The organism is Micromonospora sp. NPDC005203 (assembly GCF_042872705.1).
Lineage (GTDB): Bacteria > Actinomycetota > Actinomycetes > Mycobacteriales > Micromonosporaceae > Micromonospora.
Genome location: NZ_JBIAKV010000001.1, coordinates 140,151 through 195,989 on the forward strand (window position 1 = coordinate 140,151; position 55,839 = coordinate 195,989).

The window sequence follows — 55,839 nt, forward strand, 5'->3', positions numbered from 1 at the left end:
GACTCCGGGCCGGGCATCCCAGACCTGGACCTGGCCCTGACCGACGGCTACACCACCGGCGGCGGCATGGGCCTCGGGCTCAGCGGGTCCCGTCGACTGGTCGACGAATTCGAGATCGAGACGTCTCCCGATTCGGGCACGCGGATCACGGTCACCAAGTGGTCCCGGTGAACGCCGATCCGGTCACCGACAGTGGCATCTGGTTCCGGGTGGAGGCCAGCAGCGCGGCGAGTGCCGTCCGGCGCGCTGCCGAACGCCTCGGTGCCCAGCTGGAGATGGGTGCGGCCCGCATCGCCGACCTGGCTATCGTCGCCGCCGAGCTGACGAGCAACCTGGTCAAGCACGCCGACGACGGCGTCCTGCTGCTCCGGCCGGTGCGTCGCGCCGGCGAGGCCGGCGTCGAGTTGATCGCCATCGACTCCGGGCCCGGCATGGCCGACCTGACCGTCTCGTCGCAGGACGGGCACTCCACCACCGGCACGCTCGGCATCGGTCTGGGTGCCATCGTCCGGCAGGCCAGCTGGTTCGACGGATACTCCCTGCCCGGCCGGGGCACCGTCCTCGCCGTGCAGGTCTGGCCGGCGGAGCCGGCGCTGCCGTCCTGGGCCGGTGCCCTCACCCGGCCGCTGACCGGCGAGACGGTCAGCGGCGACGGATACGCCGTCCGGATCGCCGACGGACGTCACCAGGTGCTGGTCAGCGACGGGTTGGGTCACGGCCCGCTGGCCGCCGCCGCCACCGACGCGGCGCTCGCCGCGTTCCGGAACGCCCCGGCCGGGCCACCGGCGGCGGTGGTGGGTCACCTGCACCGGAGCATGTCGCACACCCGGGGCGCCGCGCTCGCGGTCGCCGAGCTGGAGCCGGCGGCCGGCATACTGCGCTACGCGGGGCTGGGTAACATCTCCGGCGTGGTCGTCGAGGGTGACGGTCAGCGCCGTGGGCTGGTGTCACTGCCCGGCATCGCCGGCCACCAGCGGCCGACAATCCGGGAGTACGACTACCCGTTCGCTCCGGGCGCCCGGCTGGTGATGCACAGCGACGGAGTGGTCGACCGCTGGCGGTTGGGCGACTACCCGGGCCTGGCGGAGCGGTCCCCGCTGGTGATGGCCGCGACACTGCTGCGCGACGCCGGTGTACGACGCGATGATGCCTGCGTACTGGTCGCGAGGTCCTGGGCATGACCGGCGAGCCGGCGCTGCCCTTGCTGCAGATGGCGCTGCGGGTCGAGCAGGACATCTTCGTGGTCCGCCAACGGGGCCGTGAGGTGGCCGCGGTGGTCGGCCTCGAACGGCAGGACCAGGTGCGGATCGCCACCGCGCTCAGCGAGGTGGCCCGGGATCTGCTGCGCACGACCGGCGGCGCGGACGTCGCCTTCCACATCGACGCGGGCGCTGACGGCCGGTTCCACCTGCGCGCCGACCTGGCCCCGGTGACCGCGCTTCCCGACGGTGACTACCAGCCCCAGTCCGGCGCGGTGTCCCGCCTGGTCGACACACTGAGCGTGTCGACAGTCGAGGGGGTTACGGTCGTACGGATGTCCCGACGAGTTCCGGCCAGCGCGCCGACGCCGACCCCGGAGCGGCTCGCCGAGTTCCGCATGGAACTCGGTCGTACCGCGCCGGCCAGCGCGCTGGACGAGTTGACCGTGCAGAACGGGCAGCTCATCGCCGCGCTCGACGAGGTGCGCAGTCAGCGCGACGAGCTGGCCGTTCTGAACGAGGAGCTGGCCGAGACCAACCGGGGTGTGCTGGCGCTCTACAACCAGCTCACCGAGGAGTTGGAGGAGACCAACCGGGGCGTCGTCGCCCTCTACGCCGAGCTGGACGAGAAGTCGGCGCAACTACGCGCGGCGAGCGAGTCGAAGAGCCGGTTCCTGGCCAACGTCAGCCACGAGCTGCGCGCCCCGGTCACCGCGATCATCGGGTTGGGGCGGCTGCTCACCGACTCCGCCTCCGACCCGCTCACCGAGGAGCAGGGCCGCCAGGTCGATCTGATCCGCTCGTCGGCGGCGGACCTGCTCGATCTGGTGAACGAGTTGCTGGACCTCGCCAAGGCGGAGTCCGGCCGGATCGAGCCGGAGTGGGCGGACGTCGACCTGCGTCCGGTCTTCGGTCAACTGCGCGGCACACTGCGTGCGCTGGCCACCCGCCCGGGGGTGGAGCTGGTGGTGGAGGAGCCGGCCGCGCCGGCCACGCTGCGCACCGACGAGGTGCTGCTCGGCCAGGTGCTGCGCAACCTGCTGCACAACGGGTTGAAGTTCACCGAGCGTGGCGAGGTGCGCCTGGGGGCCCGCCGGCGCGGCGACCGGTGGGACTTCGAGGTCAGTGACACCGGCCCCGGCATCGCTGTCGAGCTGCACGACCGGATCTTCGAGGAGTTCTACCAGGTGCCGGGCGCCACCCGGGTCGGCGGCACCGGCCTCGGCCTGCCGTACGCCCGGCGGTTGGTGACACTGCTCGGCGGGACGCTGGAGCTGACCAGCGTGCCGGGCCGGGGCAGCACATTCACCGTCTCCCTGCCCATCGGCGGGGAGTGACAACATGGACGGCATGCCGGCAACCATTCTGGTCGTCGACGACAGTCGTACCAAGCGTTACCTGCTGGTCAGTTGGCTGACCCGGGCCGGGTTCACCGTGCTCGAGGCCGAGAACGGCGCGGAGGCGCTGGCGCGGGTCGAGGTGGACCGGATCGACCTGGTGGTCCTCGACGTCCGGCTGCCCGACCTGAGCGGGTACGAGGTCTGCGAGCAGATCAAGGTGCGGCACCCGGCGATGCCGGTGATCCACGTGTCGGCGCACGCCGTCGACGTGGCCGACCGCGCCCAGGGGCTGACCCGGGGCGCGGACGCGTACCTGACCGAGCCGATCGAGCCGGAAGAGCTGATCGCCACCACCAAAGCGGTGCTGCGGTACTACCAGGCCCGGCAGCGCGCCGAACTGCTCGCCGAGCGACTGCTCGGGCTGGCCGACACGACGGTGGCGGTGCACGCCGCACCGAACTTCGCACGCCTCCTGGAGGCCGCCGCGGAAGGGGCCGCCCAGATCTTCAAGAGCCCGTCGGCGGTGATCGCCGAGACGTTCGACGGTGACTGTCTCGCCGGGATCTGCGCCGGCCCCGGCGTGGCGGCGGAGGTGGTGCCGTGGGTCGTCGACGACACCGGAGTGCCGACCGGTGCCACCGTACGGGTGGAGACCCCGGCGAACTGGGCTCTGGTCGACTGGCCGGCGGACGACACCGTGACCGTCGCCGCCGCCCGGCTGCGGGAGGACCGAGCCCCGCTGTACGTGGTGGTCCCGACCGTCACCCAGACCGCTCGGACCCCGGTGCTCGTGCAGTTGGCCCAGGCGGTGGCGGCGGCCGTCGAGGGGCAGCGCTCCTTCGACGAGGAGCACCGGATCGCGGTCACTCTCCAACGCAGCCTGCTCCCGCGCGGGTTGCCCACGGTCGCCGGACTGGACTTCGCGGTGCGCTACGAGCCGGCCAGCGCGCAGACCGAGGTGGGCGGCGACTTCTATGAGTTGGTGATGCTCGACGGGCACCTGTTGCTGGCGATCGGCGACGTGGCCGGACACTCGCTGCACGCGGCGACAGTGATGGCCGAGCTGCGCCACGCGGTGCGGGCGTACGCCGTGGAGGGGCACCAGCCCGGCGAGATCCTGCACCGGGTCAACGAGCTGATGCGGACACTGTTGCCGGACGAACTGGCGACGCTCTGCGTACTGCTGCTGCACCCGCCGACCGGTCGGGTCCGGCTGGCCAGCGCCGGGCACCTCCCGCCGTTGCTCAACCTGGGCGGCACTGTCGAGTTCGTGCAGCACTCCGCGCCGCTGCTCGGCGTCCGCGCGCCTCGCCCGGCCGACCTGGAATTCGTGCTGCCGGCCGGTGCCACGCTGGTGTTCTACACCGACGGGTTGATCGAACGACGGGACGCCACGATCGACGAGGGGCTGGCCGCGCTGGCTGCGGTCGCCGCCACCGTCGACGACGACCTGGACCGGTTCTGCGCCCGGCTGCTTGTCGAGTTGGCCCCGTCGGAGATCCAGGACGACGTCGCCGTGGTCGTCCTGCGCCGCCGCTGAGCCTGCGCGGGCCGGCTGCCTGCGGCGTCGGCTTTCCGGCGGTGCTGGCTTTCCGGCGGTGCTGGCTTTCCGGCGGTGCCGGCTTCAGTGCACCGAGCGGGCGTAGGCGGCGGGGGACACCCCGGCCACGGCGGTGAAGTCCCGGACCAGGTGAGCCTGATCGCTGTAGCCGAGGTCGGCGGCGAGATCCGCCCAGCTCAGCGGGCCGCCGGCGGCCTGTTCGACGGCCTCCTGGAGTCGGTAGCGGCGGATCACCCACTTCGGCCCGACCCCTACGTACTCCATGAAGAGTCGCTGCAACCGGCGTACCGGAAGGTCGTGCCGCGCGGCGAAGTCGCCGACCCGCAGCACGGTCCGGTCGGCGCGGATCGCCTCGGCCAGCCGGACGGCCTCCTCGGCCATCGGGTCCGGCTCCGGGTCCCAGGCGCTGAGCAGGGCGTCCAACGCGCGGCAGCGCTCGTCGTCGGTGGCGGCGCACACCCCGTCGTGGGGTACCGCCAGCCGGCCAGCGGGCAGCGGCACCCGGCGGCCGGTCAGTTCGCTGACCGGCCGACGCCAGAACGGGCGGAACCCACCCGGGCGGAACTGCACCCCGCACACCCGGCCGGTGCCGGTGAGCGTGATCCGGAACAGGTCGCGGCCCACCCCGGCCACCTCGCCGCACTCGGGCATCTCACCGTCTTGCCGGAACACCACGTTCACCGCCGGATGTGGCACGACACGCTGCTCGAACGGAGCGCTCAACGCCCAGTCGATCAGCCAGTAGTGCTCCACCCAGGGGCGGAGCGACTCCACCGGCAGGCGTCGACGGAACCGGACCTCGCGCAGCATGCGCCCGGGGTCGAGGATCCCCCGGCTGTCGCCACGCGGTCGGTGTCGCATTTATTCAAGACCACCCTCATACGCTGGCCCTATGACCACTCAGACTAGCGACCTGCTGGCGGCTGCCGCGCCGCGAACCGTCGCGGTGGTGCGCGGCATCGCCGACGACCAGTTCGATCTGCCCACCCCGTGCCGCGACTACCTGGTCCGCGATCTCCTCAACCACCTGTTCGAGGTGGTGGTCAACTTTCAGGACCTGGCCAACAAGCGGCAGGTGGAGTGGGCCGACAAGCCCGACCACCTGACCGACGGCTGGCAGGATCGGTTCAAGACGGAGACCGACAAGTTGATCGGAGCCTGGTCGGACCCGTCGACCCTGGAGGGTGTGTCGCCGGGCATGGGCCTGCCGCAGACCGTCATCGGCGGTATGGCCCTGCTGGACCTGACCGTGCACGGTTGGGACCTCGCCGTCGCCACCGGTCAGGCGTACCAGCCGGCCCCGGAGGCGGTGGCCGAGCTGCACGGACTGGTCGAGCAGTTGGGCCCGACGGCCCGCAAGATGGGCGTCTTCGCCGACCCACCGCCCACCCCGGCCGCGACCCCAGCCGCCGCCCAGACCCCGCCCCCCGACCTGGCCCGCCTCCTGACCCAAACCGGCCGCACCCCCACCTGGCCCCCCACCCCGTAACCCCACCCGCCCGCCCACCCCCACGCACCCCCGCGCACCCCGACTCGGGTCGATCATGAGGTTATTGCGCGTCCGCGCTGCGTGTCGTGGCGATAACTCCACGAGCAAACGGCGGAAGGCGAAGGGGGCCTGAGCGGCCGTGCCTTCGGGCGGGTCAGGCGGTGAGTAGCCCGGAGGAGAGCGCGATCAGCGCGCCGACCACAGCCGAGCAGCAGCAGACCAGGAGGCCGGCGACCACCGCGAGGATCAACCAGACCCGGCGATCCCGCGCCATCGCCGCGAAGCTCGGCCGGCGGACGTTCTCGGCAGGCCCGCCGTCACCATCCGTGGTCCCGGTCACCCCGGAAGTCTAGGCCGCGACATCCGCCGCGAGCGGAAAGGCCAGGTCGCGCGGTGTTCGCAGACACGCGATCCATTCATGATCGCGCTCGATCGTGGAAGTCAACGCCGTTGCGTGAGGCGGAATGACTGTTCGTCAACCGATCCTGCATCGCGATCTTGCACTTTCTGCCCCGACATTAGGGTGCATTACCGCCTAAACCGGCGACAGAAAGTGCAAGATCGGCGCGATTCTCCTGCTCGACGTGGCTTGATCTACAAGGCACGACAGTCAGCAGCGGGTTGACCCGTTGGCCGCCGCCCTAACGCAACGGCGTTGTCACGGAAGCGGGCCGCCGAGGGGGCTACTTCCACGATCGAGCGCTCATCGGGCCGCGCCGGCGTGATCGACTGGTCAGGCGCGGCCGATGCGGTCCAGGATCCAGGCGTTGATGAACGCCTCCTCGCGCCAGGAGTCGTAGCGACCGCTCGGACCGCCGTGCCCGGCGCCCATCTCGGTCTTGAGCAGGTAGTCGCCGTCCGGGGCGACCGCCCGCAGCCGGGCGATCCACTTCGCCGGTTCCGAGTAGAGCACGCGGGTGTCGTTGAGGCTGGTCACCGCGAGGATCGCCGGGTAGTCCACCGCGGCGACGTTCTCGTACGGCGTGTAGGACTTCATGTACGCGTACACCTCGGGGTCCTCAAGCGGGTTGCCCCACTCCTCCCATTCGGTGACGGTCAACGGCAGCGACGGGTCGAGGATCGACGTGAGCGCGTCCACGAACGGCACCTGCGCGACGATGCCGGTGAACGCGTCAGGTGCCAGGTTGGCCACCGCGCCCATCAGCAGGCCGCCGGCCGAGGCTCCGCGGGCGACCAGCCGGTCGCTGGCCGTCCAGCCGGCCTTGACCAGGTGCCGGGCGCAGGCGACGAAGTCGGTGAAGGTGTTCTTCTTGGCCAGCAGCTTGCCCTGGTCGTACCAGCGTCGGCCCATCTCGCCGCCGCCCCGGGTGTGCGCCACCGCGAAGACCACGCCCCGGTCCAACAGTGACAGCCGGGCCACCGAGAACCACGGGTCCATGCTGGCCTCGTACGAGCCGTAGCCGTACAACTCGCAGGGTGCCGAGCCGTCCCGGGGGGTGCCGACCCGGCAGACCAGCGAGATCGGCACTCGGGTGCCGTCGTCGGCGAGTGCCCAGTCCCGGTGCTGCTCGTACTCGGCCGGGTCGTACGGCCGTCCGTCCGGGCCGGGCAGCACCGGCTTCTGCTTGCGCAGCACCATCTGCCTGGTGACCAGGTCGTAGTCGTACACGGAGTCGGGCGTGACAAGCGAGGAGTAGCGCAGGCGGACCTGTCCGGTGCGGTACTCCGGGTTGGCGTCGAGGCCGACGCTGTACAGCGGCTCGGGGAAGTCGATGTCGTACGAGTCGTCGCTGCCCACCGGCAGCACCCGCAGGCCGGTGAGCCCGTCGGTGCGCAGTGACACGACCAGGTGGTTGGCGAAGGCGTCCACGGCCTCCAGCCGGGTGCCGGGGGTGTGTTCGATCACCGGCACCCAGTCGCCCGGCGCGTCCGCCGAGGTGAACGCCAGCGCGAAGTCCTCCGCGCCGTCGTTGTGCAGGATCAGGAAACGGTGGCCGTGGTGCTCCACCGCGTACTCGACGCCCTGCCGGCGGGGGGCGATGACGGTCGGCGCGCCGGTCGGGTTGCCGGCGGGGATCACCAGGACTTCGCTCGTCACCTTGCTGTGGATGTCGATCAGGATGAACTTCTCCGACCGGGTCAGCTCCACACCCACCCAGAACCGCTCGTCGTCCTCCTGGTGGACCACCACGTCGTCCCCGGCGGCGGACCCGACGGTGTGCCGCCAGACCCGGTTGGGCCGCCAGGCGTCGTCCACCGTCACGTAGAACAGCACCGACGCGTCGGCCGACCAGGCGGTGCCGTAGAACGTGTCCGGTACCTCGTCGGGCAGCACCTCGCCGCTGGACAGGTCCTTCACGCGCAGCGTGAACCGCTCGTCGCCAGAGAAGTCGGTGGAGTAGGCCAACCAGCGACCGTCCGGACTGACGTCGAACGCGCCCAACGAGAAGAAGTCGTGCCCCTCGGCGAGCAGGTTGCCGTCGAGCAGCACCTCCTCGCCGTCGAGCGGGGCACCGTCGGTGCTGACCGGCGGTTCGATCTCGCCGTCGCGGACCGCGCGCCGGCACTGCACCCCGTACTGCTGTCCCTCGACCGTCCGGGTGTAGTACCAGTGCCCGCCCTTGCGGGTCGGCACGGACAGGTCGGTTTCCCTGGTGCGTCGGCGGGTCTCCTCGAACAGTGCCTCGCGGAGCGCGGCCAGGTGCGCCGTGCGCGCGTCGGTGTACTCGTTCTCGGCGGTCAGGTAGGCGATCGTCTCCGGGTCGTCCTTGGCGGCGAGCCAGGCGTACTCGTCGACGACGGTGTCGCCGTGGTGCCTGCGCTCGCTGGGCACCCGCTTCGCCGCGGGCGGGGCAGTCTCGGTGGTCACGGCGGCCACGTTACCGGTCGGCGCCCGCGGTGAGCCGAACCAGCGGCATCCCGATCAGCATCACCTCGGCTTTCGAACACATGTACGATAGCCGGCATGGCGGCAGCAGCGAGTTCCCTCGGCCGGTCCGGCGCTCTCGAGATCACTCGGCGACTGGCGGCGATCTGTGGTCCGCCGTTCTCCCGGCTCGGGGGTGCGGCCGACGAGGTGGCGGGGCGGCGGGCACGCTGGGTGGCGGTGCCGGGCGGCCCGCACGCCGCCGCCGAGGTGCTGCGGTTGGCTGCCGCGCACGACCTGGCGGTGGTGCCCCGGGGAGCCGGCACCAAGATTGACTGGGGTGCCACACCCGTGCAGGTCGACATCATGCTCGACACCGGCCGGCTGGCCGGCATCGGTCACGAGCCGGTTGGCGCGCCGGCGGCCGAGGTGGGTGCCGGCACCCCGCTGCGAGCGGTGCAGTCCACGCTGGAGCGCACCGGGCAGCGGCTGGCGATGGACGCCCCGTCACCGGGCGCGACCCTCGGCGGGGTGCTCGCCGCCGGTGAGGCCGGTCCGCTGCGCCACCGTCACGGCAGCCCCTGCGACCAACTGCTCGGTCTCCGTTACCTCTCCGCCGACGGCGAGTTGGTCAGCGCCGGTGGCGGCGCGCCGGGCCTCGACCTGGCCCGGCTGCTCTGCGGCTCGCAGGGCGCGCTCGGTGTGCTGGTCTCGGCGAGTCTGCGGGTGCAGCCGATGCCGGCGAGCCGGCTCTGGGTGTCGCGGCCGGTGTGGACGCCGCTGGAGGTGCACGAGCTGATCCGGACGATCCTCGCCGCCCGACTGGAGCCGGCGGCCGTCGAGTTGGACCTGCCGGGAGCCACTCCCCGACCACGTACGCCGTACCCGCCCGGCCACCCGTCCGCGGCGGCTCGGGAGCGTCATCCGTCGATGTCCGGGCGGTCCGATGTCCCGTCCCGGGCGGGCAGCCTGGTGGTGCTGCTGGAGGGTGGGCCGGCCGACGTCACCGAGCGCGCCGAGCGACTGGTCGGCCTGCTGCACGGGGAGGCGACGATCGCCCACTCCGCGCCGACGTGGTGGCGTCGCTACCCGTTCGCGCCCGGCGACACGGCGCTGCGCCTGGAGGTGCCGATCGGCGACCTGCACGCCGCCGTCTACGCGCTCCGCGACGCGGCCGGCGCGCCGGTGCCGGTGCGCGGGTCGGCCGGGCTGGGTGTGGTGCACGCGGCACTGCCCGGAGCGTTGGCCCCCGACCGGGTGGCGTCCATCCTGGCTGCCGTCCGGGGGGTGCTGCTGGCCCGGCACGGCCGCTGTGTGGTGGTCTCCGCTCCGGCGGCGGTCCGCGAGGCCGTCGACCTCTGGGGCGAGTTGGCCGGCCTGGCCCAACTGCGGGCCGCCAAGGAGCACCTCGATCCGGACCACCGGCTCGCCCCCGGGCGCCTGCCCGGCGGTCTGTGAGCCCCGCCCGGGTCGGTCAGTCCATCCACCACCTGTGCATGTCCAGCAGCGGCGGGGTAAGCCGGACCACCAGCACCAGCAGGGTGCCCGCCGCGCCGGCCAGCAGCAGCGTTCGGGTTACCCGGGGGAGACTCTCGTGCTCTCGGACTGCCCTGATCAACGCGACGAACGCCAGCGGCGGCCCGAGCACCGCCCCCGCCAGGTACAGCATCGCCAGCAGGCCGTGCAGCCAGTAGGACAGCATGTCCTTCGGGTCGTACGCGCCGGTCAGCATCTCGGCCGGGCCGACGCCGGCGGCCGCCATCCGACCCAGGTAGAGCGCCAGCACGGCGAGGAACGCGCCGATGGTCGCGAACTGCGCGCCGATCAAGACGCGGACCCTCGGCCGGGAGTACGACATGTCCCGCGCAACACTCGACATGAGCGTCAATCTACCGAGCTAACCCGGAAACCGTGGGCCACGCGTACCGGTCAGGTCGCGTCGTTGCGGAGCACCAGGATGGCGATGTCGTCCCGAGGCGGCTCCACCGAGAAGTTGATCGCGGCGGAGCGCAGCCGGGCGGCCACCACGTCGGCCGAGTATCCAGCCAGGGGCGCGGCCGCGTCCCGCAGTCGGTCGGTGCCGAACAGTTCCCGGCCGCGCCGTCGTTCGGTGACGCCATCGGTGTAGAAGATCAGCGAGTCGCCCGGCCCGAGCGTGATCTTCGCCGTCGGCGAGGTGATCGTGTCGAGCAGGCCGAGCGCGGTCCCGCTGGTGCCGACGAACCCCGCACCACCCGTGGCGGCCAGCAGCACCGGCTGGTCGTGCCCGGCCAGATGCAGCGACACGTCCAACTGGCCGCCCTGGCCCGGCCCCACCGCCGCCAGCGCCAAGGTGCAGTATCGTCCGCCACCCCGCTCGACGAGCGTCTCGTTGAGCCGCGCCAATGCCTCCGGTAACGGTTTGCCGTCGCCGACCAACACCCGGATCACGTCCCGGACCAGCCCGGTCACCGCGGCCGCCTGGACGCCCTTGCCCGAGACGTCACCGATCACCACCAGCCACCGTCCGTCGGGCAGCGGCACCACGTCGTAGAAGTCGCCTCCCACCTCGGCGTCGTCGCCGGTGGGCACGTACTCGGCGGCGAAGCCGATCCCGTCCACGAGCGGCAGCACCGGCGGCAGCAGCGACTGCTGGAGCGTCTGCGCCACCCGGCGACGTTCGGCGTGGATCCGGGCGTTCTCGATGGCCAGGGCGGCCCGCCGGGCCACGTCCTCCAACACGGCCACCTCGTCCGGGTCATGCCGGTGCCGCTGGTGCCGCCCCACCGCCAGGGTGCCGAGCCGCTGCCCCCGCGCGATCAGCGGGACCGCGAAACCCTCCATGGGCCCGCCCAGGGGGATCTGTGCCGCGCTGCGGGACGCCTCGCGCAGGCGAGCCTGGATCGAGTCCGGACCGGTCTCGGCCAGCACCTTGTGCAGTTGCGGCAGCATCGACTCGTCGGCGTGGCTGGCCGCCGCGAGCCGGAGCCGGCCCCACTCGTCGGCGGTGTGCACCGCGCACCACTGGCCGAGCCGGGGCACCACCAGTTGCGGCACCAGGGCCATGGTCAGGTCGACGTCCAACGACTGGGCGAGCAACTCGCTCGCCTCGGCCAGGAACGTCAACCACACCTGCCGGCGGACGTCGGCCCGGCGCAGCCGGTCGTTCTCCAGGTGCAGCGACAGCCGCTCGGCGGTGAGCACCGCCAACGGCCGGGCGTACGCCGACGGCGCGGCGTCCAACTCCAGCTCCCCGGCGTACGGGCGCTGCACCGTCAGCGGCACCCGGAGCAGCTCACTGTCGGGGCGGGGTGGCCGACCGAAGCGGGCCAACACCTGGCGTCCCTGTCCGTCGCCCCGGTCCAGGCGGATCGTGCCGCCGGCCGCTCCCACCATCTCGGCGACCCGGCTGAGCAGGTTGGTGGCGAAGTCGGGCAGCGGATCGTCGGCGTACAGGTCGGGGGCGGTTTGCATGAGTTCGCTCATCGCGCTGGCGCTCGGCGCGGATCTGTCGGTGCTCACCCAGGGGTCGCCACCGGTGCTGCCCTCGGTCTGCGGGTCGGCACCGGGGCGGTCCAGCCGGAACCAGACACCCTTGCCGGTGGGCAGGTACGTGGTGCCCCAGCGGCTGGCGAAGTGGTCGACCAGGAGCAGACCCCGGCCCCGTTCGGAGACCTCGTCGATCTCGGTGAAGTCGTTGCGGGCGCCGACGGTCAGCTCGTCGCCGGAGCCGGGGGCGAAGTCGGAGACGGTGACGGTCAACCCGATCTGGTCGGCGACGACCTCGATGTCCAACTCGGTGCGGGCGTGCTCGACGGCGTTCGTGGTCAGCTCGGTGGTGAGCAGCAGCGCCTCGTTGACCAGTTCGTCCAGGTGTGACTCGGTCAACACGGAGCGGACCACGGCGCGGGCGGCGGCTGGAGTACGGCGGTCGGCGGGCAGGCGCACGCGCCGGGTCGCCCCGCCCCGGGCCCCGGCCGTCGCGGGCCCCGCCTCGGCTGACACCCTCGTATCCTCCACCGTTCCCCCGTCGGGTGCCAAGCCGATCATCAGTCGCGCGTCGTCCTTCCCACCATCGGAGGGGAGAGCTGATTGCCCATGCCGCGCCCCGGTGCGGCTTGTTGAGCCGCTCTGCGAGGTCTGCGAAGCCCCGGGCCAGTCTCGTCCCGATCGGGCGGATCGGGCGGCGGTCGGGGCCACCTGGCGGGTCGCGCACCCTGGCACCACGGCGCGCGCGGGCACAATATGGGGTGCCGGTGTGTCGTACGGACCGGCAGCCCCCGAGTGGAGCGAGGAATGATGACCACGGCGAAGCAGTCGGTGGCGGATCCGTCCGCGCCCGACCACGAGGCGCTCCTCGGTGAGTTGACCGAGGCACTGCGACGGATCGGTCGGGGCGACCTGAAGGTCCGGCTCCCCCGCCGCGCGGGCGCGGCCGGTGAGGTTGCGGACGCCTTCAACGAGGTGGTCTCGCTCCAGGAGCGGCAGTACCTGGACCTGCGGCGGATCAGCCGGATCGTCGGTCGCGACGGCCGGCTCACCGAGCGGCTCGACGACGAGGGGCTGGACGGCTCCTGGGCGGAGGGGCAGCGGGCCATCAACTCGCTGATCGACGACCTGGGCCGACCGACCACCGAGATCGCCCGGGTCATCGTGGCGGTCGCGGACGGCGACCTTTCCCAGCACATGGCGTTGGAGATCGACGGCCGGCCGTTGCGCGGTGAGTACCTGCGCATCGGGCGCACCGTGAACACGATGGTCGACCAGTTGTCCTCGTTCTCGAACGAGGTGACCCGGGTGGCCCGTGAGGTGGGCACCGAGGGCAAGCTGGGTGGCCAGGCCGACGTTCGGGGCGTCGCCGGCACCTGGAAGGACCTCACCGACTCGGTGAACACCATGGCGTCGAACCTGACCGGCCAGGTGCGGTCGATCTCGCAGGTGGCGACGGCGGTGGCCAAGGGCGACCTGTCGCAGAAGATCACGGTCGGCGCGCGCGGTGAGGTCGCCGAGTTGGCCGCCACGATGAACTACCTCACCGACACGCTGCGGCTCTTCGCCGAGCAGGTGACCCGGGTGGCCCGCGAGGTGGGCACCGAGGGCAAGTTGGGCGGCCAGGCCGAGGTGCCGAACGTGGCCGGCACCTGGAAGGACCTGACCGACAGCGTCAACTCGATGGCGTCGAACCTGACCGCCCAGGTCCGTAACATCGCGCAGGTCTCCACGGCGGTGGCGCGCGGTGACCTGTCGCAGAAGATCACGGTCGCGGCGCAGGGCGAGATCCTGGAGCTGAAGGACACCGTCAACACGATGGTGGACCAGTTGTCGTCGTTCGCCGACGAGGTGACCCGGGTGGCCCGTGAGGTGGGTATCGAGGGCAAACTCGGCGGCCAGGCGCAGGTGCGCGGGGTCTCCGGCACCTGGCGCGACCTCACCGAGAACGTCAACCAGTTGGCCGGCAACCTGACCAGCCAGGTGCGGAACATCTCCCAGGTCTCCACGGCGGTGGCGAAGGGCGACCTGTCGCAGAAGATCACCGTTGACGCCCAGGGCGAGATCCTGGAGCTGAAGAACACCGTCAACACGATGGTGGACCAGTTGTCGTCGTTCGCCGACGAGGTGACGCGGGTGGCCCGCGAGGTGGGCACCGAGGGCAACCTGGGTGGTCAGGCCCAGGTCAAGGGCGTCAGCGGTACGTGGCGCGACCTGACCGACAACGTGAACTCGATGGCGTCGAACCTGACCAGCCAGGTCCGCAACATCGCCTCGGTGACCACGGCGGTGGCGAAGGGTGACCTGTCGCAGAAGATCACGGTGGACGCGCGGGGCGAGATCCTGGAGCTGAAGTCGACTGTCAACACGATGGTGGACCAGCTCTCGTCGTTCGCGGACGAGGTGACCCGGGTGGCCCGCGAGGTGGGCACCGAGGGCAAGCTCGGCGGTCAGGCCCAGGTGCGCGGGGTCGCCGGCACCTGGCGGGACCTGACCGACAACGTGAACTCGATGGCGTCGAACCTGACCGCCCAGGTCCGCAACATCGCCCAGGTCTCCACGGCGGTGGCGAAGGGTGACCTGTCGCAGAAGATCACGGTGGACGCGCGGGGCGAGATCCTGGAGCTGAAGTCGACTGTCAACACGATGGTGGACCAGCTCTCGTCGTTCGCCGACGAGGTGACCCGGGTGGCCCGCGAGGTGGGCACCGAGGGCAAGCTCGGCGGTCAGGCCCAGGTCAAGGGCGTCAGCGGTACGTGGCGCGACCTGACCGACAACGTGAACTCGATGGCGTCGAACCTGACCAGCCAGGTCCGCAACATCGCCTCGGTGACCACCGCGGTGGCGAAGGGTGACCTGAGCCAGAAGATCACGGTGGACGCCCAGGGCGAGATCCTGGAGCTGAAGTCGACTGTCAACACGATGGTCGATCAGCTCTCGTCGTTCGCCGACGAGGTGACCCGGGTGGCCCGCGAGGTCGGCATCGAGGGCAAGCTCGGTGGCCAGGCACAGGTGAAGGGCGTGTCCGGCACCTGGCGCGACCTGACCGAGAACGTCAACCAGCTCGCCTCGACGCTGACCACGCAGCTGCGGGCCATCGCCCAGGTGTCCACCTCGGTGACCCGGGGCGACCTGACCCAGCGGATCGCCGTCAAGGCGCAGGGCGAGGTCGCCGAGCTGAAGGACAACATCAACCAGATGATCGTCACCCTCCGGGAGACGACCAAGAAGAACGCCGAGCAGGGCTGGTTGGACTCCAACCTGGCGCGGATCGGCGGCCTGTTGCAGGGCCAGCGCGATCTCGGCGAGGTCTGCCGCATGATCATGATGGAGGTGACCCCGCTCGTCGACGCCCAGCTCGGTGCCTTCTTCCTGGCCGACGACACCGACGGCAGCATGCGGCTGCGGCTGACCTCGTCGTACGGGTACGTGGCCCGGGGCAACGACGTCACCTTCGGGCCGGGCGAAGGGCTGGTTGGGCAGACCGCGCTGTCCCGCCGCACGATCCGGGTCAGCGCCTCTCCGAACAGCCGGCTCACCCTGCGGTCCGGGCTGGCCGAGACACCTCCGTCCGACCTGGTGGTGCTCCCCGTGCTGTTCGAGGGTGAGCTGCTCGGCGTGATCGAGTTCGCGAGCGTGTCGGCCTTCTCCGGTCTGCACCTCGCGTTCCTGGAGCGGCTGGTGCTGACCATCGGCATCGCGGTCAACACCATTCAGGCCAACCGCCGTACGGAGGAGCTGCTGGCCCAGTCGCAGCGGCTGGCGCACGAGATGCAGGAGCAGTCGGCGGAGTTGCAGCGCACCAACGCCGAGTTGGAGGAGAAGGCGACTCTGCTCTCCGAGCAGAAGGGCAACATCGAGACGAAGAACCGGGAGATCGAGCTGGCGCGGCTGGGCCTGGAGGAGAAGGCGCAGCAGCTGACCCGGGCGTCGGCCTACAAGTCCGAGTTCCTGGCCAACATGAGCCACGAGCTGCGTACGCCGCTGAACTCGCTGCTGCTGCTGGCTCGCCTGCTGGCGGAGAACTCGGAGCAGAACCTCAGCCCGAAGCAGATCGAGTTCGCCCGGACCATCCACGGCTCCGGCTCGGATCTGCTGCGCCTGATCGACGACATCCTCGACCTGTCCAAGATCGAGGCGGGTCGGATGGACGTCGAGCCGACCGAGATCCGCTTCGCCGAGCTGCGCGGCTACGTCGAGCAGGCGTTCGCGCCGCAGGCCGAGGAGAAGAACCTGGACTTCCAGGTACGGGTGAGCAAGGATCTGCCGCCAGCGCTGGTGACCGATGCGCAGCGGTTGCAGCAGATCCTGCGCAACCTGCTCTCCAACGCGGTGAAGTTCACGGACAACGGCGCGGTGACGTTGCGGATCGCCCCGGCGGCGGAGAACGCGGTCTTCGACGTACCGGCGTTGACAAACGCCCAGCAGGTGATCGCGTTCACTGTGATCGACACCGGGATCGGCATCTCCGACGACAAGCTGTCGATCATCTTCGAGGCGTTCCAGCAGGCGGACGGCACGACCAGCCGCCGCTACGGCGGCACCGGCCTGGGCCTGTCGATCAGCCGCGATCTGGCTCGGCTGATCGGCGGCACGATCACCGTGTCGTCCGCTCCCGGTCAGGGCTCGACCTTCACCCTGTTCGTACCGCAGGTGTTGGCCCCGGACGCCGTGGTCGCGCCCCAGCTTCCGTCTCCGCAGCGCGCCGGCCTGCCGTCGTCGCTGCTGATGCCGCCGCTGGAGTTGTTGCCGGAGCGGCCGGAGGCACCTGTCACCCGTCAGCTCGATGGCGCCACGGTTTTGATCGTGGATGACGACGTCCGCAACGTCTTCGCCTTGACCAGCGCATTGGAGCTGCACGGGATGACCGTGCTGTACTCGGACAACGGGGCGGACGGTGTCCGCCTGTTGGCCGAGCATCCGGAGGTGGACATCGTGCTGATGGACGCCATGATGCCGGACCAGGACGGCTACGAGACCACCCGCCAGATTCGCCGCAACCATCGGTTCGCTGATCTGCCGGTGGTGTTCCTGACCGCGAAGGCCATGCCCGGTGACCGGGAGTCGGCGCTCGCGGCCGGCGGCAGCGACTACATCACCAAGCCGGTCGACCTGGATGACCTGATCGAGTTGATGTCGTCGTGGATCAACGGCAGTCGGACCGAGGAGACTTCGTGACCCAGATCGCCAAGGCGCTGCTCGTGGACGACCGGCGGCAGAATCTGACGGCCCTGGAGGCGATCCTCCAGGGGCTGCCGGTCCAGTCCGTGGCGGTGGAGAGCGGCGAGGCGGCGCTCAAGCAGCTCCTGGTGGACGACTTCGCGGTGATCCTGCTGGACGCGCAGATGCCGGACATGGACGGTTTCGAGACGGCGAGCCATATCAAGCGCCGGGAGCGGACCCGGCACGTGCCGATCATCTTTCTGACCGCTGCGGACCGGGACGCCCAACTTGCTCTCCGGGGCTACCAGGTGGGCGCGGTGGACTACCTGACCAAGCCGTTCGACCCGTGGGTGCTGCGGGCCAAGGTGTCGGTCTTCGTCGAGCTGTGGGTGAAGACCCGGCAGTTGGCCACCCAGTCGGACCTGGTCCGGGAGCGCGACACGCAGTGGCGGCGGCTCACCGACGCGGTCGACGAGGCGACCACGCTGCTCCGCTCCGACGACTCGGAGGCCCGCGACCGGGCGGTACGCATGCTTGAGCAGGCCCGCTGGGGCAATACCGCCTGACGCTCAGACCTCGCCGGGTCTGACGTGGCCGGTGGTGGCCCGCCGGGCCCGCCAGCGCTCGCCCAGCGAGTCGAGCTCCTCCTGCACGAAGATGAAGAAGTCGCGCATCTCGGCCACCCGCTCACCGGCCGGCGTCTCCGGGCCGCCGAGGGCGACCACCCCGCCGGCGGCTGTGTCGATGAACGTCTTGTAGAGCGCGGTCTTGGTGATGGTCGCCTCGTACCAGGGGTTGTCCGGCATCCGGTAACGATCCCGTCGGGACCGGGGGACCGGCTCGCGGATCAGCATGCCGAACTGGGTGAGGTAGCGGACCGCGCCGCTGACCGCTGCCGCGCTCACCCCGAGCCGATCGCCGATCTCGGCGGCGGTGACCGGGTCGTCCGCGCTCATCACGGTGAAGAGCACCCGGGCGGCCATTCGCGGGAAACCGACCTCGGCGAAGGTCAGGGCCATCCGCTCGACGAAGAGGTGCACCGAGTCGTGGCTGTCGCCGGTTGCCATGGTGGTCCCCTCCCGCGTGCTGGTGTGACCCTCGATGCTGCCCAGTTCCTACAGTCTTCACAACTTTGTGAAACGAGTGTAGCTTCCGATATATGGAAACTCCTATTGCGGTGTCCGGCCTGGTGAAGACCTTTGGCCGGACCCGGGCACTCGACGGTCTGGACCTGACCGTCCGCACCGGCGAGGTGCACGGCTTTCTCGGCCCGAACGGCGCCGGCAAGTCGACGACCATCCGGGCACTGCTCGGCCTGCTGCGGACGGACGCGGGGGCCGTCCGCCTGCTCGGCGGTGACCCGTGGCGCGACGCGGTGGCCCTGCACCGCCGGCTGGCGTACGTGCCGGGCGACGTGACGCTCTGGCCCAACCTCTCCGGCGGCGAGGTCATCGACCTGCTGGGCCGGATGCGCGGCGGGCTGGACCCGGCCCGCCGGGCCGAACTGCTGGACTCCTTCGAGCTGGACCCGCGCAAGAAGGGGCGGGCCTACTCCAAGGGCAACCGGCAGAAGGTCGGCCTGGTGGCAGCCCTCGCCTCGGACGCCGAACTGCTCATCCTGGACGAGCCGACCTCCGGGCTGGATCCACTGATGGAGGAGGTGTTCCAACACTGGGTCCGCCGGGCCAAGGCCGACGGTCGCACCGTGCTGCTCTCCAGCCACATCCTGGCCGAGGTGGAAGCGCTCTGCGACCGGGTGACGATCATCCGCGACGGCCGGGACGTGGAGACCGGCACCCTGACCGAGTTGCGCCACCTGCGCCGCACCTCGATCGACGCCGAGCTGACCGGCCCGGCGGACGCGCTGGGTCAACTCGACGGCGTCCACGACCTGCGGGTGGAAGGGCACCGGGTGCGCTTCGACGTGGAGAACGCCGCGCTGGACACCGCGCTGCGCCGGCTCACCGAGATCGGCGTACGGAGTCTGGTCAGCCAGCCGCCGACACTCGAGGAGCTGTTCCTGCGGCACTACCAGGCCGAGCAGGTGCGGTCATGACGGCTCTCACCGGGACCCGGCACCTCGTGCGCCTCATCCTGCGCCGGGACCGGGTGCTGCTGCCGGTCTGGATCCTGCCGCTGGCGCTGCTCCCGGCCAGCTACGCCAGCGCGTACGCCGAGCTGTACCCGACCGCGGCCGAGCGGGCCGGGTACCTCGCCGGAACGGCGAGCAATCCCTCGATCGTCGCCCTGCTCGGCCCGGTGTACGGCGACAGCGTCGGCGCGCTCACCGTCCAGCGCGCCGGTCTGCTGGCGTTGATCGCCGGGCTGGTCAGCGTGCTCACCGTCGTCCGGCACACCCGGACCGAGGAGGAGGCCGGTCGGCGGGAGTTGCTGGGCGCGACAGTGCTGGGTCGGTACGCCGGTCTGACCGCCGCGCTGCTGGTGACGTACGCCGCGAATGTGCTGCTCGGCCTGCTCGCTGCCGGCGGCCTGGTCGCGGCCGGCCTGCCCGGCGCGGGTTCGGTGCTCTTCGGCGCCGGCGTGGCGCTCACCGGTGTGGCCTTCGCCACGGTCGGCGGGCTGGCCGCGCAGCTCACCGAGGGTGCGGGTGGGGCGCGCGGGCTCGGCCTGGGTGCGCTCGGGCTGGCCTTCGTGCTGCGGCTGGCCGGCGACGCCGGGGGATCCGGCGGCACCGGTGGGGACAACGAGTGGCTGAGCTGGCTCTCGCCGCTGGGCTGGTCGGCACGCAGCCGCGCCTACGCCGATGAGCGCTGGTGGATGCTGCTGCTACCGGTGCTGTTCAGCGTGGTCGTCGCGCTCGTCGCGTACCCCGTCTCGGTCCGCCGTGACCTCGGCGCGGGAGTGTTTCCGTCCCGGCTCGGCCCGGCCACCGCCGGTGCCGGCCTGGCTGGCCCGTTCGGGTTGGCCTGGCGGCTGCACCGGACCCAGCTGCTCGGCTGGACCGTCGGCTTCGGGCTGCTCGGCCTGGTGCTCGGCGGGGCGGCGGATGCCGCCGGGGAGGCGCTGCGGGGCAACCAGCAGGTGGCCGAGATCCTGTCCCGGCTGGGTGGCACGTCGGCGCTCGCCGAGGCGTACCTCGGTGGGACGTTGAGCCTGACCGCGCTGGCCGCCGCCGGGTACGGCATCCAGGCCGCGCTGCGGGCCCGGGCGGAGGAGACCGCCGGACGGGCCGAACCGCTGCTCGCGACGGCGGTGAGCCGGAGCCGCTGGCTGGCGGCGCACCTGGTCTTCGCGCTGCTCGGCCCTGCGGTGGTGCTGGGCGTCGCCGGGCTGGCCACCGGGCTGGCCTACGGGCTCAGCACCTCCGACGTCGGCGGCGAGCTGCCGCGGTTGCTCGGTGCCGGGCTGGCCCAGGTGCCCGCGGCCTGGGTGCTGTCCGGGCTGGCGGCGCTGCTGGTCGGCTGGCTGCCCCGCCTGTCCGCGGGTGCCTGGGCGGTGCTCGCCGGCTGTCTGCTGCTCGGTCAGCTCGGTGCGGTGCTGGGGCTGGACCAGTGGGCGCTGGACATCTCCCCGTTCACCCACACCCCCCAGGTCCTCAGCGAGGACTGGCCGGCAACCCCGCTGGTCGTCCTGACGGCGGTAACGGCGGCCCTGCTGACGGCGGCGCTGCTGACCTTCCGCACAAGAGACCTCCCCACCCCCTGACCCCACCCCCCTGACCCCGCTCTGACCTCGTCGATCATGGGGTTATTGCCATCCGCCTCGGCGCAATAACTCCATGATCAGCGGGGGGCAAGGGTCAGCTGGGAGGCCGGGACCGGGGACCGGGGTTAGCCGGTGGGTTGGTCGTTGCGGATCATCAGGGCGCTGCGGAGGCCGGTGATGTCCAGGACGCGGATCAGGAAATCGCCCACGTGGGTCAGCATCAGCAGGCTCTGCGCGTGGCTGGCTTTGCGGCTGAGCACGACCAGGGTGCCCAGGCCCTGCGAGTCGCAGAAGGTGACACCACCCAGATCGAGCACGATCCGCGGGGGAGGGTCCGCCAGCACCTCGTTGACCACCGTGGAGAGCTGGGCGGCCGTGAGCATGTCGATCTCACCGGCCAGGCGCAGCACTGCTTCGTCGCCCGTCCGGTGTAGCGTGATGGACAGTTCGGCACGATCCACCGGGTCAGCCTAGCGCGATCCGGCCGGCCCGGCCTGTTGAGGCCGCAAGCCGCCGCCCACCGAGGTCACGAGCCGCCGCCTCGACCCCGTGTCGACCCCGTGTCGCCGCCGCTGCCCACCGCCGGCCAGGGTGAGCCCGGTAACCCCACCGCGGGGTGGCTGCTGGTTGACCGTGTGGCGCTGACACAATGGCCGCATCGTGAGCGACATCTTTCCCGCCGGATCCGGCCGCTACCCAGCCGTTGCGCCGGCCTCCGAGGCCCTGTTCGACCGCGCCCGCGCCATCGTGCCGGGCGGGGTGAACTCCCCTGTGCGCGCCTTCCAGGCGGTCGGCGGCACCCCGCGTTTCATGGTCCGTGGCGAGGGTCCGTGGCTGTACGACGCCGACGGCCGCCGCTACGTCGACCTGGTCTGCTCGTGGGGTCCACTGATCCTCGGGCACGCCCACCCCGAGGTGGTGGACGCCGTGCAGGCCGCCGCCGCCCGGGGCACCAGCTTCGGCACCCCCACCCCGGGTGAGGTGGAGTTGGCCACCGAGTTAGTCGACCGGACCCCGATGGAGCAGGTCCGCCTGGTCAACTCCGGCACCGAGGCGACCATGTCGGCGATCCGGCTGGCCCGCGGCTTCACCGGCCGCTCCAAGATCATCAAGTTCGCGGGCTGCTACCACGGACACGTGGACGCGTTGCTCGCCGCCGCCGGTTCCGGCGTGGCCACCCTGGGCCTGCCCGACTCGCCCGGCGTGACCGGCGCGGCGGCCAGCGAGACGATCGTCCTGCCGTACAACGACATCCGGGCCGTCGAGGAGGCCTTCGCCGCCGAGGGTCCGCACATCGCCGCCGTGATCACCGAGGCCGCCGCCGGCAACATGGGCGTGGTCGCTCCCCGCGACGGCTTCAACTCCCACCTCGCCCGGATCGCGCACGCGCACGGCGCCCTGCTGGTGGTCGACGAGGTGATGACCGGGTTCCGGGTCTCCCGCGCCGGGTGGCACGGCCTCGACGCCTCCGATGCCGACCTGTGGACGTACGGCAAGGTCATGGGTGGTGGCCTGCCCGCCGCGGCGTTCGGCGGGCGCGCGGACATCATGGCGCGACTCGCGCCGGCCGGCCCGGTCTACCAGGCCGGCACACTCTCCGGTAACCCGCTGGCCTGCGCCGCCGGCCTGGCCACGCTGCGACTCGCCGACGACGCGCTCTACCGTCGCCTCGACGACACGGCCGCCGTCGTGGGCAAGCTGGCGTCCGACGCGTTGGCCACCGCCGGGGTCCCGCACCGACTCTCGTACGCGGGCAACATGTTCTCGATCTTCTTCACCGACGCCGACGTGATCGACTACGACAGCGCCCGCACCCAGCAGGTGCCGGCGTTCAAGGCGTTCTTCCACGCGATGCTCGCCGCCGGCGTCTACCTGCCGCCGAGCGCGTTCGAGTCGTGGTTCGTGTCGGCGGCTATCGACGACGCCGCTCTGGAGCACATCGCCGCAGCGCTGCCCACGGCGGCGAACGCGGCGGCAGCGGCTGGTCACGGGGGTTAGCGTGAGCGCGAGGAGTGAGCCGGTCTTGCGAGCCCCGCAGTCGCGAACATTGGGGTGCGTGGTGAGCGCGAGGAGTGAGCCGGTCTTGCGAGCCCCGCAGTCGCGAACGAAGGGCGCAGTGGTGAGCGCGAGGAGTGAGCCGGGTTCGCGAGCCCCGCAGTCGCGAACAGAGGGGGCGCAGCGGTGAGCAAGACGGTGGTCCACGTGCTCCGGCACGGCGAGGTGCACAACCCCGACCAGATCCTCTACGGTCGGCTGCCCGGTTTCCGTCTCTCCGAGCTGGGTGTGCAGATGGCCAAGGCCGCCGCGCAGGGCCTGGCCGAGCGGGAGATCGTGCACGTGGTGGCCAGCCCGCTGGAACGCGCCCAGCAGACCGCCGAGCCGATCGCCGCCCAGTTCGGGCTGCCGGTCGGCGTGGACGAGCGGCTGATCGAGAGCGCCAACTGGTTCGAGGGCAAGAAGGTGTCCCCGGGTGACGGCTCGTTCCGCGACCCGCGCAACTGGTGGGTGCTGCGCGACCCGGTGACCCCGTCCTGGGGCGAGGCGTACCAGGTGATCGCCGAGCGGATGTTCGCCGCCGTGCAGGCCGCCCGGGTCGCCGCCGAGGGACGCGAGGCGGTGCTGGTGTCGCACCAGCTCCCGATCTGGACGCTGCGCCGCCACGTCGAGCGCAAGCGGCTCTGGCACGACCCGCGCAAGCGGCAGTGCGGCTTGGCGAGCCTCACCTCGTTCCACTTCGACGGCGCGAAGGTGGAGGGCATCGGCTACAGCGAGCCGGCCGCGCACCTGATCGCTCTCTCCGCGACAGCCAGGACGGCCAAGGGGGCCTGATGAATGCCCGGAGGTGGACCGCCGGTCTGCTCGCCGCCGTCGCCGCGGTGGCGCTGGTCGGCTGCACGTCGTCGAAGGGGCAGGAGAAGACCTGCACGACCACCACCGACGGGATCTTCGAGTGCGCACCGGACCAGCGCTCGGCACCCCCGAAGCTCGCGGGTGAGCTGCTGGACGGCGGCAGTTACGACGTCAGCCAGGCCCGCGGCCAGGTGGTGGTGCTCAACTTCTGGGGCTCCTGGTGCGCGCCGTGTCGTGCCGAGGCCGACGACCTGGAAGCGACCTACCAGGCCACCAAGGGCGCAGGGGTGAGCTTCCTCGGCATCAACGTGCAGGACGAGCGGGACAAGGCCAAGGCGTTCGAGGAGGGTCGGGTCACCTTTACGAGCCTCTTCGACCCGAGCAGCAAGCTGGCGCTCAACCTGGACATCCCGCCGAACACCGTTCCGGCGACAGTGGTGCTGGACCGGGAGGGTCGGATCGCGGTGGTGATCCGGGCCGCCGTCAAGCAGGAGGGCCTGCAACCGATCGTCGAGCGGATCGCGGCCGAGAAGCCGGCGTCGGGCTGATGGGCGAGACCTTCAAGGAGTTGGCCCTCAACGGGCCGCTGCTGCTGGCCATCGGCGCGGCGGCGCTCGCCGGCCTGGTCAGCTTCCTCTCCCCGTGTGTGCTCCCGCTCGTCCCCGGCTACCTGTCGTACGTCACCGGTCTGGCCGGCGCCGACCTGGAGGGTCGCCGACCGGCGGCCGATCCCGCGCCGGCCTCCGGCGGTGTCGCGGTCAAGGAGCGGGTCGCGCGGGTCGGCGCGGTCAAGGGCCGGGTGCTCGCGGGCACACTCCTCTTCATCGGCGGCTTCACAGTCGTCTTCGTGGCCACCGCGATCCTCTTCGCCAGCATCGGCCGGGTGTTCTTCGACTACAAGCGCGAGTTGCAGATCGGCGTGGGCGTGCTGGTCATCGTGGCGGGGTTGAGCTACCTCGGGATGATCCCGGCCCTGCAACGGGAGTTCCGGATCTCCCGGTTGCCGTCGGCCGGGCTGCTCGGCGCACCGGTCTTCGGGGCGGTCTTCGCGCTCAGTTGGGTGCCCTGCACCGGCCCCACGCTCGGCGCGGTGATGGGCATGGCCACCGCCAGCGGCCAGAGCGACCGCGCGGTGGTGCTCGCCGTGGCGTACTGCCTCGGGTTGGGGATACCGTTCGTCGTCTTCGGGCTGGGCTTCGAACGCCTGCTCGGGGTCTTCCGCGCCGTCCGGCGCAACAGCCGCTGGGTCACCCGGGTCGGCGGCGCCCTGCTCATCCTGATCGGCCTGGCGCTCGTCACCGGCGGATGGCAGAGCTTCGTGATCTGGTTGCAGACCACCGTCGGGGTGGGCGAGGTGAGCATCTGATGACTGTCGTCGACGACCGACCGGAGACCGTGGCCCCGGCGCCACGGCGTCGGCCCAACCGGCTGCTGGCCCTGCTGCGCAACTCGTGGCGGCAGCTCACCAGCATGCGTACGGCGCTGATCCTGCTCTTCCTGCTCGCCGTCGCCGCGATTCCCGGCTCGGTGCTGCCGCAGCGCGGGATCAGCCCGGAGAAGGTCAACCAGTACTTCGTCGACCACCCGGACTGGGCCCCTCGACTGGACCGGATCGGCGCGTTCGAGGTCTTCGGCTCGGTCTGGTTCTCCGCGATCTACCTGCTGCTGTTCACCTCCCTGATCGGGTGCATCGCGCCCCGGTTGCGCGACCATGTCCGGGCGTTGCGGGCCCGGCCGCCGGCCGCGCCGAAGCGGATGGCGCGGCTGCCGCAGCACACCGTGCTGCCCGCACCGGCCGGTGGCGCCACGGCGATCGCCGAGGTGCTGCGCAAGCGCCGCTGGCGGGTGCAGGTGCGCGGCGACGAGGTCTCCGCCGAGAAGGGCTACCTCAAGGAGACCGGCAACCTGCTGTTCCACCTGTCGCTGATCGCGGTGTTGATCGGCGTCGCGCTCGGCTCGTGGTACGGCTGGAGTGGCAACCGGCTGCTGGTGGCCGGCGCGGACAACACGTTCTGCAACACCCGCCAGCAGTTCGCCGAGGCCAAGCTCGGCCCCCGGGTGGACAGCGCGGACCTGCCCCGCTTCTGCCTGCGGCTGGACGACTTCCAGGCCCGGTTCCTGCCGTCCGGCCAGCCGGAGTTCTTCAACGCCACGGTCACCGTCGACGGCCCGGACGAGCCCACCCGCCGCGCGGACTTCTCGGTGAACGCGCCGCTGCGGTTGACGGACGCGAGCGTCTACCTGCTCGGCCACGGGTACGCCCCGGTGATCCGGTACACCGACCGGTTCGGCAACAGCCAGCTCAGCGACGACCCGTTCCTCACCACCGGTGACATGGGTCTGACCAGCGAGGGGCTGGCCGCCTTCCCGGACGCGAACGTCGACCCGGCCACCGGGCAGCGCGCACCGGATCAGCAGATGGCGTTCACCGGCATCTACCTGCCCACCGCACCCGAGCAGGGACCGTTTGTGCGCTCGCAGTATCCGGACGAGCGCAACCCGGTGCTGAACCTGGTCGCGTACCGGGGCAACCTCGGCCGGGACGCCGGCATCCCCGGCTCGATCTACCAACTCGACCAGCGGCAGGTGCGGTCCGGCAAGGTCAAGGAGGTCGGCACCAAACTGCTGCACAAGGGCGAGACCTGGACGCTCGACGACGGCTCCACCGTCGAGTTCCTGGACACCGAGCGGTACGTCACCCTCTCCATCCGGCACGATCCCGGCGCGACCCCGCTGTTGATCAGCTGCGGTGTTCTGCTTGTCGGGTTGATGGGCTCGCTGTTCGGGCGACGTCGCCGCGTCTTCTTCCGGGTGCTGCCGGCCGACCCCGGAGAAGGATCTCCGACGAGCGGTAGTAGCTTGATGGAGGTCGGTGGGTTGCCGCGTACCGACTACCCAGGGTTCGCCGACGAGTTCACCCAGCTCGTCGCCGCCGTCAGCGGTGCCGAACGGGCTGGTGCTGACGCTGACTCCACTGACCCGGCCGGCGTGCGAGAAGGAGCCGAGTGATGTCCGCACTCTCCGACAACCTGGTGACCTTCGCGATCCTCGCGTACCTGGTCGCGATGATCGGGCACGCCGTCGAGTACGCGCTGGGCAACGGGCGTACCCGAATCGCCGCGGCGGCGCCGGTCCGTGAGCTGGTGGCCCGTGAGCTGGTGGGTGCCGGTGGCGGCACCCTGCCCCCGCCGCCCGCGCCGGTCCCGCCGTCGGCCGCGGCCGACCGGTCGACGCGTCGTGCCCGCCTCGCGGGCCTGATCGGGGTGGGTGCCACCGCGGTAGCCGCCGTGCTGCACCTGGCGGCGCTGGTCACGCGCGGCCTCGCCGCGGACCGGATGCCGTGGGGCAACATGTACGAGTTCGTGCTCACGGTGACGTTCATTGGTGTCGCCGCCTGGCTGGTGGTGCTCTGGAAGCGGCCGTCGCTGCGCAAACTCGGGCTGTTCCTGACCCTGGTGATGGTGCTGCTGGTCGCCACCGCCGAGCTGGTGCTGTACGTGCCGATCGTGCCGCTGGTGCCGGCCCTGAACTCGTACTGGTTCGTCATCCACGTCTCGACAATCGTCTTCGCGTCCGGCATCTTCCTGCTCGGTGTGGTGCCGGCGGTCGGCTACCTGATGCGCAACGGGTACGAGCAGGGCAAGCGGAGCTTCCCGTACACCCTGGCCAAGCGCCTGCCCGGCGCGGTGGGCCTGGAGCGGCTGACCTTCGCGCTGCACGCCTTCGCGTTCCCGATCTTCACCTTCGCGGTGATCGCCGGCGCCATCTGGGCCGAGGCGGCGTGGGGTCGGCCGTGGGGCTGGGACCCGAAGGAGACCTGGGCCTTCATCTCCTGGGTCGTGTACGCCGGTTACCTGCACGCCCGCGCCACGCCCAGCGTCAAGCGCAACGTGGCCACCTGGCTGGCGGTGCTCGGCTTCCTCACCATGCTGATGAACCTGTTCGGCGTGAACATCTTCTTCACCGGCCTGCACTCGTACGGCGGGCTGGACTGAACCACAGGCGGTGCTTCTACGTCCGGTGGCGATCCGGCGGTCTACCGCTGCCGCGCAGGGTCTCGTCCACGCGTAGAGAGACCTGGTAGGACACCTCCGGCAGGTCGGCCAGCTCGATCCGTTCGCCGCGCAGCGCCAGTTGGGCGTGCAACTCCCGGGCGACGGCGTCGCGAATCGCGACCAGCAGGGGAGACAACCCGTCCGGGTCGCCGACGACGAAGGCGTCCGACATGTGTCCACCCTGCCCCGGCGTCCTGACGATCCGCCAGGATCGGTGACATGTGTCCGCCGGGCTTGACCCGGCCCTGGTCGGCACTGTCGCGGTGCCGCGCGCCCGGCCGGCCGTTGATCCACTCGGCTACCCAGGAAGTCGCGGTGACGCGCGCCCGGTCGGCCGTTGATCCACTCGGCTTCCGTGAAGTCGCGGTGTTCCGCGGGCCAGAGGCACCGACTTCAAGAAACCCGAGTGGATCTTGTCGTTCCGTGCTGTCGTTCCGTGCTGTCGTGTCGTGTCGTGTCGTGTCGTTTGGCGCGGCGGGGTCGCCGTGCCGTTGGTTCAGCCGCCGAACCAGCCGGGCACGTCGAGCCGGAACCAGTTGGCCGAGGCCACGGTGAGCAGGTCGTCCTCCATGGCGTCGACCCGGTCCGGGCCGAGGGTCTCGACCCACCGCTCGCGCAGACGATCAAAGATCTCGGCCGAGCGGCGTAACCCGTCGGCCCCGCGCGGTGTCACCCGGACCAGTCGGCGTCGGGCGTCGGTGGGGTCGTCGACCCGTTCCAGGTAGCCGACGGCGACCAGCCGGTCGACCGTCTTGCCGGCGGCCTGTTTGGAGATGCCCAGCCGTTGGCCCAGCTCGGTGGCGGTGGTGCCGTCCGCGCCGACGGCTTGGAGCACGAATCCGTGCAGCGGTCGCAGCTCCGGATGTCCTTCCCGGGCCAGCTCGGCGTGCAGGTCGTCGATGAGCGTCCGGAAGCCGGCCAGCAGCAACAGCGGCAGCGCGAAGCCGGGCCGCGCGAGATCAGCGGTTGCCATGTTCGTCAACCACGTTTACTATTTCGTCAACCACGTTGACTATCGTACCCGGTCCCCGATCCGGGCTACGGAAAGCAGGTAACCATGTCCGTCTTCACCGCCCACACCGCTGAGACCGCACCCGCCGCCGCCCGTCGGTCCATCGAGGGAGTACGCGGCCGGTTCGGCTGGCTGCCCACCCCGGTGGCGCTGATGGCCGACTCGCCGCAGTTGCTCACCGGCTTCCTCACCGCCAGCACGGGCTTCGAGCAGACCGACCTCGCCCCGCTGGACCGGGAGGTGGTCATCCTGGCGGTCTCCACCAGTCACGAATGCCATGTCTGCGTTGCCCTGCACACCGACAAGCTCACCCGACTCGGCGCGACCCCCGAGCTGATCACCGCGCTGCGTGCCGGCTCGGTGCTGCCCGACCCGCGCCTGGAGGCGTTGCGCCGCCTCACGCTGGCCGTGCTCGACCACCGGGGCGCCGTGCCGGATGACGAGCTGGACGACTTCCTGGCCGCCGGCTACCAGCCCCGGCACGCGCTGGACGTGGTGCTCGGCGTCGGGGCGTACACGATGTCGACATTCGCCAACCGGCTCACCCGCGCCCCGCTCGACCCGCCCCTGGCCGCCCACGCCTGGACGCCGGTGGCCTGACCGGTCAGGCCACCGGAAGGAAGTCGCGCAGCAGGGCGAGCATCTCGTCCGGGCGCTCCTCGTACAGCCAGTGGCCGCAGTCCTCGATCACCTCGCCGCGGACGGTGTCGGCGTACCGGCGAACCTGTTCGGCGACCTGTCCACCGAGGCTGGCCGCCGCGCCGACCGCCAGCACCGGCATCGTCAGCTTCGATGGTCGGTACGACGCGTTGTCGGCGATGTCCTGCTCGAACGCCCGGAAGTAGGCGAAGCTGGCCCGCAGATGCGCCGGGTCGCGCAGGTGACCGGCGAACTCCTCGATGTCCGGCGCGGCGATGCTGCCCTTGCGCACCATCAGCGCGTCGGTGAACCGGTCCACCCACAGCGACTCCCGCCCGCTGACCAGGTCCTCCGGAAGCCCGTTGCCGAGCGAGAAGAAGCCGAAGTTCCACACCCCGGGTCCGGCCTGGGTGAGCGCGGGAAAGGTGTAGATGCTCTCGTCGGGGATCGGCGCCTCGCTGAGCACCAGTCGACTCACCCGCTGCGGATGGGCGGCCGCGTACGCGTACGCCACCATCGTCCCCAGGTCGTGCCCGACCAGCCGGAGGTCACCGACCAGGCCGAGCTGGTCGAGCAGTCCGTGCAGGTCGGCGGCGACAGTCTTCTTGTCACAGCCGCCGGCCGGGGCGTCGCTGTCCCCGAAGCCGCGCAGGTCGGGTGCGACCACGTCGAAGGAGCGTCCCAGGTCGGGCAGCAGGTGCCGCCACATGTACCAGCACTGCGGGTACCCGTGCAGCAACACCAGTGGCGGGCCGCTGCCGCCCCGGACGTAGTTCATGGCGATCTGGCCGACCCGCGCCCGCTGCTCGGTGAACCCCGCCGGAACCCGCTCCGCGCCCATCGCCGCCTCCGTCCGCCGGCTGCCCGGCTACCCGCTGTGCCGCCCGCCATGCCTGCGGGAGCGGGACCCAGAGGACCACGCCCGTGCGGAGGCGCGGCTCGCTTGCACTGGCCCGGGTGCTGCTTTCCGGTTCATCGCGTGTGTCACAGCACCCGGCTTGGGCCGTGCGGCACCCGGTGCGGGAGACTGGGCGACATGGCGGCTCGTGGCTTCCCGTACACCGATCTCAAGGACTTCCTCGCGGCGCTGGAGCGCGCGGGGGAGCTGCGCCGGATCGACGTCCCCGTCGACCCGACACTGGAGATCAGCGAGGTGGTCACCCGCACGGTGCGGGCCGGCGGCCCGGCGCTGCTCTTCGAACGCCCGACCCGGGGCGAGATGCCGGTGGTGATCAACCTGTTCGGCACCGAGAAGCGGATGGCGATGGCGCTCGGCGTCGAGTCGCTCGACGAGATCGGCGCCCGGATCGGCGCGCTGGTCAAGCCGGAGCTGCCGGTCGGCTGGTCCGGCATCCGGGAGGGCCTCGGCAAGGTCATGCAGCTCAAGTCGGTGCCGCCGCGCAAGGTCAAGACCGCGCCCTGCCAGGAGGTCGTCTACCGGGGCGAGGACGTCGACCTGAACCGGCTGCCGGGGTTGCAGGTCTGGCCCGACGACGGCGGGATCTTCCACAACTACGGCCTGACCCACACCAAGCACCCGGAGACCGGCAAGCGCAACCTCGGCCTGTACCGACTCCAGCAGCACGGCCGCAACACCCTCGGCATGCACTGGCAGATCCACAAGGACTCCACCGCCCACCACGCGGTCGCCGAGCGACTCGGGCAGCGCCTGCCGGTCGCGATCGCGATCGGCTGCGACCCGGTCGTCTCGTACGCGGCCAGCGCTCCACTGCCCGGCGACATCGACGAATACCTGTTCGCCGGGTTCCTGCGCGGCGAACGGGTCGAGATGGTCGACTGCCTCACCGTGCCGTTGCAGGTGCCGGCGCACGCGCAGATCGTGCTGGAGGGCTACCTGGAGCCCGGTGAGCGGATGCCCGAGGGGCCGTTCGGCGACCACACCGGCTACTACACCCCGGTCGAGCCGTTCCCGGTGCTGCACATCGAGGCGATGACCATGCAGCGCAAGCCGGTCTACCACTCGATCGTCACCTCGAAGCCGCCGCAGGAGGACCACGGCCTCGGCAAGGCCACCGAGCGGATCTTCCAGCCGCTGCTCAAGCTGATGATCCCGGACATCGTCGATTACGACCTGCCGGCCGCCGGGGTGTTCCACAACTGCGCGATCGTGTCGATCCGCAAGCGCTACCCGAAGCACGCGCAGAAGGTCATGAACGCGATCTGGGGCGCGCACCTCATGTCGCTGACCAAGCTCATCGTGATCGTCGACGAGGACTGCGATGTGCACGACTACAACGAGGTCGCCTTCCGGGCCTTCGGCAACGTCGACTACGCACGTGACCTGCTGCTCACCGAGGGCCCGGTGGACCACCTCGACCACTCGTCGTACCAGCAGTTCTGGGGCGGCAAGGCCGGCGTCGACGCGACGCGCAAGCTGCCCACCGAGGGTTACACCCGCGGCTGGCCGGAGGAGATGAGCATGGCCCCCGAGGTCACGGCCCTGGTCGACAAGCGCTGGAAGGAGTACGGGATCTGATGGTCGCCGCCGACAACCCCCGCGATCTTGCACTTTCGGTCCCCGATTCGCCCCCTTCCGCCCCTTCTGCCCCGACAGAAAGTGCAAGATCGCGGGAGCGGGAGCGGGAGCGGGAGCGGGGGCGGGGGCGGGGGCGGGTTCGGGCTTTTCTGGAGCTTGTCAAGATCGAGCACTCGGTGTTCGCGTTGCCGTTCGCGTTCCTCTCCGCACTCGCCGCCATGCGGGTCTCCGGGGGGCACGTGCGGTGGGTTGACCTGCTGCTGATCACGGTGGCGATGGTTGGGGCGCGGACGTTCGCGATGGCCGCCAACCGGATCCTCGACCGGCGGATCGACGCGCGGAACCCGCGTACCGCCGGCCGGGAACTGGTGACCGGCGCGGTGAGCGTGCGGACGGCCTGGACCGGCGCGGCCGTCGCGTTGGTGATCTTCCTCGCCGCCGCCGCTCTGCTCAACCCGCTCTGCCTGGTGCTCGCGCCGCTCGCCGTGGTGCCGTTGGTCGTCTACCCCTACGCCAAGCGGTTCACCAACTGGCCGCACGCCATCCTCGGGATCGCCCAGGCGGTCGGCCCGGTCGGCGCGTGGCTGGCGGTCACCGGCTCCCTGGACGGCTCCGGACCGGCCTGGCTGCTCGGCGCGGCGGTCGGGTTGTGGATCGGCGGCTTCGACCTGATCTACGCCTGCCAGGATTCCGAGATCGACCGGGAGATCGGCGTGCACAGCGTGCCCGCACGCTACGGTCGGCGCTTCGCGCTGCATGCCTCGACTGTCGCGCACGTGGTGACCTTCGCGCTGTTCGTCTGGTTCGGCGAGCTGATCGGTCTGGGCTGGCTCTGGTGGATCGGGCTCGCACTGACCGCTGTGGCGTTCGGCTACCAGCATCTGGTGGTGACCCCGACCGATCTCAGCAAGGTCAACCGGGCGTTCTTCACCGCCAACGGGTTCGTCGGCATCGCGCTGTTCGTCTTCGCCCTGCTCGACCTGGTGATCCGGCTCGACCTACGCCCCTGAGGCGCGCTGGAAGGTGGCGGTGGGGTAGCGGGCGCTCTCCACGGTCCAGTCGATGGTGCCCCGGACGGCGTACGCGATCCCGTCGAGATGGTCGCTGACCGCCCCGTCCAGCGCCGAGCCGAACGACGGCACCACGGCCCGCAACCCGACGAAGCGCTGCATCGAATCCCGCCAGCGCCCGGCCGCCAACTCGACCGCCTCCGCCGACGACACGGCCAGCTCGCCCTCCAGGGCCAGGACCAGGTTGTGCCCGCCCGCGGTGGCCCGGTCCCGCTCCAGGGAGGCCAGGTCGTTGTACCAGGAGAGCAGGTCGTTGCCGACATCGGCGATCTCGCGCAGCAGCGGGTGGTGGTAGACCGGGTCGGGCAGCGGCCGTCCGCCGGCGAACTCCACAAGCGGGTACGACACCTCTGCCGCCGACGTCGCCCGCCGCAACTCGACGTACTCGCTGACGGTGGGTCGGTGACCGGTCTCCTTGTTGAGCGCCTCCTGCCGGGTGCCGTCGAGATGCCGGGCCACCGCGTTGGCGACGCGCAGCCGCCACCAGGCCGGCATCCGCTGGTGCGGCTCCCGCCAGGCCAGCACCAGCAGTTGTCGTAGCGGGCCGGTCAGCCCGGCGTGGCGTGCCCGCGGCCCGTCGTGCAGCAGCGCCAGCGTGCCGTCGCGGAGTGCCCGGATCTGCTCCGGGGTGAGTCGGTCCGGCCCGTCGCAGGCGTCATCGACGAGGAAGAACCAGGTGAACAGGGCGGTCAGCACCCGCAGGTCGGCTTCGGTCGCGGCCGGGTAGAGCCGCCCGGCGTACCTGGCGAAGGCTCCCCTGGACAGCCGGTGCAGCGCGGCGTCGTCCAGCGGGAGGTCGAGCGTGGGCAGCACACCGAGCAGCCACTCCTGCACCCGGTCGGCGTGGGGCGAGAGCCGCGGTGGGATCGGGCAGTCGGCACGGAGCGCCCAGAGGATCTCGCCGGTCGTCACCGATGCCTCCTGCGCGAAGATGGGTCCGATGCGAATCGCCAGCGGCAGCATGTCAGGTCGGCGGGACGCCCACCCACCCATCGGACATGTCGGACCCGGGATTCCCGGGGGCGCGCACCAGCGGACCAGCCGGACCAGGCAGGCTGGGGGCATGCGGGAACCATGGGTGATCGGGGTCTCCGGGGCCTCCGGCACGCCGTACGCGGCGGCCGTTCTCGGCGGGCTGCTCGACGCGGGCGAGGCGGTGGACCTGATCGTGTCCCGGGCGGCTCGACTCACCGTGCTCGACGAGACCGGCCGACCGTTCCGCGACGGGCACTGGGCCGAGGACCTCGCCGGTTGGCTCGACCGGGACCTGACCGGAGCGGACGTGCGGTACTGGCCGGCGGGCGACCTGGCCGCCGGACCGAGCAGCGGCTCCTACCTGGTACGCGGGATGGCAGTGGTCCCGGCCAGCACGGCGGCCTGCGCGGGCATCGCGATCGGGCTGTCCAAGGACCTGTTGCAGCGCGCCGCCGAGGTCAACCTCAAGGAACGGCGGCCCGTGGTGGTGGTCCCCCGGGAGACACCGGTGACCCGCAGCCACCTGGAGCACCTGATCGCGCTGCACGACGCCGGCGCGGTGGTGCTGCCGGCGAGCCCCGGGTTCTACGGTGCCGGCGCGGCGGCCAGCGCCCAGCAGTTGGTCGACTTCGTGGCCGGCAAGGTGCTGGACGCGCTCGGCGTCCCGCACAGCCTGTTCCGCAGGTGGTCCGGCCAGCTCGGCGCGGACCGGAGCTGAGCTGAGCTGTCGGCTCAGCGCCTGTCGTCGTGCCGCCGGACCCGATCCCGCCGAAGCGGTACGCGGACCGGACTGACGTCCGGTCCGCGTGGCGTAGTCCGCACCAGTTCAGTACATGCCGGCGTTGGCCGGACCCGGCCCCGTGGATGCGGCCGGCCCCACATTGCGGGGCTTTCCGACCTCGTCCACCTCGTCCAGCATGCCCTCCCCCTCAAGCAGGGCTCGCACCTCGGATTCCCGAAACCGGCGATGCCCGCCTGGAGTCCGGATGCTTCCTATCCGGCCGGCCGCCGCCCATCTCGTCACAGTCTTCGGGTCCACCCGAAACAGCGCGGCGACCTCACCCGGTGTCAGCAGGCGATCTCCAGTGTCCACAGCCCCCTCCTCGCGTCGACGAAGCCCCTGGCTGAACACACTGCCCCCGGCTGGTGCGAGCCCAGAGCCGTCATGAGGGACGTATGGCAATTACAGCACCAGGGACCTGGCCTGTCCGCCAAACGCGAAAAATGCACTGAGTGGGAAGTTAGTAAATGGTACTGGTGCAACCCCTGCCTTGACCGTCGGTTCTTGAACAGTTACTCACTGTTTGGTCCAACGGATACTGAAGGCGTCGCGTTACGCGTAACCGGCTAAGGTCACTCTCCGTGGACGCCATCGACCTGACCCTCGTCGACCTGCTGCGCGGCAACGCCCGCCTGTCGTACGCCGAGTTGGCCCGGCAGGTGGGCCTCTCGGCCCCGGCCGTGCACGAGCGGGTCGGCAAGCTGGAGAGCAGCGGCGTGGTCCTCGGCTACCGCGCGGACGTGGCCCCGGAGGCGATCGGGCTGGGAGTCACCGCGCTGATCGGCATCGTCGAGGACTCCGGCGCGGACAGCGACGACATGCTCGAGTCGCTGCGCGTGCTGCCCGAGATCGAGTCCTGCTACTTCATGGCCGGGGTGGAGTCGTTCCTGCTGAAGGCGCGGGTCGGCACGATCGCCGAGCTGGAGCGGTTGATCGTGCGGTTGAACCGGACCCCCGGGGTGGCCTCCACCCGCACCGCCATCGCGCTCTCCACGAAGTGGGAGAACCGCCCCCAGTCGGTCGGCCCGACCACGACCTGACCGTCGCGTACCGGGTCAACAACGCCGGCAACTCCGCAGGTCCACGCCACCGGACCGGCGCTGACCGCCCCTGACCTGCTTGCTACGTTTCCGAGCGTGACTCATCTCGACCGGTGCGACGAGGCCAGCCGGACCTGGGTGACGGAGGCGATCGCCACCGTCGAGGCGGACGCGAACCGCTCGGCCGACACCCACCTGCTGCCGTTCCCCCTGCCCCGGGCCTGGGGGATCGACCTCTACCTCAAGGACGAGTCGTCCCACCCCACCGGCTCACTGAAGCACCGCCTGGCCCGTTCGCTGTTTCTCTACGGGCTCTGCAACGGCTGGATCGGGCCGAGCACCACGATCGTCGAAGCGTCGTCGGGCTCCACGGCGGTCTCCGAGGCGTACTTCGCCCGGATGCTCGGTCTGCCGTTCATCGCCGTGATGCCCTCCTCCACCTCGCCCGAGAAGATCGCGCAGATCGAGTTCCAGGGCGGCCGGTGTCACCTGGTGGACGACCCCGCGACAGTGGTGGTCGAGGCGCGCTGGCTGGCCGAGGACTCCGGCGGGCACTTCATGGACCAGTTCACCTACGCCGAGCGGGCGACCGACTGGCGGGGCAACAACAACATCGCCGAGTCGATCTACGCGCAGTTGGAGTTGGAGCGGCACCCGATTCCCGCCTGGGTCGTCGTGGGCGCCGGCACCGGGGGCACCAGCGCGACCATCGGCCGGTATGCCCGGTACCGCCGGCTCGCCACCAAACTCTGCGTGGTCGACCCGGAGAACTCGGCGTTCTACCCGGCCTGGCTGGCCGCCGACTGGTCGGTACGGACCGGAAGGGGCTCCCGGATCGAGGGGATCGGCCGCCCCACCGTGGAGGCGTCGTTCCTGCCCTCGGTGGTGGACCGGATGGTCCAGGTGCCGGACGCGGCGTCACTGGCCGCGATGCGCGCCGGATCGGCGCTCCTCGGGCGTCGCGTGGGCGGCTCCACCGGCACCAACCTGTGGGGTGCGTTCGGCCTGATCGCCGGGATGCTCGCCGAGGGCCGGACCGGCTCGGTGGTCACCCTGATCTGCGATCCAGGCGACCGGTACGCCGACACCTACTACTCCGACGACTGGGTGAGCGCCCAGGGCCTCGACCTGACGCCGCACCTGGCCACGATCGAACACTTCCTGACCAGCGGCGCCTGGCCCCGCTGAGTTCGGCGGGCGCGGTCAGCGCGGGTCGATCCGCTCGGCCAGCCCGGGGTAGCGCACCACGTAACCGCTGTCGTCCAGATCGATGTCGGCGGTGAAGGTGCCGCTGGCGAAGCGCACCCGACCCGGCCCGAGCCCGCTGTAGATCTGCTCCGCCGCCACCACCTCCAGACCGGGCAGCAGCACCCAGGCAACGGTGATCCGGTGGGCCAGATCGGCCGGCTCGGCGGCCAACCCGAGCCGGTGGACCGGCAGGGAGTTGAACAGCGGCGAACCGCTCAGGTCGACGTCGAGTGCGTCGGCCAGCCGGTCCGGGTCGTCCGTGCCCGGCAGACCGGCCCGGGGGTGACCGGCCGCGACCAGCGCCGCGTCCAGGTCCCCCTGCTCGGCGGTGGTCACCCGCCACCGGTCCGCGGAGCGCTCCAGCTTCACCCTGCGCAGCCAGCCCAGCCCTTCGGCCTCGACCTCGACCCGGGTGGTGGTCCAGTCCGGCGCGGTGGTCAACTGGTAACGGGCGGTCCAGGGGATCGGGTCCACGGCGAGCAGCGTGCCCCGAGCCGTCAACCCGCGACCGTCGTCGAGCAGCACCTGCTCGCTGCCGGCGGTGTCCGTCCGGGACCAGAAGATCGACTTCGGCATGGTCGGCATGAGCCGGACGTTACGCGACCGCGCCGACATCGGCAGGGCATGCGCGAACGCCGCCGCGAAGGACGAGCTCCGCGACGGCGTTCGGGTGGATCAGTGGATCAGTGGGTACGCGCCGGCGGTCGCCCGCCGAAACCGCGCCGGTCATCGCGCGGCCGGTCGTCGCGGGGCCGGTCGTCGCGGGGACGGTCGTCCCGAACACGGCTCTCCGGGCGGAAGCCACCCCGGGTGTCGCGGTCACCGAAGCGACGCTCACCGGTCGGGCGGTCCCCGTGCTGGCGGTCACCCTGCGGACGGTCGCCGAACTGCGGCCGGTCGCCGTAGCCCCGGGTGTCCCGATCGGCGTAACGCCGCTCACCCTGCGGGCGGTCGCCGAAGCCCCGCTCACCGGTGGGCCGGTCGCCGTAACGCCGCTCGCCCTGCGGGCGGTCGCTGTGCTGCCGGTCGCCGTACTGGCGGTCACCCTGGGGGCGGTCGCTGTGCTGGCGGTCGCCCTGCGGACGGTCGCCGAAGCGGCGTTCGCCGGTCGGGCGGTCGCCGTAACGCCGCTCACCCTGCGGGCGGTCGCCGTACTGGCGGTCGCCCTGCGGACGGTCGCCGAAGCGGCGTTCGCCGGTCGGGCGGTCGCCGTAACGCCGCTCACCCTGCGGGCGGTCCCCGAACCGGCGCGGGCCGCCGGAGCGCTCGCCGTAGCCCCGGGGCTCCGCCTCGAGGCGAACCGGGACGCCGCTGGGTTCGCGGGCACCGACCAGCTCGGCCAGGGCCTGGTCGCCGACCCGCACCCGGGTCTCGGCCGGCGCGACGCCGGCCTTCTCCATCATCGCCAGGGTGGTGCGGCGCTGCTTGGGCAGCACCAGGGTCGCGACCGCGCCGGACTCGCCAGCCCGAGCCGTACGCCCCGCGCGGTGCAGGTAGTCCTTGGGGTCCTTCGGCGGGTCGACGTGCAGCACCAGGGTGACACCGTCGACGTGGATGCCCCGAGCCGCAACGTCCGTGGCGACCAGCACATTCATCCGGCCCTCACGGAACTCGGCCAACGTCTTGGTACGCATCCGCTGGGTCTTGCCGCCGTGCAGCCCACCGGCGCGTACGCCGACCGCCGCGAGTTGCTCGACCAGCCGGTCCACGCCGAGCTGGGTGCGGGCGAAGACCATCGTCCGGCCGTCCCGCGCGGCGATCGAGGCCGCCACCGGGAACTTCTCGTGCGGCGGAATCAACAGCATGTGGTGGTCCATGGTGGACACCGACGCGGTGGACGGCGCCGTGGAGTGCGTCACCGGATCGGTCATGAACCGCCTGACCAGCGCGTCGACGTCACCGTCGAGCGTGGCCGAGAAGAGCAGTCGCTGACTGTTCGCGGGGGTCTTCGACAGCAGGTCGGTCACCTCGGGCAGGAAGCCCATGTCGGCCATCTGGTCGGCCTCGTCGAGCACCGTGACCTCGACGTCGTCGAGCTGGCAGATGCCCCGCTCGATCAGGTCGCCGAGCCGGCCCGGGGTGGCGACGATGATCTCCACGCCGCGCCGCAGCGCGTCGATCTGACGGTCGTACGGGACACCGCCGACGGCGGTCTTGAGGAAGATGCCGACGGACTTGCCCAGCGGCAGGAGCGCGTCGTTGACCTGCATGGCCAGCTCGCGGGTGGGAACCAGGACCAGGGCGCGCGGACGCATCGGCCGGGCCCGGTTGCGCTTGGCCAGCCGGGCGATCATCGGCAGACCGAAGGCCAACGTCTTGCCCGAACCGGTCTGCCCGCGGCCCAGCACGTCACGGCCGGCCAGCGCGTCCGGAACGGTGGCCCGCTGGATCTCGAACGGGCTGGTGATGCCCTGCTGGCTCAGCGCCCGGACGAGCGGCTCGGGCAGGCCGAGGGAGGCGAAGGTGATCGGATCGGGGGTCGCCGTCGGGGCGGTCTCGGCCGCCTGGGCGGCGGTCTCGGCCGGCGCGGTGCCGGCCTCGCTCGGGGAGGCGTCGAGCTGCTCCCGGGCGGTGTCGGTCGTCGGAGCTGAGTGGGTAACGGTGCTGGGGTCAGCAGAGGTGGTCAACAAAAGCCTTTCGAGCGGGGCGCATCTTCGCGATGGCCTGCCGCGGCTGTGCCGCCGGATCGCCCGCAAGATCGCCCAGGGGCGCACACCACGCGCGCCGGGTCAGTGATCTCAGCAAGTGTACGGCGATCCGGCGAAGCCGCCAGCCGGTTGCCGGACGGTAGTGGGCGGACTCACCATCGTCCCGCTCGGTGGCTCACCCGTTGAGCACGTTGCCCACCAGACCGTCAAGCGCGTCACCAGCGAGGAGTACGACCATGACGCTGATCGCCACCAGCAGCCCGAGAGCGGCGGCCAGGACGATCATCACCCGGGTGTTCCGGGATCGTTCGGCCGGCGTGTCCGCCCATCCCTGGGCCAGGATGTGCCCGGTCAGCGACCCGGAATTCTCCACCGCGTTGGCGGGGATCGCGATCGTGGCGAAGCCCGGCCCATCGCCGCTGCCGTAGACGGTGCCGGCCAGGTCAGAGCCGCCGTCGTGCCGACCTACGCCGGCACCGGCCGCGCCCCGGGTGGTGGAGCCACCCGAATGCTTGCCCGTCGACGCGGCCCCACGCGGGCTCCCGCCGTCATTCCCGGTCAACCGGGAGGCGCCAGCGGCCCCACGCGGATTTCCGCTGTCCTGCCCGGCCGCCCGGGAGGGGCCAGCGGTGGACGGCGGCCAACTCGGCAAGGCGGGCGCGGGCACCACGGGCGGCGCGGAGACGGGTGCCTCGGCCCACCCGTCGCCGGAGGCCGGGCGTGCCGTCCCGACGGTGGACGGCCACCCACCCGACCGTGCGGAAACCGCCGCGCTGGCCCGTACGCCGGGCGTGTCGATCATCGCTGGCGGCGGCGGGAACGGTGGTGCCGGCATCGGGCCGGGCGGGCCGGGTGGCGCCGGCACCGGCGGGCCGGGTGGCGGCACGGGCGGGCTCGGAATGGGCGGCGCCGGCGGACCTGGGATGGGCGGCATCGGCGAGGGCGGCGGGATGGGTGGACCCGGAACGGGCGGGACCGGACCGGGGGACGGCGTGGGCCGGGGGGCCGGCCCGGGCGTCGGCCTCGGGTCGGGCGGGTACGGCCCCGGGGCGGGAGCGGGCTCCGGTTCGGCTGGCGACGGCTGGGTCGGCCCAGGACCGGGTGGCGTGGGTGTCGGCTCCGGCGGCTGGGCGGGCTCGGCTGCCCGCCCCGGGTCGGCTGGCTCGGGGCGCACCGGTCCGGCCCGGTACACGCCGGGCGTGCTGCTCCGGGCGTCCGGAGTGCCCAGGGCATCGGGCGTGGCCCGACTGCTGCCGGGAACCGTGGCGCTGGCCCGGGCCGGCGCGGCCGAGTCGTTGCGCTGCCCCGGCAACGAGACATCGACGGGGCCGGCTGACCCGGCCGAACCGGCTGAGCCGGTCGCGCGGTAGGTGGTCGCGCTGACCGGGGCGCTGACCGGCAGGTCACTGCGGAGAGCCCCGGCGGTCGCGACGCTGGCGCGGGCGCGTACCGGTGCGGCGGCCTGCTCCGGTTGATCTCCGGCGGGGGCAGACTGGCCGCCGCTGGGGCCGGTGACTACCGGCTGTCCGGCGTCCGGGCCGGGAACGTCCGCGCCGACGCCGCTGCTGCCGCGAGCAGCGCCAGCGTCGCCGGAGGCGTCGGCACCGGTGGCGATGTCGTCCGAAACCGGGCTGGTGTCCCGGCTGGCCGGGCCGGCGTCCGGGCTGGCCGGGCCGGCGTCCGGGCTGGCCGGGCCGGCGTCCGGGCTGGCGTGGGAGTCCGCCGGGCCGGCGGCAGCGCTGGCCGGGCCGGCGGCAGCGCTGGCCGGGCCGGCGGCAGAGGGCGCCGCGGAGGCGTCGGTGGGTGACGCCGGGTCGACGGTGCCCGGCCCGGATGGGTCGGCTTGCTCGACCCTGGGGTCGACAGTCTCCGCCGGATCACTCTGCTCGGCCATCTCCGCCCTCCGTGCCACGCTCGCACCCGGACCCGAGACGTCGGGTCGGATGTGCCTGGATGTCACGGTGCCACAGATCGTCCCGAGCGGACAGCCGGAGCCGGTCGTGGCGGATCAACCAGTGGCGCTGGGGCTGCCCGTCCCGCTCGTGCTGGCCTTCGGTGTGCTCGGCGGTTCGCTGCTGCTCGGTGCGCTGGTGGGCGCCGAGGGCAGCGTCGACGGCGTGTTGTCCGGGGTGGCCGTCGGGGTCTCCGAGGCGCTCTCGGTCGGCGTGGGCGGCGGTGGCGTCGTCGGTGGCGTCGTCGTCGGTGGCGCCGTCGTTGTCGGTGGCGCCGTCGGTGGCGTCGTCGCGCTGCCGGTCGGCGGCGGCGTGGCCGACCCGGTGGGCGTCGGCTTGGTGCTCGGCGTGGGCGTCGGCCTCGGGGTGGGCGTGATGGTGGGCGGCGTGACCGGCACGGTCGGAACTGTCACGATCGGTGCCGGCACCGAGCCGATCACCCGGGTCGCGGCATACAGCCGGGACCAGCTGACGACCGAGATCTTGACGACGTCGCCGGTGGTGGGCGCCTGCACCATCTTGCCGTTGCCGATGTACATGGCAACGTGGTGGATCGACGTCCAGCTGCTGCCGGACGCGAAGAAGAGCAGGTCACCGGGGAGCAGCGCGCTCTGCGGCACGGTCCGGTTCCGGGTGGCGGCGTACTGGTCGCGGGAGACCCGCGGCAGGTCGAAGTAGTCGGCGCCCGGGGACCGGTACGCCGCCCACATCAGACCGGAGCAGTCGAACTCGTCCGGCCCCTCCTCGGACCACTTGTACGGGTCGCCGAGCTGGGCCAGCGCGTACCGGACCGCGGCCATCGCCCGGGGGTGCGCGGCCATCCCGCTGATGTTCTGGTTGGTGACGTAGCCGGCACCGAACTGCTGCTCGGCGGCTTCCTGCTGGCGCTCGATCTCGATCAGCTGGGTGGCGTTGTTCTTGCGCAGCGTGAGCAGGCTCGCCTCGGCCGCGCGGAGTGCCGTCTCGCCCGCCGTGAACTGCGACTGGGCGGCGGTGAGCAGATCCTTGGCTTCGGTGTGCTTCTGGTAGGCGGCCTGCTCATCGGCGCGGGCCCGGGCCAACGCTCCGGTCACCCCGGTGGTGCCGCCGTCGACCTTCTCGCCGCGGGTGATCTGCTGCAGGCGGCTCAGCCCACGGAGGTCCTGGGCGAACTCGCCGGGCGGCAGTGCGGCGTCCGCCTTGACGGCGTCCGTCGCGGCCGCGTCGGCGTCCTGCTGGGCCCGGAGCAGGGCGTCCTGCGTGGTCGCGAGCACCTTGCCGGCCGCGTCGAGCTGGGCCTGGGCGTCGGTGCGTTTCTGCCGACTCTTGAGCAGCTCCTCGCCGAGCGTGCCGACCTGGGTCTCGGCGGCGTAGATCTGCGCGGCCAGCGGGCCGGTGCCGATGTTGCCCACCGGCGGCGTCGGGGCACCGCCGAAGGGCGGGACGCCGGGCGGTTGAAGCGCGCCGACCGCCGGCGGGCGGGCGCCGACGTCCGGCACGGTCGTGGGCACTGCGGGATCGGCGTACGCGGGGGTGGCCATCACGGCGGCGGCGATCGCGCCGAGCAGGGCGGCCCAGAGCTTCGGACGTAGGACCGGTGAGATCACCGGGCTCCGTCGTCGCTGCCGTCGCCCGCGCTCGCTGTCGACCATGCCGCTCCCCGTCTTAACCCCTCGTCGCCGCGCTCGGTGGGCGCGGCCGCCGGGACGGTACCAGTGTGTGTGTTCCGCCCCATCTTGTTACTACCGCACCTCGCCACTCATGTCGATGCGTTGCAGGGTTACGGGAGGCTGAGAGTCTGGTGAAGTGGGTCGCTGTCGCCGACCGTGCCGCCGGGGTGTTCGGCCCCTCGACGTACGCTCGATCCGACCGCAGGTGGAAGGGACGTGCCATGGACGCCGGACTCAAGCGTGAGCTCGAAGCGAAGGTGTACGCCGGTGAGCGGCTGACCCGGGAGGACGGGGTCGCCCTCTACGAGAGCGACGACCTGACCTGGTTGGGGCGGCTGGCCCACCACAAGCGCACCGAGCTGAACGGTGAGCGGGTGATGTTCAACGTCAACCGGCACCTCAACCTGACGAACGTCTGCTCGGCGTCCTGCGCGTACTGCTCGTTCCAGCGCAAGCCGGGCGAGAAGGACGCGTACACGATGCGCATCGACGAGGCGGTCCGCAAGGCCAAGGAGATGGAGGACGAGCAGCTCACCGAGCTGCACATCGTCAACGGCCTGCACCCCACGCTGCCCTGGCGCTACTACCCCAAGGTGCTGCGCGAGCTGAAGGCGGCGCTGCCGAACGTCAAGCTCAAGTGCTTCACGGCGACCGAGGTGCAGTGGTTCGAGAAGATCAGCGGCCTGAGCGCCGACGAGATCCTCGACGAGCTGATGGACGCCGGCCTGGAGTCGCTGACCGGCGGTGGCGCGGAGATCTTCGACTGGGAGGTCCGCCAGCACATCGTCGACCACGCCTGCCACTGGGAAGACTGGTCGCGCATCCACGCCCTGGCACACAGCAAGGGCATGAAGACCCCGGCCACGATGCTGTACGGCCACATCGAGGAGCCCCGGCACCGGGTCGACCACGTGCTGCGGCTGCGCGAGTTGCAGGACGAGACGGGCGGCTTCGCGGTCTTCATCCCGCTGCGCTACCAGCACGACTTCGTCGACTCGGCGGACGGCAAGATCCGTAACCGGATCCAGGCGCGCACCACGATGGCCTCGCCGGCCGAGTCGCTGAAGACGTTCGCCGTGTCCCGGCTGCTCTTCGACAACGTGCCGCACCTGAAGAACTTCTGGGTGATGCACGGGCTGTCGGTTGCCCAGCTCTCGCTGAACTTCGGCGTGGACGACCTGGACGGCTCAGTCGTCGAATACAAGATCACGCACGACGCCGACTCGTACGGCACCCCGAACACCATGCACCGCGACGACCTGCTGCACCTGATCTGGGACGCCGGGTTCCAGCCGGTCGAGCGGGACACCCGCTACAACGTGGTGCGCGAGTACGACAAGGCCCCGTCGCTGGCCGAGCGCCGCGCCGAGCCGCAGCAGGTCTGGGCCTGAGCCGCCACGTACCCTCGCAGTCGATGACCGAGCAGAGTGGTTCCGAGCAGCAGGGCGGGTTTCCCCGTCGGGACGCCGAGGGGCGCGTTCGTACCCTTGGTGATCTGCTCGGGGTCTGCCTGGCCGGTCTGGTGATCGGCGCGCTGGCGTTGGTGTTGTTCGACTGGGCGTTCGCCTCGCTCGGGGCCGGCGACTTCGGGCACACCAACGGCTGGCTGGCCGTGATCCTGCCGGCCTGGCTGTTCTGGGACGATTTCCGGGCCTGGTCGTTCGGCGCGGCCCGGGTGGTGGCAGCGGTGGTCGCCGCCGCCGTCGGGGTGTTCGTCGGTCTGCTGATCGCCGGTCTGGCCGCCGGCCTGCCGACGCTGCTCTCCGGGACGTTGGCGGCGGGGGCCTTCACCGTGGCGTACGCGATGATCTGGTTCCCGGGGGTCCGCTGGCTGACCCGCCGGACCGGCTGACCGGGACCGCCCACCGGGCGGATCGACTGTCCCGCCGGCACCGGCGGGCGACGGAGAGAACGGAGTGGTGCAGGTGAGCGCCGCGCTCAAGTACACGCTGGGCCGGATCGGGCTGTTCGTCGCCGTGCTGGCGGGCCTCTGGCTGGTCGACATGAACGTGTTCCTGAAGCTGATGTTGGCGCTGGCCTTCTCCGCCGCGCTCTCCTTCTTCCTGTTGCGCGGTTGGCGCGACGAGTTGGCGGGGGAGATGGCCGACGCCACCGAGCGCCGCCGCACGGAGAAGGAACGCCTCCGCACCGCCCTGGCCGGCGAAGACCAGAACCCCACCCCTGAACCCCCCACCCAAACCCCCGACTCCCAGCGTTGATCAAGAGGTTTGCGTCACCCGAACGACTTCTGGTGACGCAAACCTCTTGATCAACATGTGCTGGGGACGATCAAAAGGTAGTGGGGCTGGGGTTACCAGTTGGTGGAGTTGGGGGCCTTGGGCCAGGGCTTTGAGACTGGCTTGATCAGGTACGCGATGCCGCCGGAGCCGCCGGAGACGCCGCCGCTGGCGTTCGTGCGCTTGGTCCGCAGCCAGATCTGCTCGAACTGCGCGCGCTTGTAGACGTTGCGCACCACGTCGTTGCTCGACGAGGCGGGGTCGTTGACGATCACGTCGCCCTCGGCGGTGAAGCCGACCACCACGAAGAGGTGCCCGGAGGTGCCGTAGTTCGCCCCGTCCAGCTCGCTGGCGAGGAAGGACTGGCTGGTCACCACGGGTATGCCGGCGGCGATGAACCGCTCCAGCTCGTCCAGTGAGTGCAGTCGGGTCACCCGTCCCTCCAGGCCGGGGAAGCTGGCCGCGTACGCGGTGTTGAACGGCCAGTTGCCCGCGCCGTCGTACGCGTAGTCGAAGGTCATCCGGGCGGCGTGGTTGACGGTCGGGTCGGGGTAGGTCGGGTCCACCCAGGAGGTGTCGGCCGCCGACGGCTTGCGACCCCAGTACTCGACCACCATCTCGGTGGAGGTGGGCGAGCACCACGCCTCGCCGCCGCCGTCGTACTCGGGGTAGTGCCCGGCGTGCACGTTCTGCGAGTAGCGCGGCACCGGCAGCTCGACGCCCCAGGCGATGTGCCCGGCGCTCGGCGGCACGGTGAAGCGGTCCGGCACCGTCGAACTCATCGCGCCGAGCATCCGGACCACCGGCGCGGCGGTCTGCCCGGGTGCCCGGTAGAGGGTCAGCCGCAACTGGTACGACCGCAGCAGCACCCCGGCGGCGGCGTCGTCGATGCTGAAGGTGTCGGTCCAGATCGTCGACCAGGGATCGCCCTGCGGCTCGACGCTTGTCCGCCTGATGTCGGTGTCGCCGGACGCCCAGCGACCCAGGACGTACCACGGGGTGTGGTCACCGCTGGTGTAGCCGCCCTGCATCTCCACCTGGATCCAGGTGCCGGCGGGAGTCTCCGCGTTCCACGAGGCGATCAGTTCGGTGGCGTCGAACCCGATCCGGGTCACCGATGAGGTCCAGGTGCCGTACTCCCAGGTGCGGGTGCTGCCGGTGTGTGGGTCGGCGTATTCGGTGGTGCCGGCAGGGCGGGCCAGGGTGAGGCCCGCTCGGGGGCCGGGCACGACGCGGGTGCCGGCCCGGCTGCCCCGGTGCCAGTCGGCTGGCCCGGACCAGTCCTGGTAGGTGATCTGCTCGTCGTGGCGGGCGGCGGGTGGGCGGCCAGCCATCGCGGGCGCGGTGGTGGCGAGCAGGGTGAGCGCGGTGACGCCGGCGAGGGCGCCCGCGCGCAAGCGGGATCTGGCCATGAGTGCTCCGCGGGTGTCGAGAGGGGCATCGTCGCTGGTCAGTTTTCCGCTCGGAAGGAAGTTTCGCCAGATGTTGGCGCATGGAAAATCATTGCCGCCGCGATGATCCACCTGGGATGGACCAGCTAACGATCAATATTGATATGACCATGTGACAGATGGTGAAGTGTCCTTCACCGAGCGGGATCTCCCGCCCATCGAGGAGGTAGTCCATGGCCCTCCGCACGCCCACCCCTCTCCGCCGCGTCCTGGTGCTCGCTGTCGTCACCGGGCTGGGCATCGTCACCGTCGCCGCCGGTCCGGTAGCCGCCCGGCCGGCGCCGGACCGCACCTCCGAGCCGGCCGCCGCCGCCAGCTACCGGGTGCTCGGGCCCCGGACCCTCGCCGACCGCAACGCGGTGGCCCGCACCGGAGCCGCCATCGACTACTCCGAACACGGAGTCCTGCACATCTCGGCGACCGCCGGTGAGGCCGCCGCGATCGGCAAGCTCGGCTTCCGGCTCGAACCGCTCGCCCCGCCGCCCAACGCCGAGCGCGGCGCCGGCGAGATCGGCGCGCTGGCCTTCCCGCCCGCCGACTCCAACTACCACGACTACGCGGAACTGACCGCCGTCGTGAACCAGGTCGTCGCCGACCACCCGGCGATCGCCCGCAAGATCAGCATCGGTTCGTCGTACGAGGGCCGCGACCTGATGGCGGTGAAGATCTCCGACAACGTCGGCACCGACGAGAGCGAGCCGGAGATCCTCTTCAACTCCCAGCAGCACGCCCGCGAGCACCTGACCGTGGAGATGGCGATCTACCTGCTGAACCTCTTCACCGACAGCTATGGCAACGACTCCCGGATCACCAACATCGTCAACGGTCGCGAGATCTGGATCGTGCCGACGGTCAACCCGGACGGCAGCGAGTACGACATCGCCACCGGGTCGTACCGGTCCTGGCGCAAGAACCGGCAGCCCAACAGTGGTTCGTCGAACGTCGGCACCGACCTGAACCGCAACTGGTCCTACAACTGGGGTTGCTGCGGCGGCTCGTCCGGCACCACCTCGTCGGAGACCTACCGGGGCCCGTCGGCGTTCTCCGCACCCGAGACGCAGGCGCTGCGCAACTTCGTCAACGGCCGGGTGGTCGGCGGCGTGCAGCAGATCAAGGCGAACATCGACTTCCACACGTACTCGCAGTTGGTGCTCTGGCCGTACGGCTACACCACGGCGAACACCGCGACCGGGATGAGCGCGGACCAGTACAACACCTTCGCCACCATCGGTCAGCAGATGGCGGCCACCAACAGCTACACCCCGGAGCAGTCCAGCGACCTCTACATCACCGACGGGGACAGCCTCGACTGGATGTGGGCCACCCACAACATCTGGGCGTACACCTTCGAGATGTACCCCGGCTCGTCGGGCGGCGGCGGCTTCTACCCGCCCGACGAGGTGATCCCCGCCCAGACCACGCGTAACCGGGAGGCCGTGCTGCTGCTCAGCGAGTACGCGGACTGCCCGTACCGGGCCATCGGCAAGCAGGCGCAGTACTGCGGCGGCGGTGGCGGCACCACGGTCTGGTCGGACACCTTCGAGACCGCCACCGGCTGGACCATCAACCCGTCCGGTACCGACACCGCCACCCTCGGCGCGTTCGAGCGGGGTGCCGCCCAGGCGACCACGTCCTCCGGCGCCAAGCAGCTCACCCCGTACGCCGGGTCCAACGACCTGGTCACTGGCCGGCTGGCCGGCTCGGCGGCCGGTGACTACGACGTCGACGGCGGCGTGACGAGTGCCCGGTCCCCGGCGGTGACCCTGCCGTCGTCCGGGACGCTGACCCTCTCGCTCGCCTGGTACCTGGCGCACGGTTCGAACGCCTCGTCGGCGGACTACCTGCGGGTGAGCGTGGTGCACAGCGGCGGCACCACCGCCCTGCTCAGCCAGGCCGGCGCGGCCAGCAACCGCAACGGGAGTTGGGCGGTAGCCAACCTCAACCTCACCCCGTACGCCGGGCAGTCGGTCCGCATCCTCGTTGAGGCGGCGGACGCCTCCGGAGCCAGCCTCGTGGAGGCCGCTGTGGACAACGTCACCATCACGTCCTCCTGATCGGGTGGGGTCCCGTCCCGCCCCGACGGGGCCCCACCACCCCTCCCGAGCCTTTAGATCCGGGACATATGCCTCCCTGTGGCGGACAAGCCAATCGACGTACGACGATCGAAGCTTGATCGATCTGGCCTGTCCCGCCGGTGCGCTACCGTCTTAGCGACCAGTCCGCAGCGAAGCCGGTGCGAAACCCGGCGCTGTCCCGCAACTGTGATGCCCCACCGGCCGGTGGGGATGAGCCAGGTCGCCTACGGATCGGTCGCGATACGCGCTCTCGAGGAAGGGCGCCTCGTGGGCGGGCGTACGAAAGTCCCTGTCGGCGAAGCACCACACTCCTCGACCGACAGGAGGCCACCATGAACAGACGTACCCCTCGGTTCTTCGCCGCGACCCTCGCGGTCACCGCGCTCGCGCTCGGCGCCTGCGCCGAGAAGGCCGACGACAAGCCCAGTGCCGGCACCGCGTCCGCGACGTACCCGGTCACGGTCGGCGCGCTCACCCTCGACAAGCGCCCCGAGAAGATCGTTGCGCTGTCGCCCACCGCCACCGAGATGCTCTTCGCGATCGGTGCCGGCCCGCAGGTCACCGCTGTCGACGACCAGTCGAACTACCCGGCCGACGCGCCGAAGACCGACCTCTCCGCCTTCCAGCCGAACGCCGAGGCGATCGCTGGTAAGAATCCCGACCTCGTGGTGCTCTCCGACGACCGCAACAAGATCGTCGAGCAGCTCGGCAAGCTGAAGATCCCGGTCTACCTGACGCCGGCGGCGACCACGCTCGACGACTCGTACCGGCAGATCACCGAGCTGGGCACGCTGACCGGGCACGCCGACCAGGCCACCGACGTCGCCACCCGGATGAAGGACGACATCGCCAAGCTGGTCAAGGACCTGCCGCAGCGCGCCGAGAAGCTCACCTACTTCCACGAGCTGGGCCCGGAGCTGTACAGCGCGACGAGCAGGACCTTCATCGGCTCGCTCTACAGTCAGGCCGGCCTGACCAACATCGCCGACCCGGCCGACGCGGACGGCAAGAGCGCCGGCTACCCGCAGCTGTCGCAGGAGTTCATCGTCAAGGCCGACCCGGACTTCGTCTTCCTGGCCGACGCCAAGTGCTGCCAGCAGAGCGCCGACACGGTCAAGGCTCGCAGCGGCTGGGCGGGCCTCACCGCGGTGAGGAACAACCAGGTGATCGCTCTGGACGACGACATCGCCTCCCGCTGGGGGCCGCGAGTCGTGGACCTACTCCGGGTGATCATCGACGCGGTCGCCAAGGTGCCCGCGTGACCGTCGTGAGTCAGTGACCGGGTCGCGACAGGTGTCCGCACCGGTACCCACCAATCGGCCGGCCGAGACCCCGCCGGCGAGCGCCCCCGCTGGGCCGCCGCCGGAGGGCTCGCCTGCTGGGGCGTCGTCGTCCGCGGCCCAGCCCGCCGGGCTGCGGGTGCGTTGGCTGGTCGCCGGGGTGTTCGCGGTGCTCGTCGCGCTCGTCGTCGGGGTGTCGCTCGGCCCGGTGAGTCTGCCCCCGGGCAGCGTCGCCGCCGAGCTGCTCAACCTGATCCCGGGGGTGCACCTCGACAGTGGGCTGACCGAGCGGGAGACCGCGATCGTCACCGAACTGCGACTGCCCCGGGTGGTGCTGGGCCTGCTCGTGGGCGGTCTGCTCGCCATGGCCGGCGGGTGCTACCAGGGTGTGTTCCGCAACCCGCTCGCCGACCCGTACCTGCTCGGTGTGGCCGCGGGCGCCGGCCTCGCGGTCACCGCGGCGATCGCCCTCGGCGGCGCCGGTCGGGAGGGCACACTCTCCGGGCTGCCGATGACCATCCCGCTGGCCGCGTTCGCCGGTTCGCTGCTGGCCGTCACGATGACCTACGTGCTCGGCGCGGCCGGCGGGCGACGCGGCTCGCCCGCGATGCTGATCCTGGCCGGGGTGGCGGTCTCCGCGTTCCTCTCCGCCGGGCAGACGTACCTGCTGCAACGACACTCCGACAGCATCCAGCCGGTCTACTCCTGGCTGCTCGGTCGGCTGGCCACCGCCGGTTGGCACGACGTGCTGCTGGTGCTGCCGTACGCCGCGCTGACCACGGTCGTGGTGCTGCTGCACCGCCGTGAGCTGGACGTCCTCGCGGTCGGCGACGACGAGGCGAGGAGTCTGGGCCTGCACCCGCAGCGCACCCGGTACCTGCTGATCGCCGCCGCCTCCCTGGGCACCGCGGCGGCGGTCTCCGCCACCGGGCTGATCGGCTTCGTCGGCATCATCGTGCCGCACACCGTCCGGCTGCTCGCCGGATCGAGCTACCGGGTGATCCTGCCGATGTCGCTGCTGTTCGGCGGCGCGTTCCTGGCGCTCACCGACGTGGTGGCCCGGACCGCCGCCGCTCCCTCCGAGGTGCCGATCGGGGTGGTGACCGCACTACTGGGCGGCCCGTTCTTCGTGCTGGTGCTGCGGACCGCCCGCCGGGTGCTCACGTGAGCCGCGAGCCCGCCGCCGGCCGGTCCGGGGATCTCCCGTCCGGCGGTGTGCCGGCCGTCGAGGTGCGCGGGCTGCACGTGCGCCTGGACGGCACGCCGATCCTGACCGGCGTCGACCTCACCGTCGCCGTGGGCGAGTGGGTCACCGTGATCGGCCCGAACGGCGCCGGCAAGTCGACCCTGCTGCGCGCCGTCGGCGGCCTGCTGCCCGCGCCGGGGACGATCACCCTCTTCGGTACGGCGAGCGCCGCGCTGCGTCGGCGGGACCGCGCCCGGGTGGTGGCCACGGTGGCGCAGTCCCCGGTGGTGCCGCCCGGAATGTCGGTGCTGGACTATGTGCTGCTCGGACGCACCCCGTACATCCCCACGCTGGGCCGGGAGTCGACCGCCGACCTGGACGCCGTGCACGAGGTGCTCGGCCGGTTGGACCTCACCGGCTTCCACCGCCGTGAGCTGGCCACCCTCTCCGGAGGCGAGCGGCAGCGGGTGTTCCTCGCCCGGGCGCTCGCCCAGGGCGCGACGCTGCTGCTGCTCGACGAGCCGACAAGCGCGCTCGACATCGGGCACCAGCAGGAGGTGCTGGAACTGGTCGACCAGTTGCGCCGCGAGCACGGCCTGACCGTCCTCGCCACGATGCACGACCTCTCCCTGGCCGGCGAGTACGCCGACCGGATGGTCATGCTCGCCGGCGGTCAGGTGGTGGCCGCCGGAACCCCGGCCGAGGTGCTGACCGAGCACCTGCTCGCCACCCACTACCGGGCCAGCGTGCGGGTCGTCCCCGGCGCCCACGGCCCGCTGGTGGTCCCGGTCCGCCCCACCCGGCCCTGAGCACGCAGGCGCTGGTCAGGAACCCAGGTCGATGACGGAGAAGAGGGCGCCCTGGGGATCGCGGAGTGCGGCGAAGCGGCCCGCCGGGATGTCGCGGGGTGGGACGAGGATCGTCCCGCCCAACTCGGCGGCGCGGGCCGCGGCGGCGTCCGCGTCGGTCACCGCGAAGTACACAGTCCAGTACGCGGGCAGGTCGGCCGGGAAGTCGTCGGCCAGCGGCGGCATCATCCCGGCGACGATCTGCGTCCCGAGCCGCCACCCGGTGTACGTCATCGGGCCGACCGCCTGGTCGTCCGGCTGCCAGCCGAACACCAGCTCGTAGAAGACCTTCGCGCCCTCGGGGTCGGGGGTGACCAGTTCGTTCCAGCTCATCGCGCCCGGCACGTTGAACACCTCGGCGCCGGCCATCGTCAGCGGCTGCCAGACGCTGAACGTGGCGCCGGCCGGGTCGGCGAAGACGGCCATCCAACCGCGGTCGAAGACCTCGAACGGCGGCACGACGACCTGCCCGCCGGCCCGTTCGACGCGACCGGCGACCAGTTCCGCGTCGTCGGTGGCGAGGTACGTCGACCAGATGGGCACCTGGTCCGGGATCGCGGGCGGCCCGGCCCCGGCCACCGGTTTGCCGTCGAGCAGGAAGACCGTGTAGCCGCCCGCCGCGGGCTCCGGGGTGACCCGGCCGGTCCAGCCGAACAGCTCGGGGTAGAAGCGCCGTGCGTCGGTCAGGTCCGGGGTGGCCAGGTCGGCCCAGCAGGGCGTGCCCGGCGGGACGGTGCTCACGGTCAAAGACCCCTCTCGGCCCGGGTGGCCACCGCGGCCCCCTGCCGGAATCCTGGCACCGTCCCGCTGCGGCGCGGGGCGGAAACGGACGAATCGTCAGCTGAACCGGCGACCCTCGTCCCGTCGGTACGCCCAGGCGGCGAGCGCCGCGAGCAGCACCACCCAGACGCCGAGCATGATCATTGCCAGCGGCTCGACGGGGTAGTCACCGACCCCCGACCACATCAGTTCGGCTGCGCCGCGGGTGGGCAGGAACGGCGCGATCGTCTCGATGAAACCGGGCGCTTCTCCGGGCGCGGAGAGCAGGCCGCCGCCGAACGCGAGCGGCAGGAAGACCACCTGGGCCACCACGATCGCGGCCTTGCTCGGCAGCGAGTAGCCGATGGCGAGGCCCATCAGCGTGAACGGCACCGAGATAACGGCCACCGTGACGGCGGTCAACAGGAACGCCGCCAGCGTGATCCGGGCCGCCGTGAGCGTCGCGCCGATGACCACGACCGGGATCAGCGAGAGGTACGTCAGCGCCAGGCCGGCCAGCACCCGGCCCGCGAACCGGGGCGTGGGCCCGGCCGGCAGGGTCCGGGTGTACGGGTTCCAGGGCTGGTCGCGGTCCTCGGCGACGCCGACGCCGTACTGGAAGATGTTGGCGCTCATCACCGAGAAGGTGACCATCGACGCGGTGGCGAAGGTGGCACCGACCGCGTCGTCGCGGGCGAACGGCACCACGAAGAAGATCATGGCGGCGGCCGGGAAGAAGGCGCTGCCGACGACAGCCACCGGGATCCGGATGGTCTCCAGAAGCTGGTAGCGGGCGTGGACCAGGGCAAGCGGCACGGTGGCCTCCTCAGGCGGTGGTGGTGAGGCCGCCGGCAGCGGCGGTAGCGGGTTGGTCCCCGCCGGGAGCGTCCTCGCTGGTGATGGCGAGGAATGCCTCCTCCAGCGAGGTAGGCCGCACCTCCAGGTCGTTGAAGGGGGTCCCGGCCGCGACCAACGCGCGGACCAACTCGTCGGCGTCGGTGGTGAGCAGGTGCAGCCGCCCGTCGATCCGTTCAGTGCGAACGACCCCGGGCAGGTCGGGGAGGTCGTCGGTGACCAGGCTGACCCGACGGACGCCGACGATGCCGCGCACCGCGTCCACCGAGTCGTCGGCGAGCACCCGGCCCTGCCCGATGACGACCACCCGGTGTGCCAGCGCCTCCACCTCCTCCAGGTAGTGGCTGCTCAACAGCACCGTCCCGCCGTCGGTGTGGAACGCGCGGATCGCCTCCCACAGGGTGTGCCGGGCGGCCACGTCCAGGCCGGTGGTCGGTTCGTCGAGCAGCACCAGGCGGGGCCGGCCGACGAACGCCAGTGCCACCGCCAGCCGACGCCGCTGCCCACCGGAGAGGCCACCGCACTGCCGTCGGACGAGATCGTCCAGACCGAAGCGGTCGAGCAACTCCCCGCGCGGTACCGGGTCCGGGTAGTGCGCCGAGACGAAGTCGACGACCTCTCCGACGCGCAGCGTGCCCGGCAGGCCGGTCTCCTGCGGAGTGACCCCGATCTGCCGGCGGCTCGCCGGGTCGCGGGGGTCGCCGCCAAACAGCTCGACCCGCCCGGACGTGGGGCGGCGCAGACCCACCAGCAGGTTCATCAGGGTGCTCTTGCCGGCGCCGTTCGGCCCGAGGAGGCCGACCAGCTCACCGGCCCGGACCTCAAGGTCGACGCGGTCGAGGGCGAGGACGTCGCCGTACCGGCGGCTGGCCTGGTCGGCGCGGACGAGGGTCATGACTGCTCCTTTGACGGAGTGGGGTCGAGCTGTGCGCGAACCGTTCGGCGTGCTCCTCGAACGCCAACCGGCCCCGCCTACACCGGCGCCGTGGGAAGCAGATCGTCGTCGGATTCCGTACCGAACCTTATGACGCAAAGTCAAAGCTCGGTGACCCCGACGTCGCGGGCGGGGCCACCGGTTGCGCGGGCAGTGCCTATGGTGGGAGCCGCGGCGGCTGACCCGTCGCGCAGGACACAGAGGAGGGTCCGTGTCGAGCCCGAACAACGAGCTGGACGCCCAGCCGAAGGCCGGGGCGGCATTCGCCACGGCTTCCCGGGACCAGGGGGCGAGCGTCCGCGAGTTGCGCCGGGAGTTGGCCGGTGCGGTCATCGGCGCGTCGGGCGACGGCTCGCGTCGGCCTGGCGGCCGCGAGGGGCGCCGATGATGGTCGACGAGATCCGCGCCCGGTACGTCGAAGGGCTCACCCGGCTGCTACCCGCCGGTGAGCGGGTGCGCGCGGTGGCCCAGGTCCGCGTGGGCGGAGGTCTGGCCCCGGCGGCGCCCCCGCAGCCGGCGGCACCTCCCGCCCCCGGTGGGCCGAGCGTGCTGGGTGTCCTGCTCACCGTGCTCTCGCCGAACATCACCTTCGGCCGGGCGGACGGCGCCGTCGACTGGCTCTTCTTCGGCGTCGGAGGTCGAGGCGCACCGGGCTCGCAGGCCTCGCTGCTGCACCACGCCGTGACCGTGGCGACGAAGGGTTTCGACCTCCGCGACCTCGTGCTGGGGGTCACCGACCAGCGGTTGCTGCTCGGCGCGACAGCACCGGTCACCTTGTTCTCCGGTTCGGCGGCGGGCGAACGGGCGCAGACCGACGTCGAACTGCTCGGGTCGGCGCCGCGCACGACGGTGACCGCACGTGTCGGTTGGTACCGGTTGAACTGGAAACGGCTGCGGCTCGACTTCGCCGACGGTTCGTGGCTGTCGTTCCACGTGCCGCTGGCCGACTCCGGCCGCCCGCTGCGGGAGGTCGCGGCGGCCGTGTCAGCCGGCTGAGCCGACGACGAGTGGGGCGGGCAGCGGCTCACGGTGCAGCACCGCCAGCCGGGACACCGCCCGGGTGAGCACCACGTACAGGCGGTGCA

At 71.5% G+C, this 55,839-nt stretch carries 52 protein-coding genes (2 of these 52 running past the window's edge); 31 read left to right on the top strand and 21 right to left on the bottom strand.

Features of this window, described 5'->3' with window-relative positions; translation table 11 throughout:
- The 4 genes in view from ACFYPM_RS00715 to ACFYPM_RS00730 are tightly spaced (at most 4 nt apart) and all read left to right on the top strand, a layout consistent with a single transcriptional unit that may run on beyond the window.
- Positions 1-171: the end of an ATP-binding protein gene (locus ACFYPM_RS00715; RefSeq protein WP_387189737.1), read on the top strand. Its footprint begins 249 nt before the window's first position; the window shows 171 of its 420 coding nt (coding positions 250-420); the start codon falls outside the window, past its left edge; the stop codon is at positions 169-171.
- The gene (locus tag ACFYPM_RS00720) at positions 168-1,181 is read left to right on the top strand and encodes a SpoIIE family protein phosphatase (RefSeq protein ID WP_387189738.1); all 1,014 of its coding nucleotides are present in this window, start codon (positions 168-170) and stop codon (positions 1,179-1,181) included. The genes ACFYPM_RS00715 and ACFYPM_RS00720 overlap by 4 nt, the downstream gene beginning before the upstream one ends.
- Positions 1,178-2,536 carry a sensor histidine kinase gene (locus ACFYPM_RS00725; protein WP_387189740.1) on the top strand — a complete coding sequence of 453 codons (1,359 nt, stop codon included), beginning with the start codon at positions 1,178-1,180 and terminating at the stop codon, positions 2,534-2,536. Before ACFYPM_RS00720 ends, ACFYPM_RS00725 begins: the two co-directional genes overlap by 4 nt.
- Positions 2,537-2,540: 4 nt before the next feature.
- The gene (locus tag ACFYPM_RS00730) at positions 2,541-4,079 is read left to right on the top strand and encodes a SpoIIE family protein phosphatase (RefSeq protein WP_387189743.1); all 1,539 of its coding nucleotides are present in this window, start codon (positions 2,541-2,543) and stop codon (positions 4,077-4,079) included.
- A gap of 84 nt (positions 4,080-4,163) precedes the next feature.
- On the opposite strand, the gene ACFYPM_RS00735 is transcribed toward ACFYPM_RS00730, so the two are convergent.
- Positions 4,164-4,961 carry a DUF6597 domain-containing transcriptional factor gene (locus tag ACFYPM_RS00735; RefSeq protein WP_387189746.1) on the bottom strand — a complete coding sequence of 266 codons (798 nt, stop codon included), beginning with the start codon at positions 4,959-4,961 and terminating at the stop codon, positions 4,164-4,166.
- A gap of 31 nt (positions 4,962-4,992) precedes the next feature.
- Between ACFYPM_RS00735 and ACFYPM_RS00740 the strand changes: the two genes are divergently transcribed.
- A complete protein-coding gene (locus ACFYPM_RS00740) occupies positions 4,993-5,589 on the top strand; it encodes a TIGR03086 family metal-binding protein (protein WP_387189749.1) in 597 nt (198 codons plus the stop codon).
- A 154-nt stretch (positions 5,590-5,743) separates the two neighbouring features.
- Here ACFYPM_RS00740 and ACFYPM_RS00745 read toward each other — a convergent pair whose 3' ends face one another.
- Together ACFYPM_RS00745 and ACFYPM_RS00750 are read right to left on the bottom strand one after the other, a co-directional pair.
- Positions 5,744-5,929 carry a hypothetical protein gene (locus ACFYPM_RS00745; protein WP_387189750.1) on the bottom strand — a complete coding sequence of 62 codons (186 nt, stop codon included), beginning with the start codon at positions 5,927-5,929 and terminating at the stop codon, positions 5,744-5,746.
- A 393-nt stretch (positions 5,930-6,322) separates the two neighbouring features.
- Positions 6,323-8,419, bottom strand: a complete 2,097-nt coding sequence (locus ACFYPM_RS00750; protein ID WP_387189753.1) for a S9 family peptidase — start codon at positions 8,417-8,419, stop codon at positions 6,323-6,325.
- A gap of 96 nt (positions 8,420-8,515) precedes the next feature.
- On the opposite strand from ACFYPM_RS00750, the gene ACFYPM_RS00755 reads away from it, so the two are divergent.
- A complete protein-coding gene (locus tag ACFYPM_RS00755) occupies positions 8,516-9,874 on the top strand; it encodes an FAD-binding oxidoreductase (RefSeq protein ID WP_387189755.1) in 1,359 nt (452 codons plus the stop codon).
- A gap of 16 nt (positions 9,875-9,890) precedes the next feature.
- On the opposite strand, the gene ACFYPM_RS00760 is transcribed toward ACFYPM_RS00755, so the two are convergent.
- Together ACFYPM_RS00760 and ACFYPM_RS00765 are read right to left on the bottom strand one after the other, a co-directional pair.
- On the bottom strand, positions 9,891-10,295 hold the full coding sequence (locus tag ACFYPM_RS00760; RefSeq protein ID WP_387189757.1) for a hypothetical protein: 405 nt from the start codon (positions 10,293-10,295) through the stop codon (positions 9,891-9,893).
- Between the two features lie 50 nt (positions 10,296-10,345).
- A complete protein-coding gene (locus tag ACFYPM_RS00765) occupies positions 10,346-12,400 on the bottom strand; it encodes a SpoIIE family protein phosphatase (protein ID WP_387189758.1) in 2,055 nt (684 codons plus the stop codon).
- Between the two features lie 294 nt (positions 12,401-12,694).
- Here ACFYPM_RS00765 and ACFYPM_RS00770 point away from each other — a divergent pair, with 294 nt between their 5' ends.
- Together ACFYPM_RS00770 and ACFYPM_RS00775 are read left to right on the top strand one after the other, a co-directional pair.
- Complete coding sequence (locus tag ACFYPM_RS00770; protein WP_357244114.1) at positions 12,695-17,062, top strand: HAMP domain-containing protein; 4,368 nt, start codon at positions 12,695-12,697, stop codon at positions 17,060-17,062.
- Positions 17,059-17,613 carry a two-component system response regulator gene (locus ACFYPM_RS00775; protein ID WP_110568316.1) on the top strand — a complete coding sequence of 185 codons (555 nt, stop codon included), beginning with the start codon at positions 17,059-17,061 and terminating at the stop codon, positions 17,611-17,613. The genes ACFYPM_RS00770 and ACFYPM_RS00775 overlap by 4 nt, the downstream gene beginning before the upstream one ends.
- Positions 17,614-17,616: 3 nt before the next feature.
- On the opposite strand, the gene ACFYPM_RS00780 is transcribed toward ACFYPM_RS00775, so the two are convergent.
- Entirely contained in the window at positions 17,617-18,114 is a 498-nt protein-coding gene (locus ACFYPM_RS00780; protein ID WP_387189760.1) for a GbsR/MarR family transcriptional regulator, read from the bottom strand.
- A gap of 92 nt (positions 18,115-18,206) precedes the next feature.
- Between ACFYPM_RS00780 and ACFYPM_RS00785 the strand changes: the two genes are divergently transcribed.
- Complete coding sequence (locus ACFYPM_RS00785) at positions 18,207-19,103, top strand: ATP-binding cassette domain-containing protein (RefSeq protein WP_387189763.1); 897 nt, start codon at positions 18,207-18,209, stop codon at positions 19,101-19,103.
- The gene (locus ACFYPM_RS00790; RefSeq protein WP_387189765.1) at positions 19,100-20,713 is read left to right on the top strand and encodes an ABC transporter permease; all 1,614 of its coding nucleotides are present in this window, start codon (positions 19,100-19,102) and stop codon (positions 20,711-20,713) included. The genes ACFYPM_RS00785 and ACFYPM_RS00790 overlap by 4 nt, the downstream gene beginning before the upstream one ends.
- A 125-nt stretch (positions 20,714-20,838) precedes the next feature.
- Here ACFYPM_RS00790 and ACFYPM_RS00795 read toward each other — a convergent pair whose 3' ends face one another.
- Positions 20,839-21,174 (bottom strand): STAS domain-containing protein, encoded by a 336-nt coding sequence (locus tag ACFYPM_RS00795; protein ID WP_007454492.1) that lies wholly within the window; start codon positions 21,172-21,174, stop codon positions 20,839-20,841.
- 199 nt (positions 21,175-21,373) lie between these two features.
- Here ACFYPM_RS00795 and hemL point away from each other — a divergent pair, with 199 nt between their 5' ends.
- The 6 genes from hemL (at position 21,374) to ccsB (ending at position 27,558) form a co-directional block, all read left to right on the top strand.
- Entirely contained in the window at positions 21,374-22,711 is a 1,338-nt protein-coding gene (gene hemL / locus ACFYPM_RS00800; protein ID WP_387189767.1) for a glutamate-1-semialdehyde 2,1-aminomutase, read from the top strand.
- Positions 22,712-22,894: 183 nt separating this feature from the next.
- Complete coding sequence (locus ACFYPM_RS00805) at positions 22,895-23,542, top strand: histidine phosphatase family protein (RefSeq protein ID WP_387189769.1); 648 nt, start codon at positions 22,895-22,897, stop codon at positions 23,540-23,542.
- Complete coding sequence (locus tag ACFYPM_RS00810; protein ID WP_387189771.1) at positions 23,542-24,111, top strand: TlpA family protein disulfide reductase; 570 nt, start codon at positions 23,542-23,544, stop codon at positions 24,109-24,111. The genes ACFYPM_RS00805 and ACFYPM_RS00810 overlap by 1 nt, the downstream gene beginning before the upstream one ends.
- Positions 24,111-24,929, top strand: coding sequence for a cytochrome c biogenesis CcdA family protein (locus tag ACFYPM_RS00815; protein ID WP_387189773.1), 819 nt, complete (start codon positions 24,111-24,113; stop codon positions 24,927-24,929). The genes ACFYPM_RS00810 and ACFYPM_RS00815 overlap by 1 nt, the downstream gene beginning before the upstream one ends.
- Entirely contained in the window at positions 24,929-26,572 is a 1,644-nt protein-coding gene (locus ACFYPM_RS00820) for a cytochrome c biogenesis protein ResB (protein ID WP_387189775.1), read from the top strand. The genes ACFYPM_RS00815 and ACFYPM_RS00820 overlap by 1 nt, the downstream gene beginning before the upstream one ends.
- Positions 26,572-27,558: a c-type cytochrome biogenesis protein CcsB gene (ccsB, locus tag ACFYPM_RS00825; protein ID WP_387189777.1), complete on the top strand. Its 987-nt coding sequence runs from the start codon at positions 26,572-26,574 to the stop codon at positions 27,556-27,558. The genes ACFYPM_RS00820 and ccsB overlap by 1 nt, the downstream gene beginning before the upstream one ends.
- Positions 27,559-27,574: 16 nt before the next feature.
- Here ccsB and ACFYPM_RS00830 read toward each other — a convergent pair whose 3' ends face one another.
- On the bottom strand, positions 27,575-27,790 hold the full coding sequence (locus ACFYPM_RS00830) for a hypothetical protein (RefSeq protein ID WP_387189779.1): 216 nt from the start codon (positions 27,788-27,790) through the stop codon (positions 27,575-27,577).
- A gap of 324 nt (positions 27,791-28,114) precedes the next feature.
- Positions 28,115-28,591: a MarR family winged helix-turn-helix transcriptional regulator gene (locus ACFYPM_RS00835; RefSeq protein ID WP_387189781.1), complete on the bottom strand. Its 477-nt coding sequence runs from the start codon at positions 28,589-28,591 to the stop codon at positions 28,115-28,117.
- Positions 28,592-28,675: 84 nt separating this feature from the next.
- Between ACFYPM_RS00835 and ACFYPM_RS00840 the strand changes: the two genes are divergently transcribed.
- Complete coding sequence (locus ACFYPM_RS00840; RefSeq protein ID WP_387189783.1) at positions 28,676-29,230, top strand: carboxymuconolactone decarboxylase family protein; 555 nt, start codon at positions 28,676-28,678, stop codon at positions 29,228-29,230.
- Positions 29,231-29,234: 4 nt separating this feature from the next.
- On the opposite strand, the gene ACFYPM_RS00845 is transcribed toward ACFYPM_RS00840, so the two are convergent.
- A complete protein-coding gene (locus tag ACFYPM_RS00845; protein WP_387189786.1) occupies positions 29,235-30,110 on the bottom strand; it encodes an alpha/beta fold hydrolase in 876 nt (291 codons plus the stop codon).
- A gap of 195 nt (positions 30,111-30,305) precedes the next feature.
- Here ACFYPM_RS00845 and ACFYPM_RS00850 point away from each other — a divergent pair, with 195 nt between their 5' ends.
- Entirely contained in the window at positions 30,306-31,766 is a 1,461-nt protein-coding gene (locus ACFYPM_RS00850; RefSeq protein ID WP_387189788.1) for a menaquinone biosynthesis decarboxylase, read from the top strand.
- The gene (gene mqnP / locus ACFYPM_RS00855) at positions 31,766-32,776 is read left to right on the top strand and encodes a menaquinone biosynthesis prenyltransferase MqnP (RefSeq protein ID WP_387189790.1); all 1,011 of its coding nucleotides are present in this window, start codon (positions 31,766-31,768) and stop codon (positions 32,774-32,776) included. Before ACFYPM_RS00850 ends, mqnP begins: the two co-directional genes overlap by 1 nt.
- On the opposite strand, the gene ACFYPM_RS00860 is transcribed toward mqnP, so the two are convergent.
- Positions 32,765-33,748 (bottom strand): terpene synthase, encoded by a 984-nt coding sequence (locus ACFYPM_RS00860; RefSeq protein WP_387189792.1) that lies wholly within the window; start codon positions 33,746-33,748, stop codon positions 32,765-32,767. The genes mqnP and ACFYPM_RS00860 overlap by 12 nt on opposite strands.
- Before the next feature lie 151 nt (positions 33,749-33,899).
- Here ACFYPM_RS00860 and ACFYPM_RS00865 point away from each other — a divergent pair, with 151 nt between their 5' ends.
- Positions 33,900-34,529, top strand: coding sequence for a UbiX family flavin prenyltransferase (locus ACFYPM_RS00865; protein ID WP_387189794.1), 630 nt, complete (start codon positions 33,900-33,902; stop codon positions 34,527-34,529).
- Positions 34,530-34,637: 108 nt separating this feature from the next.
- Here the strand turns inward: ACFYPM_RS00865 and ACFYPM_RS00870 are convergent, their stop codons facing one another.
- The gene (locus ACFYPM_RS00870) at positions 34,638-34,904 is read right to left on the bottom strand and encodes a BldC family transcriptional regulator (RefSeq protein ID WP_007454516.1); all 267 of its coding nucleotides are present in this window, start codon (positions 34,902-34,904) and stop codon (positions 34,638-34,640) included.
- Positions 34,905-35,173: 269 nt separating this feature from the next.
- Between ACFYPM_RS00870 and ACFYPM_RS00875 the strand changes: the two genes are divergently transcribed.
- Both ACFYPM_RS00875 and ACFYPM_RS00880 read left to right on the top strand, forming a co-directional pair.
- Positions 35,174-35,632: an Lrp/AsnC family transcriptional regulator gene (locus ACFYPM_RS00875; RefSeq protein WP_387189796.1), complete on the top strand. Its 459-nt coding sequence runs from the start codon at positions 35,174-35,176 to the stop codon at positions 35,630-35,632.
- Positions 35,633-35,728: 96 nt separating this feature from the next.
- On the top strand, positions 35,729-36,820 hold the full coding sequence (locus ACFYPM_RS00880) for a PLP-dependent cysteine synthase family protein (protein ID WP_387189799.1): 1,092 nt from the start codon (positions 35,729-35,731) through the stop codon (positions 36,818-36,820).
- Positions 36,821-36,835: 15 nt separating this feature from the next.
- Here the strand turns inward: ACFYPM_RS00880 and ACFYPM_RS00885 are convergent, their stop codons facing one another.
- The 4 genes from ACFYPM_RS00885 to ACFYPM_RS00900 form a co-directional block, all read right to left on the bottom strand.
- Positions 36,836-37,456, bottom strand: a complete 621-nt coding sequence (locus tag ACFYPM_RS00885) for a putative glycolipid-binding domain-containing protein (RefSeq protein WP_387191398.1) — start codon at positions 37,454-37,456, stop codon at positions 36,836-36,838.
- A gap of 107 nt (positions 37,457-37,563) precedes the next feature.
- Positions 37,564-39,507 (bottom strand): DEAD/DEAH box helicase, encoded by a 1,944-nt coding sequence (locus tag ACFYPM_RS00890; protein ID WP_387189802.1) that lies wholly within the window; start codon positions 39,505-39,507, stop codon positions 37,564-37,566.
- Positions 39,508-39,703: 196 nt separating this feature from the next.
- Positions 39,704-41,422 carry a hypothetical protein gene (locus tag ACFYPM_RS00895; protein ID WP_387189805.1) on the bottom strand — a complete coding sequence of 573 codons (1,719 nt, stop codon included), beginning with the start codon at positions 41,420-41,422 and terminating at the stop codon, positions 39,704-39,706.
- A gap of 114 nt (positions 41,423-41,536) precedes the next feature.
- The gene (locus ACFYPM_RS00900; RefSeq protein WP_387189807.1) at positions 41,537-43,111 is read right to left on the bottom strand and encodes an NlpC/P60 family protein; all 1,575 of its coding nucleotides are present in this window, start codon (positions 43,109-43,111) and stop codon (positions 41,537-41,539) included.
- A gap of 239 nt (positions 43,112-43,350) precedes the next feature.
- Here ACFYPM_RS00900 and mqnE point away from each other — a divergent pair, with 239 nt between their 5' ends.
- The 3 genes from mqnE (at position 43,351) to ACFYPM_RS00915 (ending at position 45,348) form a co-directional block, all read left to right on the top strand.
- Positions 43,351-44,520 (top strand): aminofutalosine synthase MqnE, encoded by a 1,170-nt coding sequence (gene mqnE / locus ACFYPM_RS00905; RefSeq protein ID WP_091395685.1) that lies wholly within the window; start codon positions 43,351-43,353, stop codon positions 44,518-44,520.
- A gap of 23 nt (positions 44,521-44,543) precedes the next feature.
- Positions 44,544-44,981, top strand: coding sequence for a hypothetical protein (locus ACFYPM_RS00910; RefSeq protein ID WP_387189809.1), 438 nt, complete (start codon positions 44,544-44,546; stop codon positions 44,979-44,981).
- A gap of 73 nt (positions 44,982-45,054) precedes the next feature.
- Positions 45,055-45,348, top strand: coding sequence for a DUF4229 domain-containing protein (locus tag ACFYPM_RS00915; protein ID WP_387189811.1), 294 nt, complete (start codon positions 45,055-45,057; stop codon positions 45,346-45,348).
- 92 nt (positions 45,349-45,440) lie between these two features.
- Here the strand turns inward: ACFYPM_RS00915 and ACFYPM_RS00920 are convergent, their stop codons facing one another.
- On the bottom strand, positions 45,441-46,778 hold the full coding sequence (locus ACFYPM_RS00920; RefSeq protein WP_387189813.1) for a C39 family peptidase: 1,338 nt from the start codon (positions 46,776-46,778) through the stop codon (positions 45,441-45,443).
- Positions 46,779-46,990: 212 nt separating this feature from the next.
- Here ACFYPM_RS00920 and ACFYPM_RS00925 point away from each other — a divergent pair, with 212 nt between their 5' ends.
- The 4 genes from ACFYPM_RS00925 (at position 46,991) to ACFYPM_RS00940 (ending at position 52,167) form a co-directional block, all read left to right on the top strand.
- Positions 46,991-48,871: a M14 family metallopeptidase gene (locus tag ACFYPM_RS00925; RefSeq protein WP_387189815.1), complete on the top strand. Its 1,881-nt coding sequence runs from the start codon at positions 46,991-46,993 to the stop codon at positions 48,869-48,871.
- Between the two features lie 353 nt (positions 48,872-49,224).
- On the top strand, positions 49,225-50,154 hold the full coding sequence (locus ACFYPM_RS00930; protein ID WP_387189817.1) for an ABC transporter substrate-binding protein: 930 nt from the start codon (positions 49,225-49,227) through the stop codon (positions 50,152-50,154).
- A 151-nt stretch (positions 50,155-50,305) separates the two neighbouring features.
- Positions 50,306-51,340 (top strand): FecCD family ABC transporter permease, encoded by a 1,035-nt coding sequence (locus tag ACFYPM_RS00935; protein ID WP_387191400.1) that lies wholly within the window; start codon positions 50,306-50,308, stop codon positions 51,338-51,340.
- Positions 51,341-51,387: 47 nt separating this feature from the next.
- Positions 51,388-52,167 (top strand): ABC transporter ATP-binding protein, encoded by a 780-nt coding sequence (locus tag ACFYPM_RS00940; protein WP_387191402.1) that lies wholly within the window; start codon positions 51,388-51,390, stop codon positions 52,165-52,167.
- Between the two features lie 15 nt (positions 52,168-52,182).
- Here the strand turns inward: ACFYPM_RS00940 and ACFYPM_RS00945 are convergent, their stop codons facing one another.
- The 3 genes from ACFYPM_RS00945 to ACFYPM_RS00955 all read right to left on the bottom strand — a co-directional run bounded on the left by ACFYPM_RS00945 (position 52,183) and on the right by ACFYPM_RS00955 (position 54,715).
- Positions 52,183-52,947: a VOC family protein gene (locus tag ACFYPM_RS00945; RefSeq protein ID WP_387189818.1), complete on the bottom strand. Its 765-nt coding sequence runs from the start codon at positions 52,945-52,947 to the stop codon at positions 52,183-52,185.
- Between the two features lie 96 nt (positions 52,948-53,043).
- Positions 53,044-53,781, bottom strand: a complete 738-nt coding sequence (locus ACFYPM_RS00950; protein WP_387189820.1) for an ABC transporter permease — start codon at positions 53,779-53,781, stop codon at positions 53,044-53,046.
- A 10-nt stretch (positions 53,782-53,791) separates the two neighbouring features.
- Positions 53,792-54,715, bottom strand: a complete 924-nt coding sequence (locus tag ACFYPM_RS00955) for an ABC transporter ATP-binding protein (protein WP_387189822.1) — start codon at positions 54,713-54,715, stop codon at positions 53,792-53,794.
- Positions 54,716-54,965: 250 nt separating this feature from the next.
- Between ACFYPM_RS00955 and ACFYPM_RS00960 the strand changes: the two genes are divergently transcribed.
- Both ACFYPM_RS00960 and ACFYPM_RS00965 read left to right on the top strand, forming a co-directional pair.
- A complete protein-coding gene (locus tag ACFYPM_RS00960) occupies positions 54,966-55,142 on the top strand; it encodes a hypothetical protein (protein ID WP_387189824.1) in 177 nt (58 codons plus the stop codon).
- On the top strand, positions 55,139-55,750 hold the full coding sequence (locus ACFYPM_RS00965) for a hypothetical protein (protein WP_387189826.1): 612 nt from the start codon (positions 55,139-55,141) through the stop codon (positions 55,748-55,750). The genes ACFYPM_RS00960 and ACFYPM_RS00965 overlap by 4 nt, the downstream gene beginning before the upstream one ends.
- Here ACFYPM_RS00965 and ACFYPM_RS00970 read toward each other — a convergent pair.
- Positions 55,739-55,839: the 3' end of a HelD family protein gene (locus tag ACFYPM_RS00970; RefSeq protein ID WP_387189828.1), read on the bottom strand. 1,669 nt of this gene lie beyond the right edge of the window; 101 of the gene's 1,770 nt are visible here — the last part of the coding sequence; its start codon lies beyond the right edge, outside the window — the gene reads right to left on this strand; the stop codon is at positions 55,739-55,741. The two genes, ACFYPM_RS00965 and ACFYPM_RS00970, sit on opposite strands and share 12 nt — an antisense overlap.

Excerpts from the sequence above, each read along its gene's own strand:
- ACFYPM_RS00820 (WP_387189775.1), top strand. The coding sequence starts at position 24,929 with ATGACTGTCGTCGACGACCGACCGGAGACCGTGGCCCCGGCGCCACGG.
- mqnP (WP_387189790.1), top strand. The coding sequence starts at position 31,766 with ATGGTCGCCGCCGACAACCCCCGCGATCTTGCACTTTCGGTCCCCGAT.
- ACFYPM_RS00955 (WP_387189822.1), bottom strand. The coding sequence starts at position 54,715 with ATGACCCTCGTCCGCGCCGACCAGGCCAGCCGCCGGTACGGCGACGTC.
- ACFYPM_RS00740 (WP_387189749.1), top strand. The coding sequence starts at position 4,993 with ATGACCACTCAGACTAGCGACCTGCTGGCGGCTGCCGCGCCGCGAACC.
- ACFYPM_RS00810 (WP_387189771.1), top strand. The coding sequence starts at position 23,542 with ATGAATGCCCGGAGGTGGACCGCCGGTCTGCTCGCCGCCGTCGCCGCG.
- ACFYPM_RS00790 (WP_387189765.1), top strand. The coding sequence starts at position 19,100 with ATGACGGCTCTCACCGGGACCCGGCACCTCGTGCGCCTCATCCTGCGC.
- ACFYPM_RS00850 (WP_387189788.1), top strand. The coding sequence starts at position 30,306 with ATGGCGGCTCGTGGCTTCCCGTACACCGATCTCAAGGACTTCCTCGCG.
- ACFYPM_RS00760 (WP_387189757.1), bottom strand. The coding sequence starts at position 10,295 with ATGTCGAGTGTTGCGCGGGACATGTCGTACTCCCGGCCGAGGGTCCGC.
- ACFYPM_RS00900 (WP_387189807.1), bottom strand. The coding sequence starts at position 43,111 with ATGGTCGACAGCGAGCGCGGGCGACGGCAGCGACGACGGAGCCCGGTG.
- ccsB (WP_387189777.1), top strand. The coding sequence starts at position 26,572 with ATGTCCGCACTCTCCGACAACCTGGTGACCTTCGCGATCCTCGCGTAC.
- ACFYPM_RS00835 (WP_387189781.1), bottom strand. The coding sequence starts at position 28,591 with ATGGCAACCGCTGATCTCGCGCGGCCCGGCTTCGCGCTGCCGCTGTTG.
- ACFYPM_RS00815 (WP_387189773.1), top strand. The coding sequence starts at position 24,111 with ATGGGCGAGACCTTCAAGGAGTTGGCCCTCAACGGGCCGCTGCTGCTG.
- ACFYPM_RS00770 (WP_357244114.1), top strand. The coding sequence starts at position 12,695 with ATGACCACGGCGAAGCAGTCGGTGGCGGATCCGTCCGCGCCCGACCAC.
- ACFYPM_RS00920 (WP_387189813.1), bottom strand. The coding sequence starts at position 46,778 with ATGGCCAGATCCCGCTTGCGCGCGGGCGCCCTCGCCGGCGTCACCGCG.
- ACFYPM_RS00730 (WP_387189743.1), top strand. The coding sequence starts at position 2,541 with ATGGACGGCATGCCGGCAACCATTCTGGTCGTCGACGACAGTCGTACC.
- ACFYPM_RS00925 (WP_387189815.1), top strand. The coding sequence starts at position 46,991 with ATGGCCCTCCGCACGCCCACCCCTCTCCGCCGCGTCCTGGTGCTCGCT.
- ACFYPM_RS00895 (WP_387189805.1), bottom strand. The coding sequence starts at position 41,422 with ATGGCCGAGCAGAGTGATCCGGCGGAGACTGTCGACCCCAGGGTCGAG.
- ACFYPM_RS00725 (WP_387189740.1), top strand. The coding sequence starts at position 1,178 with ATGACCGGCGAGCCGGCGCTGCCCTTGCTGCAGATGGCGCTGCGGGTC.
- ACFYPM_RS00910 (WP_387189809.1), top strand. The coding sequence starts at position 44,544 with ATGACCGAGCAGAGTGGTTCCGAGCAGCAGGGCGGGTTTCCCCGTCGG.
- ACFYPM_RS00885 (WP_387191398.1), bottom strand. The coding sequence starts at position 37,456 with ATGCCGAAGTCGATCTTCTGGTCCCGGACGGACACCGCCGGCAGCGAG.
- ACFYPM_RS00735 (WP_387189746.1), bottom strand. The coding sequence starts at position 4,961 with ATGCGACACCGACCGCGTGGCGACAGCCGGGGGATCCTCGACCCCGGG.
- ACFYPM_RS00845 (WP_387189786.1), bottom strand. The coding sequence starts at position 30,110 with ATGGGCGCGGAGCGGGTTCCGGCGGGGTTCACCGAGCAGCGGGCGCGG.
- ACFYPM_RS00830 (WP_387189779.1), bottom strand. The coding sequence starts at position 27,790 with ATGTCGGACGCCTTCGTCGTCGGCGACCCGGACGGGTTGTCTCCCCTG.
- ACFYPM_RS00965 (WP_387189826.1), top strand. The coding sequence starts at position 55,139 with ATGATGGTCGACGAGATCCGCGCCCGGTACGTCGAAGGGCTCACCCGG.
- ACFYPM_RS00865 (WP_387189794.1), top strand. The coding sequence starts at position 33,900 with ATGCGGGAACCATGGGTGATCGGGGTCTCCGGGGCCTCCGGCACGCCG.
- ACFYPM_RS00780 (WP_387189760.1), bottom strand. The coding sequence starts at position 18,114 with ATGGCAACCGGCGACAGCCACGACTCGGTGCACCTCTTCGTCGAGCGG.
- ACFYPM_RS00755 (WP_387189755.1), top strand. The coding sequence starts at position 8,516 with ATGGCGGCAGCAGCGAGTTCCCTCGGCCGGTCCGGCGCTCTCGAGATC.
- mqnE (WP_091395685.1), top strand. The coding sequence starts at position 43,351 with ATGGACGCCGGACTCAAGCGTGAGCTCGAAGCGAAGGTGTACGCCGGT.
- ACFYPM_RS00930 (WP_387189817.1), top strand. The coding sequence starts at position 49,225 with ATGAACAGACGTACCCCTCGGTTCTTCGCCGCGACCCTCGCGGTCACC.
- ACFYPM_RS00840 (WP_387189783.1), top strand. The coding sequence starts at position 28,676 with ATGTCCGTCTTCACCGCCCACACCGCTGAGACCGCACCCGCCGCCGCC.
- ACFYPM_RS00785 (WP_387189763.1), top strand. The coding sequence starts at position 18,207 with ATGGAAACTCCTATTGCGGTGTCCGGCCTGGTGAAGACCTTTGGCCGG.